Origin of the sequence: Halomarina salina (assembly GCF_023074835.1) — an archaeon.
Taxonomy (GTDB): domain Archaea; phylum Halobacteriota; class Halobacteria; order Halobacteriales; family Haloarculaceae; genus Halomarina; species Halomarina salina.
Genome location: NZ_JALLGW010000001.1, coordinates 111,421 through 165,158 on the forward strand (window position 1 = coordinate 111,421; position 53,738 = coordinate 165,158).

Here is a 53,738-nt window from a genome sequence, read left to right on the forward strand (position 1 = left end):
CCCGGTGTTAAGGGTCGGGTTCGCTGTCGTAGCCGTACTCTTCGAAGCGTGAGCCACCCGTTCCGTCATCCTCGGACGAGAAACCGGTATGAGCGTCGTCTTCGGTACCCAGTGGGATGCTCGTGGAATCCCCCGCACTGCCCTCGTCGGTCTGGTACCCCTCTCCGAGCATGACGATACGAGACGCATCGATGAATACCGTGCCCCCGAGCAGATACTGCTCGTCGGGGATGTCTCGTCGTCGTGGATTCGACTGTCTCTCTCGTTGCTCCTGGCGCAACATAGTATAGCGGAAGTAGTCCGAAGAGACGTTCTGTAGCAATGCTGCAATCGCTCTCCGTTGCGAGTCGTGAGAAGTATCGTGGAGATACGTCAGTCGGGAACGATTGTTGTCCAATTTCTTCGCGAGAAACGCTTTCTTTCCCCCATCCGGGGCGTCCTCGAACTCGAGTCGGACCTCGTAGAGAAACGATTTCAGATTGAAGTAGCTCTTCGTCGACGTATAGTACGAGACGAGATGTGCGATTTCCTCGGCAGATAAGCTCCCGATTGCCTCCAAATGTGAGTCGTAGACTGTCGTGACTCGGTTGAAACCAGTCGATAGTTCCCCCAAGAGTGCCGTACGGAGTTTCTCACGGTCCTCCTGCTGCGTCCTCGTCCGTCGTCGTTCGGTGAACCAGTTCGACCCAACGAGGGTCAGGATGCTAGCGGTCAGCGCAGCGAAGATGGTGGCAACCGGATCGAGGGGGAAGACGGCCTGTAACACGCCTGCAGAAAATGCCATGAATAGTAATCAGAGTCATTTGACAGCTTAACTCTGCCGCACGAAGACCGTCGCTCGTCGAACGAGAACGCTGAGACCGAGCGGAGGTAGCTACTTCACCAGCGATATGACAGCATCCCGGTAGGCCGCCGTGTCGAACTCCAGCGCCATCTCCTCGCTGACCTCGCGCGTCTCGCCGTCCGGCCCCTCGACGGTGCGGGTCGCCGTCTTCGACACCGACTCGTCCGGGTAGACGCTCCCGAGCACGTACACCGTCCCCACCGACGACTTCCAGAGCGCGAGGACGCCCGCGATGGAGAGGTCGAAGCCGGGGACGCGAACGGGACCCATGTCGGGCGTGTCCGGTTCGTCGTAGGTGAGGTCGTCGACGGGCATCGTCCCCGTCACGTCGTAGGTGCGCTGGATGCCGCGCAGGTCCTCGGCGAGGGCCGTCTCCTCGTAGTCGACCTGGGCGACGCCCTGGTCTGCCAGTTGCGACTCGACGGCCGGCAGCACCTGCTGGTCGAGTCGGTCGACGCTCAGCGCGACGTTGACGTAGCTGTGGAGGTCGACGCGGGTGAGCGAGGCGAGGACGACCGGTCGGTCGAACGCGCCGCGGGTCTGCTCGGCGACGCGTTCGCGGGCCCCCTCGTGGGAGAACAGCGTCGTGTACACGTCGGCCGTCACGTCGATGCCGAACTGGCCCCCGGACACCGTCTGTGCGTCCTCGCTGACGACCGTCCATCCCGCCGACTTCGACTCGCCGAGTCGCGGGTGGTCCGTCTCGCTCCGCGGGAAGCCCGGTGCACCGGCCGCCACGCCGTCGTCGAACAGGGTGAACGCGGTCACACCCCCGACCCCGGCGACGCCACAGAGGCCGAGGAACCGTCGTCTATTCATACGAGACACTCACGATTTCGTGCTTATATCGCTTGCCGCTAGCATCGGAGCCTCGCCGGCCGTATCGAGCGACGGCGGCCGGGGAGCGACCGAGGCCTTGCTTTAGCGACCCGTAGCTATAACGCGTCGCCGGGAGTCGAGCCGGACAGTGCGACTGATTCAGGTGGGCGTGCCGGAAGGGCGACGTGCAGTGGTGCTGGGGGCGCTCGACGACGAGGACATCGAGTACGTCGTGAGCGACGAGACGGGCAACCACGACTACGAGGCCATCGTCGAGTTCCCGCTCCCGACGAACGCCGTCGAGCAGGTGCTCTCTGCGCTGCGCGAGGTCGGCGTCGACGAGGGGGCGTACACCGTCGTCACGGACGCCGAGACGGTCGTCTCGGACAACTTCGCGGCGCTCGAAGCGGAGTACGCCGAGCACGGTAACGGCGACCTCATCGCCCGCGAGGAGCTGCGGTCGAAGGCGGAGGGCCTCTCGAACTCCCTGCCGACGTACATCATCATGACCGTCGTCAGCGCGCTCGTCGGCACCGCCGGACTCCTCCTCGACTCCCCGGCGACCGTCGTCGGGTCGATGGTCATCGCCCCGCTCATCGGCCCGGCGCTGTCGGCGTCCGTCGGGACGGTCATCGACGACGAGCGACTGTTCCGACGGGGCGTGAAGCTACAGGCGCTCGGCGTCGTCCTCACCGTCGTGGCGGCGACGGTGTTCTCCTTCGCCGTCAAGTGGATCGGGTTCGTCCCCCCGACGCTCGACCCGACCGAACTCAGCGAGATTAACGAGCGGCTCGAACCGAACCTGCTCTCGCTCGTCGTCGCGCTGGGCGCTGGCGTGGCCGGGAGCGTGAGCCTCACCGCGGGCGTCTCGACGGCGCTGGTCGGCGTGATGATCGCCGTCGCCCTCATCCCGCCCGCGGCGGCGGTCGGTATCGCCATCGCGTGGGGGCTGCCGGGGTCCGCGCTCGGGGCGGCGGTCTTGACGCTCGTGAACCTGCTCTCCATCAACGTCTCGGCGCTCGCCGTGATGTGGTACAGCGGCTACCGCCCGGACCGGTTCTTCCGGCAGGACGAGGCCCGGAGCGCGACCGTGAAGCGGGTCGCCGTCCTCGTCGTCGCCATCGCCGTGCTCTCGGTGTTCCTCGGGACGGTCACCTACAACAGCTACACGGCCGCGAGCGACGAGCGGTCCATCCACGACGCCATCGAGGGGGCCGTCAACGAGAGTTCGGGCGTGACGCACCTCGACACGGACATCACCACGGAGAGTCGGGACGTCCTGTTCACCGAACCGACGCGGGTCGTCGTCACCGTCGGTGCGCCGCCGGACAACCGACCACCGGACCTGGCGGCGCGGATAGACGCAGCGGTGGACGAGGCCGCCGGACGGGACGTGGAGGTACAGGTACGCTACGTCGAGATAGAGACCGTCGACCGTGTCGCGGGCGGTGAGCGCTGGCGAGCGGAACGGCCCGCGCCGAACCACGGCTCCGCACCCACTGCCCGCTCCGCCGCGAACCCCGTCGCTCAGCCGTCGTAGGGCAGCTCTATCTCGTAGTCGATGGCCTCGACGGCGGCGTCCACGACCTCGTCGACGCCCTCGCCCGTCTCCGCGCTGAGGTAGCAGTCGGCGTCGATGTCCCGCGAGCGGTCGGCCTTCGAACAGACGGTCAGCACGGGCACGTCCTCGAACTGCGATTCCAGTTCGTCGCGCAGGGCGAGCTGCGTCTCCAGCGGGTAGCCACACGCCTCGCTCGCGTCGACGAACACGAGGATGCAGTCGGCGACGTGCTCGACGGCGCTGACCGCCTGTCGCTCGATGCCGTTGCGCTCCTCGGCGGGCCGGTCGAGCAGCCCCGGCGTGTCCACGAGCTGGTAGCGGATGTGGTCGCGTTCGACGTGGCCGACGTGGATCTGCGTCGTCGTGAACGGGTAGGAGTCGATGTCGTTGCGGGCGTTCGTCGCCGCGTTGACGAACGTCGACTTCCCGACGTTGGGGTAGCCCGCGATGACGACGGTCGGTTCGTCGGGCCGGATGTCGGGGATGTCCCGCAGGACGTCACGTGCCTCGCCGAGTGCGAGCAGGTCGTCCTCGACGGACTCCGTGATGCTGGCGAGGCGAGCGAACGCCTGCTTGCGGTGTTTCTTCGCCGTGTCGGGGTCGGTGTTCCGGAGCTTCGACTGGTACTCGTCGCGAATCTTGTCGGCCTGTCGGCCGGCCCACATCACCTGCGAGAGGTGCTTGCGGAGGCCGTCGACGCCGCCGGGACAGTCGCCGTGCGGTTCGATCATCGCGTCGGCGACGTCGCGGTAGAACGGGTCGACCACGTCGAAGTCGGGCCACGACGTGGTGACGTTCTGCAGGTTGTCCGAGATGATGTTCGACGCCGTCTGGAGCATCGACTGCTGGGCCTCCAGCCCGGACTTCGCGTGGCCCGCACGCGCCGCCCGCGAGAACGCCTTGTCGATGAGTTCCTCCGCACGCGGCGTCGTGGGGAGGTCTTCGAAGGTCATACCACCCGTATCGGACGAGCAGTGAAAAGCACGTTCCTCCCGTTCTCGCCGTGACAACGCGACGCTAACCCTCTTCCGACGCTAACCCTCATCCGTCCCGACCACGTACCCGAGGTATGGTCAACTGGACAGCAGTCGTCGTCGGCTTCGTCGTCGAGGTGGTCGTCGGCACCATCGGCCTCGCCGTCCCCGTCGTCGGCCAACTCACGGCCGCCGTCGTCGGCGGGTTCGTCGCGGGCTACATGGTCGGCGGTGGCCTCGGCAACGGCGCGTGGCACGGCCTGCTCGCGGGCGCACTGGGCGGACTGGTCATCGCACTCGTCGTCGGTCTCTTCGGGAGCGCCGTCCTCACGGCGGTCGGTGGCCCCGGCGGGACCGCGTTCGGCCTCGGCCTGACGGCGCTCGCCGTCGTCATCTGGTTCGTCGTCTCCATCCCGAGCGCGCTCGGCGGCGCACTGGGCGCGGCGGTCGCCTGAACAGGCGGGCGACCGCCGGCGGAAACGGCGGGCTACAGGCGGCGACTCTCACTGGTAGCTGCCGGCCGAACTGACCGACCGACGGTGCGTACACTCCCACGTTAGAGGCCGTCCTTCGGGAGTTTCTGGCGTTTCGCTTACACTCTTTATCGTCCTCGCTCGCCAACTCAGCCTGTTATGGTAGAGACTAACTGGCGTGCGGTAGGCATCGGCTTCGTGGTCATCGCCGTCCTCGGCCTCGTCGGGGCCTTCGTCGACCCACTGGCGGCGTTCGGAACCGTCCTCGGGGCGATCATCGGCGGGTTCGCGGCGGGATACTACGCCCGCGGTGGCACGGCCAACGGCGCGTGGAACGGCCTGCTCGCGGGCGTCATCGGGGCGCTCGTGCTCATCGTGGTACTGGCCGCGATGGGACTGGCCATCTCGATGGTCGAACTCTCCCTCGGCGGGATGTTCGCCACCGTCGGTATCGCGCTCGCGGCCGTCGTGCTGGCGGTCATCGGCGCGATTCCCGCCGCCGTCGGCGGGGCCGTCGGAGGGATGGTGACCCGTGAAGAGCGCGCAGAGACCGGCCGCCCGGCGGCCTGAATCGGCCATTTTTCGACACCGCATCGACCCATCGGCATCACCGGTGAGACCGGAACGACCAGTACCACCAGTAGCGGTTTGCACGTCCCGCCCGTCTCTCGCCCATGGCACGAATCGAGGCCGACAGCTTGCTTCCGAACGACCACGTGAAGCAGTTGGCGCTGGACGGGGACATCACCCAGATTCACCGCGGTAACCCCTACGCCGACGCTGGCGACACGTTCGACGTGGACGGCACCACGTTCGAGGTCACGGACGTGACCCACCGCACGCTCGGCGACCTGACCGACGAGGACGCGCGGGCGGAGGGCTCGGAGGACCTGGAGGCGTACCGGAAGCGACTCGAACACGCCCACAGCGACGGGTTCGAGTGGGACGACGACGCCGACGTGGTGCGACACCGCTTCGAGCGGCAGGACTGAACGTCAGTTTGACTGGTGCTCGAATCGCTCGGCGAGTTCCGCCCGCAGGTCGTCGAGCGTCATCTCCTTCATCGACAGCAAGACGAGCAGGTGGTAGACGATGTCGGCGGCCTCGTGGGCGAGCTCCTCCCGGTCGTCGTCCTTCGCCGCGAGGACGAGCTCGGTCGTCTCCTCGCCCAACTTCTCCAGCACCGCGTTCTCCCCCTTCTCGTGGGTGAACAGCGAGGTGGTGTAGGAGTCCTCGGGGAGCGTCTCCTTTCGCTCCTCGACGACGGCGAACAGGTCGTCGAGGACGTCGGCGGTGTCGCCAGCCTCGCCGTCGGGGGCGGCCTCGGCGTTCGTCGAGTCCGGCCCGGGCGACCCCTCGGTCACAGGTAGCTCTCCTCCTCGGCGTCCATCTCGGCGCGGATGACGTCGCGGATGTCGTCGAGTTCGGCGTAGCGGTCGGGGTCGTCGCTCGCCTCCTCGAACACCTCGGGGGCGACCGAGACGGGGCAGTTCGTCCGGGAGGCCAGCGCGAGGGCGTCGCTCGGGCGGGCGTCGACGGTCACGTCCTGTCGCGGCGTGTTGAGGTGGAGGTCGGCGATGAACGTCCCCTCGTCGAGGCGGGCGACGTGGACGCGGTCGACCCGACCGCCGAGTTCCTCCACCACGTCGAGCAGGAGGTCGTGGGTCAGCGGGCGACCGAAGTCCGCGGCATCCATCCCGCGGGCGATGCTCGTCGCCTCCTCGAAGCCGACGAAGATGGGGAGCACGTCGTCTTCGCCGTCGACGTCGAGGAGGACGACCGGTGCGGGACCCTGGGAGGTCCCGGCGACCCGCACCGACTCGATGACTGCCTTCATACCTCGGACTGGGAGACGCCGACGGATAACACCTCTCACTCCCGTGGCGGCCCCGTCTGCGGCGGTCTCCCCCGGTTCCTCGACGCCTACGCGACCACGGACTCGAAGAACGCGAGGTCGTGAACCCGCGGGTCGTCGGTGAGTTCCGGGTGGAACGAGGTGGCGACCACCGACCCCTCCTGGACGGCGACCGGACGACCCTCCCACTCGGCGAGGACGGCCACGTCCTCGCCCACCTCGTCGATGACGGGCGCGCGGATGAAGACCGCCGGGAACGGGTCGTCGAGACCGTCGACGTCCAGCGGTGCCTCGAACGAGTCGACCTGCCGACCGAACGCGTTGCGGTCGACGGTCACGTCGAGGACGTCGAGCGTCGCCACGCGGTCGTCCTTCGCGTCCGTCGAGGCGACGATGAGGCCCGCGCACGTCGCCAGCAGCGGCTTGCCCGCGGCGACGTGGTCGCGAATCTCCGCGTCGATGCCCTCGCCAGCGAGGTGCCGCGAGATGGTCGTCGACTCGCCGCCGGGCAGCAACAGGACGTCACAGTCGGGGACGACGCCCGACGTGCGAATCTCGCGCACCTCGGCGTCCTCGCCGTGGGCGGCGGCCGCCCGGCGGATGGCGTCGGCGTGTTCCGAGACGTCACCCTGGACCGCGACGACGCCCGCTACGAGTGTCATGGCCGGAACTAGGCGAGTTCGGGGGAAAAGTCTCGCGGGAGGCCGTCGCCGACCGCTCGCCGAGGACGGACTGCGAGGGCCGGTGTGAGTCCGCTGCGGAGCTACTGCGAGGTGCCAGCGAGGAGTCGGGGTGTTCGGTGGCGAGTCGATACGCGTCGGTCGGTGGCGATGCGGCGTTACCCGACGACGGCCGTGAGGACCATCACGAGGAGGCCGAACATCGCGCCGAAGGCGACCACCGTCTTCGGGTCGATTCGGGGCGCGTTGCGGTCCTCGGAGTCGAAGTACCGGACGAGTCCGGCACTGGACATCAGGCCGCCGCTGTTGCTTCCACTCATGTTCCACGCTGAGCGACGCGACGGTGTAAACGTTTCGTCAACACTCTCCACCCCGATTCGTCGACACATCACACCGGTGGTCGTGGGCGAGCGGTTCGGCGCGCCCGACGGGAACAGTGGAAACCCTTATTCGGAGCGACGGGTAACTCCGGTGTACCGATGACGGTGACTCTCAAGGACTTCTACGCCGACTGGTGTGGCCCGTGCAAGACCCAGGACCCGATTCTGGAGGACATCCAGGAGGACTGGGGGGACCGCTTCGAGGTAGAGAAGGTGAACGTCGACGAGGAGCAGGACGTCGCCAACGAGTACCAGGTCCGCTCCCTTCCGACGCTCATCATCGAGAACGACGACGGCGTCGTCGAGCGGTTCGTCGGCGTCACCCAGCGCGACGACATCGAGGGCGCGCTGGAGTCGGCGGGCGCGTAGGCGGGCGGTCACCTCCTCGACGCAGCGTTCAGCGACCGCGGAGCCGCTGGCTCGTCACTCGAACGTGACGCCCAGGTCGTGCATCCCGTCGTTGTTCATCGCGACGTTGATGAGCAGCGGCGTCAGCGCCTCCACCTCGCTCGCGTTGGCGAGGCCGCCGACGTCCAGCGTCCGGATGCCGCGAATCTCCTCGGCGAGCATCGAGACGATGTCCTTCGCGTCCGGGTCGTCGCCGAACACGAGCACGTCCCAGTCGAGGTCCGCGTCGAGGTTCGCCAGTTTCCCGGCCGCGAGGTTGTGGAACGCACCGACGAGGGGGACGCCGTCGGGGGCCGCCTCCGCGGCGAGGGCGGCGACGCTCCCGGCACTCGGGGCGTTGTAGTGGAAGCCGTCGTCGTCGCGTTTCATCCCGACGGCGGGGGTGACCAGCACGTCGTCCTCGTCCACCTTGTCCGCGACGGCCTCGATGGTGTCGACGAGGTGGTAGGCGGGGACGGCGAGGACGACGACGTCCGCGCGGTCGGCCGCCATCGCGTTGTCGAACCCCTTGACGGTGCAGTCGACGGCGCGACTCGACAGTTCCGTCTCGTACTCCTTGGCCTTCTCGCGGGCGCGGTCGGGGTCACGTGAGCCGACGAGCACCTCGTGGTCGGTGTGGTACGCCCACCGGAGCGCGAGACCCTCGCCGATGTCACCCGTGCCGCCACAGAGCGCGATTCGCATGGTGGCACGTCGTCGGGTCGGCGATTAAGCGTTGTGTGCTCGGGCGCTCGACGACCCGCGGAGGGTAGACGCGCCACCGAAGGACGCCAGCCACGCGGCGACGACGGCCGCGACGAGAGAGGAGAGCACGTCCACGACTGATTGACCGACCGGCCGGCGAACCGTCACCGCCACGAACGAAGACCGACGGCGTCACTCCAGCAGGTCCGGCAACTCGTCGACCGACTCGACGACGGCGTCGGCGTCGACCCGCTCGAACGCCGATCTGCCCGACTCGCCGGTCAGGCCACCCGTGAGGACGCCGATACCGAAGTACGTCCGGTCGTCCACCTCGCGGGCGTTGTGGACCGTCCGCACGTCGTCGAGCGTGTCGCCGGCGAACGCGAGGCGCTCGGCGTCGAGGCGCTCGGCGAGGCCGACGATACCTTCGGGGTCGGGTTTGCCCGCGACGGGGGAGTCCATCGTCACGACGTGCTCGTCGGGCAGGTCGAGTCCCACGCGGTCCAGCGCGAGTGCAGCCTCCGCCTCGGGCCGACCGGTGACGACGCCGACGGCGTAGCGCTCGGTCAGCGCCTCGACGGTCTCGGGAGCAGCCAGCACCGTCTCGTCGTGGATGAACCCCGCCGTCTCGATGTCGGGGGCGCCGCCCTCCAGGTCGCGGTACAGCTCCGCCCCGAGGTACAGTTGCTGGAACGTGTCGGTGAGCGCGTCGGGGTCCCACTCGGCGTGGACGCGTTCGCGCGCGTCGGGGTCCAGCGCGTCCGCGAGGACGGCGTGGGTGCCCTCCAGCCCGCCGCCGCTGGCGGCCACCGCGTCGGTGAACCGGTCGACGGGGTTGCCGTACCCCTCGCGGCGCGCGAGGAGGTGGAGCGCGGCGGCGTGGGTGAGTTCCCAGTCGTCGTTGAACCCGCCGGCGTCCTTGAACGACTGGACGTCGTCGCGGCCGATGGTCTCGCCGTAGGTCCTGTCGAGCGTCTCGAGGATGGCACGCCGATACGAGTCGGCCACGTCGACCAGTACGCCGTCGATGTCGAGAACGATGGTGTCGACTTGCATTTGTGTCTGGAGTCAGGGGAGCGGGGCGTCGCGGGCGCGAAACAGCGTCTCGCCGGGGAGCGTCTCGCTGTCGACCGGAACCGAGGGGGCGTCGCCGCCGAGCGTGGTGAAGCAGAAGTCGGCACCGACCCGACGGGCGAGCGTCCACGTCGGGCGGTGGAGTTCCGGCGGCAGGTTCAGCGCGTACAGCGCATCGGCGTCGCGGTACACCGACTCGTCGGGGTCCGTCACGTCGTCGCGGACGAAGCGGACACCCGCAGGGACCGGCCGGTCGTGGACGTCGGTCGCGGTCACCGACGCGTGTTCTGCGAGCACGCCCGCGACGTCGGGCCGGTTGCCGACGCCCACCTCGACGAGGCGCTCGTAGCCAGCGAGGCGGTCGACGAGCGCGTCGCGTGTAGCCGGTCGCACAGTCGGAACCACTGCGGCGATGCTACTTCAGTCGTCCGATGGCCCCCAGCGCGCTCCTGCGGCAGCTGTCGTCAGAACCGAAACACGAGGGAAACTCGCGTCGGGAGGCTTATAGCCGGTCCCTCCATACCGTGGTTCATGCACGTTGACATCGTGCCGGTCGGTGACGTCCCCGCCGTCGTCAAGCGCGAGGCGTCGTCCGGGCTCCGGTCGGTCTACGAATGCGATGTCACCGTCCACGCCGCTCAGCCGATTCCGGACGGGTCGTACGACCCCAACCGCGGGCAGTACCGTGCCGAGGAGTTCATCGAACTGGCCGGACGAGTGGGTGACGGGGACAAGAACATCGCCATCACGCCGAACGACCTGTTCTACCGACGGCGCAACTACGTCTTCGGCCTGGCGTACCTCGACGGCGCGGGCAGCGTCATCTCCACGTACCGCCTCCAGACCTCCTCCGACGGCGGGTTCGCCCAGAAGTCCGCGGGCGAGGTGTTCTCCGACCGCGTTCGCAAGGAGGTCGTCCACGAGATCGGCCACACGCTCGGCCTGGAGCACTGCGACAACAAACGCTGCGTGATGAACTTCTCGCCGACCGTCCGCGAGGTCGACATGAAAGAGCAGAACCTCTGTGGCACCTGCTCGCGGCTCGTGCATTGAGCACCCACCTTTTATCCACGAGAGGGGGTTTCACTCGCTACGCTCGTTCAACCCCCACAGGGTAAAAGCTGGACCAAAAGGATTCCTCCCTCACTTCGCGCTCTTCGAGCGCTCCGGAAGACTCGCTTCGCTCGCCTTCCGTGCTCCCGCTCGTTTCACTCGCGGGAACTCCGTTCGGTCGTCACCCCGCTCGCTCGTTCGCTGACGCTCACTCACTCGCGGTACAGCATCGTCGTCAGACAGCATCGCCACGTGACCGCACAGCACTACAACCCTGCAACCGCTACTGCACCAGTCGGTCGGCGTAGGCGGTCTGTGGGTCCTCCGCCTCGGCGTCGAGGACGCGCTCGACGTACTTCGCCAGCACGTCGACTTCGAGGTGGACCGGGTCGCCGACGTCCTTCTCGGAGAGCGTCGTGATGTCGTAGGTGGCGGGGATGATGGCTATCTCGAAAGCGTCGTCGTCGTCGAGGGCGGCGACGGTCAGCGAGATGCCGTCGACGGTGATGGAGCCCTTCTCGACGACGTAGCCCGCGAGGTCGGCGGGGAGGGAGAACCTGAACCGCCAGTCGTCGCCCTCGCGTTCGACGTCCGCGACGGTGGCGGTGCCGTCGACGTGACCCTGCACGACGTGACCGTCGAAGCGGCCGTCGGCGCGCATCGCGCGTTCGAGGTTGACCGCGTCGCCCGAACGCAGGTCGCCGAGGTACGTCCGGTCGACCGTCTCGCGGGCGAGGAACACCGAGAACGTCTCGTCGTCGTTGTCCTCGACGGTCAGGCAGACGCCGCTGACGCTGACCGACTGGCCGTGTGAGAGGTCGGCGGCGAACGAACAGGCGATGCGGAGGCGTCGGCCCCCCTCGTCCGCTTCGCTGGCGACCACCTCGCCCGTCTCCTCGACGATGCCGGTGAACATAGCGACGGGTAGGACCCTGAGCGTGCAAAGCGTTCCGCTTCGTGCGCAGTCCCGACGGTCGGATCGGGGTCGGTGCCGGCGTCGCTCACCGGTGACGTGTAGAACCGTGTGGAATCGCTCGTGGGCCGGAGTGTCCTCCGTTTCGGAGGCTCCCGAAAATCGCCGATATCGGTTAAGCTGGTTGACAGCCTCGGTGCACACGGTGAACAACTCATGAGTGCAACTGTTCCAGAGAGTGAAGGCGGGACCATCGCTGGTACCCCCGTCCGGCCCGGCAGGACGATGCTGGCGGTCGGTGTCGTGTTGAGCCTCCTCGGACTCGTCGCCATCGTCTTCCCGTTCGTCACCGGTGTGTCCATCTCCATCGCGCTCGGCGCGCTCCTCGTCGTCGGTGCGCTGTTCCACGTCGCCCACGCGTTCGGCGCGGGAGGCTGGCGCGGGTTCGCGCTCCAGGCGCTCCTCGCGGGCATCTACGCCATCGCGGGCATCGGCCTGCTCGCCAACCCGGTGCTCGGGCTAGCGACGCTGACGCTGCTGCTGGTGGGCTACTTCCTCGCCGACGGCGTCGTCGAGGTGCTGCTCGGCGTCCGTATGCGTGGCGAGAGCGGGGCGATGTGGTTCGTGGCGAGCGGCGTCATCTCCATCGTCCTCGCCGGCCTGCTGTGGGCCGGGTGGCCGAGCACCGCCGCGTGGGCGGTCGGCCTGCTGTTCGGCATCAGCCTCCTGTCGTCGGGCCTCTCGATGGTGTTCGTCGGGATGCGCGCCGACCGGACCGAACGCCGAACCGGTGCCACGGCGTAGTCGAACCGCGTCGAATCGCACTCCCCGCTCTCTGGCGCTCCGCCGGCCCGTGCGTCCGAGTCGGGTCCCTCGAAACGTTCTCGCCTTCCGGTGGCTCTCGGCGGTGTGAATTCGGGTTATCGTCGCTCGTGTCGTAGTTCCGTCATGCGACTCGTCCAGGTACTCATTCCGAACGGCACCCGAGAGTCGGTGCTCTCGGTGCTCGACGACGAGGGAATCGACTATGCCGTCTGGGCGGAGACTGGACGCGGGAACTTCGAGGCGCTCGTCTCCTTCCCCATCCCAGAGAGCGGCGTCGAGTCGGTGCTCGACCGGCTCGGGGCAGCGGGCATCCAGGAGGACGCCTACACCATCGTCCTCGCGACGGAGACGGTGGTGTCGGAGCGCATCGACGCGCTCGAAGAGCGCTACACCGGGCTGCGCATCTCCCGCGACGAACTGGTCGCACGGGCGAAGGACCTCGCGCCGGCCCGCTCGACGTACGTCGCCTTCCTCGTGCTGAGCACCATCATCGCCACCGCAGGCCTCCTGCTGGACTCTGCGGCGACCATCATCGGAGCGATGGTCGTCGCCCCGCTGATGGGACCGGCCATCACCGCCAGCGTCGGGACCGTCCTCGGCGACGAGCGCCTCGCGTCTCGCGGCGTGACCTTCCAGGTGTTCGGACTGGTGCTCGCCGTCGCCGTCGGTGCGGTGGTCGGCTTCGTCCTCAAGGAGACGGTGTTCCTCCCGCCCGGCCTCGACATCCGCGACATCCCGCAGGTCACCGAACGCACGAGTCCGAACTTCCTCTCGCTGTTCCTCGCGCTCGGGTCGGGGCTCGCCGGGGCCATCAGCGTCATGCGCAACGCCGGCTCGGCGCTCGTCGGCGTCGCCATCGCCGTCGCACTCATCCCCCCGGCGGCCACCGCCGGACTCGGCATCGCGTGGGGGTTCTCGGGCGTGGCGCTCGCCGCCGGGACGCTCGTCCTCGTCAACCTGCTCGCCATCAACCTCTCGGCGCTGGTGCTGTTCTACGCGGCGGGCTACCGGCCGGTCGAGGACGAGACGCGTGACGCGGCGGGCGTCCGTCGGGCCGTCGCCACGCGACTGGTGGGCATCGTCGCTGGACTGCTCGTGCTGTCGGTAGTCCTCGGCGCGGTCACGTACTCCGAGTTCGTCACCAACGAGTTCGAGGTGCAGGCGACCGGCGCGGCCCACGCGATGCTGAACGAACCGCAGTACGAGGGGCTCACCATCGAGGGGACGACCGTCGACTACCACGGCATCGACATCCTCACCGGCGAGCCGCCACGGGTCGAGATCGTCGTCGGCGTCGAGGGCGACGCGGCGGTCCCGCAGACGCTGGCCGAACGGTTCGACGAGCGGCTGCAGTCGGCGACGGGGACGGACCCCACGGTACGCGTCGGCTTCCTCGACGAGCAGGTCTCGCCGTAGGCGTTCGTCGGGGCGTCGAACCAGGTACCGGCCGTCGACTCCGCGACGCTTTTCCCCCGCTCCCCCCACCTTCGACCATGGCTCGCGGTATCATCGGGACCGTCCAGCTCGTCGCGACGCTCGTCTTCGCCATCCCGGTCGGCTTGCTGGGCGTCATGCGACTCGTCGCGGGCGAGACGCTGTTCGGTGGCATCCTCCTCGTCGTGGCGGTCGGGATGGTGCTCGTCGAGGAGTACCTGACGACACCCCAGGACGTGCCCGCGATGGCCGCCGAGAAGGCTGTCGGGTCGGTCGTCGACGACCGCGACGCCGACGAGGAGTGAGCGGTCACCACGTCCGACAGTTCTCCCGTGACCTCACTCCGCGTCGATTCTGACCGTCATCACGGGAATCGTCGAGGTCCGCACCACCTTCTCCGTGACGCTGCCGAGCAGGTAGCGGTCGAGTCCGCGTCGGCCGTGGGTCGCCATCACCAGCAGGTCCACGTCGTTCCCCTCGGCGTAGTCGACGATGGTCCGCCACGGCGTCCCCTGCTCGACGGCCGTCTCCGTCGGGACGTCGTGTTCGCTCGCCCGGTCGACCACCGACGCGACCGACTCCTCGCCGACCGCGGTGAGCGCGTCCACCACGTCCGTCCCGACGAGCGTGACGCTGTCGCGGTTCGTGTCGGCGACGAACAGGACGTGGAGCGTCGCGTCGTGCGTCCGGGCGAGTTCCAGTGCGTACTCCAGCGCCTCGTCCGCGCCCTCGCTCCCGTCCGTCGGAAACAGGATTCGGTCGAACATACCGTCCGAACGTTTCACACGGCCGAGGATAAGTCGTCCGGCCGGTCCCGAGTCGGCTACTGGACCGCCATCGGTTCCTGGGCCTCGGTCATGAGGTCGTCCAGGTCCCGGCTGGTCAGTTCGTTGTGGAGCAGCACGTCGATGGGCAGGGTCGGCGCGCCGTCGACGAGGTTCTCCAGCAGGACGAGGCGCTCGCGAGCGCGGGACATCCCGACGTAGAAGACGCGACGCTCGTTGTCAGTGAGACACGGGACGGGGTTCGTGGACTCCTCGAAGGCGGCCGCGCCCTCGGGGTTCTCGTCCTCGATGGTCGCCGCCATCTGCTCGACCACCTTCTCCGTGAGGTCGGTGCAGACGAACACGTGGTCGGCCTCACGACCCTTCGCGGAGTGGATGGTGCCGACGCGGACGCGCGACCGGTCGACGTCCTGGTAATCGCCACCGACGTAGGCCTTCAGCGATCGCTTCTGGTAGTTCGTCACCTTCCGGACCATGTCGGCCGCGGAGGCGCGGTCGGGGAGGAACGGCGCGTGTTCCTTGACGAACGCCTCGTCGACGGTCATCTCGGTGAGGTCCTCGATGCCCGTCTCCTCCTGCCGGTCGTCGATGGCGTCGAACAGTTCGTCGCGCTCGCCGGTGCCGAACGCGGCGGAGTCGAGCATCTCGGCGAGACGGCGGGCCTGCAGGCCGTTGATGTCCTCGCCGTCCTCCAGTTGCTCGATGGCGGTGACGTAGTCGGTGAACCGGTCGGTCCACATCCGCTGGTCGGTGAGCGCCTGGAACGGGATGCCGTAGGAGATGAACTCGTCCATGAACTGGAACATCTGGTACCGCGCCCGGAACAGGAGCATCACGTCACCGTCGGGGTCCTGCTCGATGGTCGCGCGGATGTTCCGGACGAGGTCGTACATCGACGGACTCGGGACGGCCTCGACGCGCCCGCCCTCCTTGCGCGGCAGGAAGTCCTTCTCCTGGCGCTCGGTGACGTGATCGATCTCCCGGTTGACGACGTTGAGGATGCGCGAGGGGAGGCGGTAGGAGGTGTCGAGGATGACGTCCTCACCTACCTCGTTGAGCAGGAGGTGCGGGTCAGCGCCCTGCCACGCGTAGACGACCTGGTCGTCGTCGCCCGCGATGAGCACCTTCTCCATGTGCGGTTTCCACTCGTCGTACACCTCGTACTGGAGCGTCGTGATGTCCTGAAACTCGTCGATGACGAGGTAGTCGACGTTCGGGAGCAGCGAGCGCTGCTTGACGCGTTCGAGCATGTCCGCGAACCCGACCAGCCCGTTCTCGCCCTTGTACGAGCGCCACGCGCGGATGGCCTCGGGCACGTCGAGGCGCTCGTCCGAGGACGGCCACGTCGGGGTGTACTTGTTGCCCGTCTGGGCGTTCGGGTCGATGTCCGGCGGGAGCCGCACCTCGTCGACGTTCCACTGGAACGGCACGTCGTACCAGTCGGCGACGTCGCGGCGGGTCCGCTGGAGCCACTGGCTCGTGGCGATGAGCTTGTTCCCCATCGTCGTCGAGCGCGAGGAGCGTCGCCGGGAGGCCTCGTACTCGTCTTCGAACTCCAGGCCGTAGTCCTCGCAGAACTCCTTCTTGTCCTTCTCGCCGACGACGTCGCTCCGCGAGAGGTCGAGCAGTTCGTACGCCTTCGCGTGCATCGTGGCGACGTTGCCGCGAAGTGCACGGGGGCTACACTCCAGTCGCTCTGCGAGTCGTTCGCGGATCTCTGCCGCCGCTGCGCGCGTGTAGGAGACGACCAGGATGTCGTTCACGTCGACGCCCTCGTCGAGGAGTGCGTCGACACGGTCGAGGAGAGCAGTCGTCTTCCCGCAGCCCGGACCACCGAACAACCGGGTGACCTGCGTATCCGTCATTGGCCTTCGATAGGGGTCCTGCCGTATAAGTGACGTGGCTTGACCGACAGAAGCGCGTCCGTGCGAGGCGTCGCTGAGCGGTCAGTTCGGCGGAAAATCGTGGCGGTCGGGATGGCGTCGTCGACAGCGTCAGTTCGGGAGCCACCCACAGACGCTACACTCCGTCGCGGAGAGGTCGTGGAGACTGCAGCACTCGGGACACTGTTTCTTGTTATACTCTCGGTCCCAGCTCGGCGCTTCAGTCCGGTGTCCACGTTGCTCCAGGAAGTCGTCGAACACGTCGCCGTTCGTTGCCATACAGGTGTGCTATCGTCCACCACACTATTAAACCTGTTCACGGCTCTCACTCGCTGCGAACGGACAGTCTACGTGCCGTTCGCTGGACGTTCGTCGGTTTCTACGGCAGTCGGCTGTCCCAACGTCGGCCTCCCAACCCGGCCGGCCACCGAGCGTCGCCGGCCTCTCGGCGTCGCCGGCCAGCAGCGTCGGTCGTCGCCTCAGGTGAGGAAGAAGACGAGGGCGCTCACGGCGGTGACGCCGATGACGAACGCGACGGCGAGCGCACCGCCCATGGCGATCATCGCGTTTGCGTGCGAGGCGAGCGTCTCGGTGCGGTCGTTGCCGAAGACGGTGACTCGCGCTCGTTCGCTCGCCATCCCCGCGACGACCGGTTCGAGGTCGTCGACCGCCCGGTCGACCAGGTCCACGACGAGGGCCGCCAGTTCGTCGTGGTCGATGGCCGCTCCGACCTGGTTGTCCGCCTCGACGGTGTTGACGATGTGCGTGTCCGTCGTCATCACCTCGGCGGCGTCGACGTGGTCGGAGACGGCGTCGACCAGTCGCCCCCGGAGCCCCGGCACCATGTTGTTGCCGTCGACGAGGACGTAGGCGGTCCGCTGTTCGCCCGCCTCCACGACGGCGACGCGGACGCCGAGCGGCCCGATACCTTCCGTCGGCGTCCAGTCGGTCCGCTCCCAGGCGACGCCGAGTCGGAGGCGCTGGCGAGGCGCGTCGCCGAGGTCGATGCCGACGGTGCGAGCGGCCCCGAGCATGTCGAAGGAGCGCTCGCTCCCCGGCGTGACGTGGCCGAGGTCCTCGCCGGCGAGACCGTCGTTGCTGTTGTGCGCGTCGACGACCATCGCCTCGCGGAGGCCGCCGGCGCGTGCCTCGGCGGCCGCCGAGAGGCCGACCGAGTAGTCCACGTCGTCGGCGTAGTTCGGCGCGTAGCTGGCGACGAGGAGGGCGTCGTCGCCGAACGCCTGCGCGAGGATGCCGACATCGCCCTGTCTGACGTGGTAGCTCTCGGTGGCGCGTTCGGCGTACTCGACGCGGTCGGCGGCGCGGTTCGCGGCGTCGATGACGGTGTCCACCTCTCGCTCGGTGACGAGGTTGAAGTCGTGGCCGGCGGTGGCGTGGGGCGGGAAGCCCAGCCCTTCGGTCGAGGCGGCGACTCGCTGGGGGAGGTTTCCGCCCCCGATTTCGCCCATCGGGCCGGGGTGTATCATCGGGAGGACGAACCGGGCCTTCTCCTCCCCGGGCGTGCCGTCGTCGCCCTCGCGGCGGACGGAGAGCACCGTCACCGGGACGACGGCCTCCTCGCCCAACTGCTCGAAGAAGTCCTCCAGTTCCCGCGACCCCTCGGCGATGTGGCCGATGAAGCCGCGCCCGAAGTCGAGGACGCTGACGCCGAGGCTCCGCTTCCAGGGCTGGTCGATGACGACGAGGAACAACCAGGTCGAGGCGGCGTAGAGCGCACACATGAACGCGAGGAGGACGAAGTCGCTCGGTACGATGGCCGACAGCTGCGGCGGGGCCTGCTCCGGCCGCGAGAGGTACGACTGCGCGAGGGGTCCGCCGCCTATCTCGAGGTACGTCATCGTCCCGCTGTAGACGAACAGGAGGAGCGCGCCCGCGAGCGTCTGGATGCTCGCCGGGAGGATGGCCCACCGGAGGCGGTGTCCGGAGACCGCCATCGACACGAACAGGCGGATGGCGAACACGCTGGCGAGGGCGACGAGCAGCACGTCGAAGACGAACCCCTGTGCGAGCGTCGGGACGAACGGGAGCGGTCCCGACAGGACGACGACCACCGCCGCCAGCGTCAGCAGGCCGACGGTGACGAGTTCGCAGAACAGGGCGAGCAGCGACGCCCGGTTGGGCGTGAGCTGTCCGTCCAGTCGGCGGTCGACCCACGGGGTGAGGACGCTGGCGGCGAGCGTCGGGATACCGACGAAGAACAGCCCCTGCCACGCGTCTTCGAGGACGAACCGCGAGTCGAACGCCGCGATACCGGTGACGACGGCGATGAGCAGCGAGAACGCGACGCTGGCGTACCACTGCGGGGCGCGGAAGATGTACCGCGAGAGCGCGGCGAGGTCGCCCTGGGTCGTCGTCATCCGCGACCGCCCCGTGTCACACGCATCTACTCACAGAGCGAGACGAAGTTCTCGAAGACCTCCTGACCACGCTCCGTGTGGGCGACCTCGGGGTGCCACTGCACGCCGTAGAGGTCGCGGTCGGGGTCGCTCATCGCCTCGACGCCACAGACGTCGCTCTTCGCGGTCCGGGTGAACCCCTCGGGGACCTCGACCACCTCGTCGGCGTGACTCGCCCAGACGCGGGTCTCGGGGGCGAGCGACCCGACCAGCGGGTCGGCGTCGTCGAGAATCTCGACGGTGACGTCGGCGTAGCCGCCGTAGTCGCCCGACCCCACCCGACCGCCGAGTGCGTTCGCTATCAACTGCATCCCCAGGCAGATACCGAAGACGGGGACGTCCCGGTCGAGATAGTCGGCGCTGTGGCCGGTCCGGTCCATGTCGGGGCCGCCCGAGAGGACCACGCCGTCGGCCTCGACCTCCGCGGGAGGCGTCTCGTTGTCCACGATGGCCGTCTCGACGCCCACGTCGCGAAGCGCGCGGCCTTCGAGGTGGGTGAACTGCCCGTGGTTGTCCACCACGACGATGCGCGTCATTGGCGGAAGTACGACCGTGACGCGATAAAAACCCCACTGAACTGAGGCCAGCGTGACGGCCACCCCCCGTTCCGCCGGGACCCACCGCGACCCAGCGACCGCCGATACGGGAGGAGTTGACAAACGCGCGGATGCCGTGTGGAAAACGGAACGATGGCAGATTCGAGGCGCTCGTTCGGGCCTGTGGCGGCAGTCGTGACCTGCGAGAGCAGGACGTATGTTTATATGTCCACGTTCGATAACTAAGTTGTCTGTTGACCCCGCCGTACCGAACGGCACGGCAGCGCCCGTGAGAGGAGCCATATTACCACAATGCCCACGAACGAACACCGAACCCGAGCCGTCGACTCACTCGAGTCCCTCGGCCTCCGAGAGTACGAGGCGAAGTGCTTCGTCGCACTCGTCCAGCTCTCGGAAGGCACGGCGAAGGAGGTGAGTAAGGTCGCGAGTGTCCCACGCTCTCGCGTCTACGACTCGCTCGAGAAGTTACAGAACCGAGGTCTGGTCGACGTCCGGGAGTCGAATCCGCGGAAGTACCGCGGCGTCTCCGTCGAGACGGCCATCCAGACGCTCCGCAACGAGTTCACCACGCATCTCGAGACGGCCGGCGAGAACCTCAAGGAACTGCAGGTGTCTCCGCACAACGGTGACAACGAGTTCTGGACGGTCTCGGGCCGCGAGAACGTGACCGAACGCGGTAACGAACTCGTCGACGACGCGGACCACGAAGTCGTCGTCGTCCTCCCGGACGACGAGCACGTCGTCGACATCTCGCTGGACTGGGTCGAACGAGCGCTCGACGAGGGCGTCACGACGCTCGTCGACGCACCGAGCGTGACGGTCCAGCAACGCGTCGAGACCGAGGTACCCGGCGCGCAGGTGTTCACCTCGTCGCGAGAGGGCGACCGGACGCTCGGTCGCACGCTGCTCGTCGACGACAGTTCGGTCCTCCTCAGCGTCATCGAGGAACCGCTCCCGACCGTCCAGGAGGAGACGGCGGTCGTGAGCAACGGCGGCGTCGGCACCCGCATCGCCTCCATCGTCGAGGACATCTCCCGCATCCGACGCCGGATTCCGGCCGTGGAGACGCCCGCGACGGCCGAGGCGTCGGTCGACGCGACGAACGTCGACGACTGACGCCGAGACACTCGGAGTGAGCGACGGTCCCTCCCGTTCCACGACCGACGAGTGAAATCTGCAAGCTTCCCACCCCTATAGATAGCGTTCGTGACAGTACCGGTTCGAGTTACGAGTCCCGGTAGCGGTCCGCCGCGGAGTCGAACCCGAGTTCGTCCAGTTCCTGCGACCGTCGTTCCTCGCGGGCCGCCAGCGCCTCCGGGGGCGGATTCGCGTCGTCGTCGATGCGCGCGAACGAGTCGTGGACCTTCGCGTGACACCATCGACAGAGGTAGACCGTAATCTCGTGGGTGAGTTCCTCGGGGTGCCCGTTCGTCCCGCCGTTCGCCGAGGCGCGGTACGAGAGGTGGTGTTCTTCGAGCAGTGGGCGGGCATCGTCGTGGGCCATCCGGACCTCCTCCAGCCCACAGCGGATGCACTCGCGCGAGCGGTTCGTACACCGGAAGTGAGGGCAGTCGGCCCACTCCCAGTCCGGTCCCGCGTCGGTGACGACGGGGCAGCGGTAGTCGCGGTCCCGTAACGTCTGGAAGAACGTCGAATCGGGGTCGGCGTCTCGCGGGCTTCGCCCGCTCGACCGCACCGAGGAGCGTCGCTCCTCGCACTCGAACGCATACCGACACTTCCCGTCGTCGGTGACGTGGTCGCACCGCTCGACGTAGTCGAACGGGTCGTCCACGCCGACGGAGGTGCCGAGCGGCGTCTTCTCCATGGACGGTCCGTGGACGGGCGTCGGTTTGAACGTTACTCGGTGCGGGACACCCGCCGACCAGCGACGGCCCACTCGCCGAAAGCGGTCGGTTCTTGTGCCTCGTCACACACCGTCGGCTATGCGCGTCGTCCACGAGTCGGGTCGCGTCCTCGCCAGCGAGGTGGAGACGGCCGACTCCTTCCTCTCGCAGGCCCGCGGCCTGATGTTCCGGCGGTCGATTCCCGACGACTACGCCCTCGTGTTCCGGTTCGACGACCAGGGACCGCGGGACCTGCACATGGTGTTCGTCCCGTTCGCCATCGACGCCTGCTGGCTCTGTGACGGCGTCGTCCAGCAGGTGTCGAGACTCCGGGCGTGGCGTGGGTACGGGAAGCACGTCGCCGACACCGTCGTCGAGGCACCGGCTGGCACGTTCGACGACGTCGAGGCGGGCGACAGACTCCGGTTCGAGTGACGCCGACGCGGCCGACCGAGTATCGAGTCGGTACGGTCGCGTACGTCGGCGAGACGTAGCGGTTGCTCCTCGACGAAGCGGTGCGAAAGAGAGCGTGTAGCCGGTCGTCCCCCGAGACCTGCTGTCCGATACGTCAGGAACCGCGTCTTCAGTCGTCGCCGACCGCCTGCGCGTCGGGCGTCTCGCCCTGCGCGGAGACGATCTCGTAGAGGTTCTGTCGGGCGTCGGCGAAGTAGACGTCCTCGTCGACCGCGTCGATGCCTTCGAGTCGTTCGAGTGCGTAGCGGACGGTTCTCGCGGAGAGCATCGACTCCTCGACGATGCCCTTCTGTGTCAGTGGGCCGTTGTACTGCAGGACCTTATATACGAGCTTGGCGCTCGGTGGCAGGTCCGCAAGCCCCTCGGCGGAAGAGTCGCTCATAACGGTATAAACGGACACGTCGACAGTGTATAAAGATTGACCCGGAAGTCGGATATCGGATACATCGAGGGCGAGCGGACCGAACGGCTTTTGCGGCCGCACCGACCACTCTCGGACATGGCTACCGACACGGTCGAGCGCCCGAGCGCTCACATCCGGGGCATCACCGTGACGGCGCTGTCCGCGCTGCTGGGTATCGCCGCCGCCTTCGGGTCGTACCTCACGACGACCGACCCGAACGCGACGGCAGTCGTCTACGCCCTCTTCGTGGCAATCGCCGTCCAGTTCCCGGTGCTCCGGTTCACCGGCCTCAAGGAGGAGTTCTCCGCGAAGGACTACCTCTACGTCGCGTTCATGACGTTCGCCCTCTGGTTCGTCTGCCTGACCATCCTCTTCACCGCGGGCGTCTCGCTGTAATGGCCGACGACAGCATCGCGGTGGTCGACCTCGACAGGTGTCAGCCCGACCGCTGTAACTACGAGTGTGCGAACTACTGCCCCCCCAACCGGACGGGCAAGGAGTGCATCGTCACGCGCGAGGAGCGCCACGGCGACGACGCCTACGAGGGCGACCCCGACCAGGTGTCCATCTCCGAGGACATCTGTCTCGGCGAGTCGTGTGGCATCTGCGTCGTCAAGTGTCCGTTCGACGCGCTGGAGATCATCAACCTCCCGCAGGAGCTCGACGAGGAACCGGTCCACCGCTACGGCGAGAACGCGTTCGCGCTCTACGGCCTCCCCGCCCCACAGGACGGGAAGGTGACCGGCATCCTCGGGCCGAACGGCATCGGGAAGACCACCGCCGTCCGCATCCTCGCCGACGAGATAACGCCGAACCTCGGCGACCCGAACGCGGAACCTGACTGGGACGCCGTCATCGACGAGTACCGCGGGACGGAGCTCCAGAACTACCTCGAAGAGCTCCAGGCCGACGAGGTCGCGGTCGCCCGTAAACCGCAGTACGTCGACAAGATCCCGAACCAGTTCGACGGCAACACCCGCCAGCTCCTCGAATCGACCGACGAGCGGGGCGTCGTCGACGAACTCGTCGACCGCCTCTCGATTCGGCCGGTCGTCGACCAGTCCATCGACACGCTCTCCGGGGGCGAACTCCAGCGGGTCGCGCTCGCGGCCACGCTCGCTCGCGACGCCGACTTCTACTTCCTCGACGAGATTACGCCCTACCTCGACATCGGCCAGCGCGTCACCGCGGCGCGTCTCATCCGGGAACTCGCCGAGGAGGGCGACCGCTCGATGCTCGTCGTCGAACACGACCTGGCGGTGCTCGACCTGCTGGCGGACTCGCTGAACGTCGCCTACGGTGAACCCGGCGCGTTCGGCGTCATCACGCCGCCCAAATCGACGCGGCAGGGCGTCAACCAGTACCTCTCGGGCTACCTCGAGAACGAGAACATGCGCATCCGCCCGGAGGCCATCGAGTTCGAGCGTCACGCGCCCCGGTCGTCGTACCAGGGCGAGACGCTCGCCTCGTACCCCGACCTCACGATGTCCTACGGCGAGGACGAGTTCACGCTCGACGTCGAGGCCGGCGAGATACGCGAGAACGAGGTGCTCGGCGTCGTCGGTCCGAACGGTATCGGGAAGTCGACGTTCGCCAAACTGCTCGCCGGTCGCATCGAGGCGACCGAGGGCGAGATGGACACGCGTCTCGACATCTCCTACAAACCGCAGTACGTCGACATCGACCAGCCGATGCGCGTCGACGCCTTCCTGGCGTCTATCACCGACCAGTTCGGCTCCTCGTACTGGGAGACGGAGATCGCGAACCCGCTCCAGCTGGGGCGCATCATGGAGCAGAACCTCACCGACCTCTCCGGAGGGGAGCGTCAACGCGTCGCCATCGCGGCGTGCCTCTCGAAGGACGCCGACCTCTACCTGCTCGACGAGCCGTCGGCGCACCTCGACGTTGAACAGCGGGTGCTCGCCACCCGCGCCATCCGGCGGTACACCGAGAACCACGACGCGACGGCGATGGTCATCGACCACGACATCTACATGATCGACCTGCTGTCGGACCGCCTGATGGTGTTCGACGGCGAACCCGCCGTCCGCGGCGAGACCTCTCCCCCGGTCGGGATGCGCGAGGGGATGAACCAGTTCCTCTCGAACCTCGACATCACGTTCCGCCGCGACCAGCGCACCAGCCGTCCGCGCATCAACAAGCCGGGTAGCCAGCTCGACCGCGAGCAGAAGAACGCGGGCGAGTACTACTACGCGCCTGCCGGGGACGACGAAGACGAGTAGGTCCACCGAGTCCCGCTCTACCGCACGCTTTTGTCGGCCCCCCTCCTCCCCACGGCTGTGCACGACTACCACGTCCACTCGAACTACTCGGACGGGACCTTTCTCTACCATATGTGCCACGCCGCCGAGGAGGCGGGTCTGGACGGGCTGGGCTTCGCCGACCACTGTAACGTCTCTACTCGCGAGCCACAGCGCCGGGAGAAGCAGATGTTCGGGTTCAATCTGGACGCGACCTACGAGCGACGCCGGGCGGGTATCGAGGCCATCCGTGACAAGTTCGGCCTCCGCGTCTACGACGCCGTCGAGATGGACTACCTCCCCGACGAGCGAGACACCATCGCCCGCTTCCTCGACGAGGCGAACTTCGACTACGCCATCGGCAGCGTCCACACCGTCGACGACCGGAACGTCCAGACGACCGGCCCGTTCCGAGAGATGGACGAGCCAGAGCGTCGGGCGGTCGTCGACGCCTACTACGACGCCCTCGTCTCGCTCGTCGAGTCCGAACTGTTCGAGGTGGCCGCCCACCCCGACCTCCTCGAACGCACGACGCCGCTGCGCGGGTTCACCACCGAGGACCACTACCGCCGCGTCGCCGAGGCGTTCGCCGACTCGCGGACGGTCCCCGAGGTGAACGCCGGGCGGGTCCTGCGCGACTACGGCGAACTGCACCCGAAGACCGAGTTCTACGAGGTCCTCCGCGAGTACGACGTCGAGTTCACGCTCGGCACCGACTCCCACCGCCCAGACGAGATAGAACCGCGCGCCGACGAACTCGACCGGTTCTGTGCGGAGACGGAGTTAGAGCCGGTCGAACTGCGCGTCTGAGCGGCGAGTGCGACGCGGCCGGAAGGCGGGGTGAGAACCGTCCCCCGGAGCTGTTACCCGTCGAACTCGGTGCGTTCCACGCCGATGGAGCGGGAGCGCTCGGCGTCGCTCATCACGTCGCGGTAGGCGGCGGTGTACGCCTTGATCTTCCGGTAGAGCAGGTAGCCGAAGAACCCCTGGAACAGGACGACGAACGCGAAGAAGACGCTGATGGAGGGGAGCGTCGGTTCGAGGAGGGCGGTGAGGCCGGGCAGCGCGGCGGTCGCGAACGAGTTGTACGTCGCGTGGATGAGGGCGGCGATGACGACGCCCTTGGCGATGATGGGACCGGCGTCGTCTGGGTTGAACTTGGCGAGGCCGAGGTAGTAGCCCGCGAACGCGGAGTAGATGACGTGACCGGGGCCGGCGAGCGCCCGAATCGTCGCGGTCGCGCCGACCTCGGCGAGCACCTGTTCGGGGCCGCCCATCGAGAGCGACTCGCCCGCCGAGCGCTGGATGTAGATGGCGTTCTCGACGAAGGCGAAGCCGAGGCCCGCCACCGCGCCGTACACCACTCCGTCGACGACGGCGTCGAACTCGTCGCTCCGGAAGGCGTAGAACCGGACGGCGAGTATCTTCACCGTCTCCTCGACCGGCCCGACGACGAGGAAGAAGAAGAGGATGGAGCCGACGAGCGAGAGGACGGTCGTCTCGCCGCTGGCGATACCGACCCCGAGCAGGTTGCCGAAGATGGTGTTGGCGATGGCCGCGAAGCTGGCGAAGACGATGGCGAGCAGGAACGTGACCGCCAGCAGCGTCAACGGCTCGCCGCTCGTGACGTCGGTCCGGTAGACGTACGCGACGAGGGCGAGCGCCGGAACCGCCGAGAGGAGCGTCAGTCCGAGGATGACCGGGTTCGTCAGCGCGCCGGCCGCCCCGATGAGCAGTGTGAACAACACTGCGACGAGGACCAGGAGCCACTTGCCGACGAGGACGGCGAGGTGGTGGAGCCGGACCGCGAAGCGGTCGAGCATCGAGCGTGGTTCCCACGTCGCGATGCCGTAGAGGTCGCGAGAGCGCTTGGCCCGGGCTTCGACCGGGTCGCGTCGTGCCATAATCGGTACAGGTGACCCACCCTTCTAACTCTACGGCCCGTAGCGGTCCGCTGGCTTTTCGAGGACCGGCGTCGAACGCGGTCCATGCACTTCGACAGTCGAACCCAGCGCGCGCTCCGCGAGGTGGGCCTCTCGACGGACGACATCGCCGAGGCCGACGGCTACGTCAAACAGTACACCGACGAGGCCGCCGACGCGCTCGTCGCCTTCTTCGAGGCACACGACACCGTCTACTCGGACATGGACCTCGCGCACAGCGCGGACGGCGTGAACGAGCACACCGTCGACCACCTCGACTGCTACACCCACGCCGACAGCATCCGCGGCTACCTGAAGTTCGACACGTGGGGCGTCCCGGTCGAAGGAGGCAGACCGCTCGACGACGGCCTCGTCGAACTGACGCTCGGCCCGACGGTGAACGGTCGGACCCGCTTCGCCGCCGACCCCGACGCGCTATGAGCGTCCGCGTCCGGGGCATCTACGCGACGGCGCTCACCCGTCTGCTCTACGACGACACGGGCGTCGTGCAGGCCTCGGAACCCATCCGCGAGCGGTTCGACGCGACGTTCCCCGTCGCCCCGGCGCTGGCGACAGTCGCCACCACCGACGACCGACAGGGCGTCGGCGTCTCGGGCGAGGAACCGACGGTCGACGCGGCGACGGACCGCCTCGAATCGGTCGGCGTCGACACGCTGGCGTGGAACGACCCGGCTCCCGAAGGCGCGGTGTTCGACGCCCGTGTCGAGTCCACGAAGCGGAGCGGTGCGGTCCTCGACCTCGGCGAAGACGACAAGGGGGGTATCGAGGGCTGGCTCCACTTCTCGCAGGTCGACGACCGCATCGAGGCGGGCGACGCGCTCCGCGTCCAGATTCGGGAGGCGGTCGCACCCTGGAGCGACGACCGGCCGGTGTGTACGACCGACCTCACGGTCGAGACGGAACTGGCACGACTCGTCCGAAGCGACCAGAGCGACGCGACCACGGGCGGCGTCGAACTCGCCTCGCTGTTGCCGACGGATCCGCGTGACGGGTGGGCGGTCCGGTGGGACGAACGCGCGGACGACGCGGACCTCGACGCACTCGGCGCGACGCTCGACCGACTCAACGAGCGGGCCGCCGTCCTCGACGCGCTCCCCAACCCGGCGTCGGCCGGCGAGTCCGGCGACGAACCCGGGCGTCTCACTGACGGACTGGCGACGACGTGGTGCTGGTTCGGCCGCGAGTCGCGGTTCGCGCTCGACGACCTCAGACGCGAGGTGACGCCGACGATGGGCGGCCACCACCGCGCGAAGGCGGCGACGAACGCCGCGAGCGCGGCCGTCGACTTCGCCGAGGCGGTCTGCGACGACGCGGGCGACGGCGGCGAGTTCCCGTTCGCCGCGCTCACCCGGCAGTTCGGTCCCCGCGAGGGCGACACGCTGGCCCTCGGCCACGGGAAGCCAGCCGGCCACCTCGTCGTCCTCGGCCGCGGCGAGGTGACCGACTACGACCCCGTCGGGAAGGTGACGCTCGAACGCGAGATGACGCCCGGCGGCACCTACGACGCACTCGGCGTCGAACGACGGGCGGGCGACGTGGCCGTCACGAAACTGCAGGAGGGTCGCTGGTGGTACCCGACGGTGTACCGCGGCAGCGACGGCGAACGCCGCGGGACGTACGTCAACGTCTGCACGCCGGTCGAACTGTTCCCCGACGTGGCGCGGTACGTCGACCTCCACGTCGACGTGGTGAAACACGCCGACGGCCGGGTGGAGCGGGTCGACGACGACGAACTCGACGAGGCCGTCGCCGTCGGTGAGATTCCGGAGCCGCTCGCGGAGAAGGCGCGAGCGGTGGCGAGCGCCGTCGAGAACGCGCTGCGCTGAGTCGGCCAGTTACTCGTCGTCGTCCTGTCCGCGGAGCACTCGCCACGCCGCGAGACCGCTCCCGGCGACGCCGGCGGCGATGCCGAACCCGGGACCGCTCCCGGAGGAGTCCGTGGTCGTCTCCACGGTACCCGAGTCGGTAGCGGCCACCGTCGTGTCGCTGACGACAGTGCCGGTCCCGTTCGTGGTGGTACCGCCCGACGCGGTCCCGCCAGTGGTGTTACCGCCGTCCCCCGTCCCGTTCGCGGTGCCGGTCGTCGAGTCCGTCGTGCTCGTCGGCACCGGCGTCTGGGTCCGGGTCGACTGCTCCCCGCTCGGTGCGTCTGGGAACGCGACGAGGCCGGCGAACGCGCCCTGCTCACCCCGGTGGTTCTCGGCGCTGGCGACGAACGTCTCGCCCGGTTCGACGGCCACTGCAGCCCAGAAACTCAGCTCCTCGCGGTTCTCCCACTCGCGGAGGATACCCGGGGCGCTCGGGTCGCTCACGTCGAACACCTTCACGCCGCCGCTGTACCACGAGGTGTAGAGGCGGTCGCCCGCGAAGTCGAAGTTGTGCGAGGTGGTCCAGACGCCGCTGTAGGTCGGCTGGTCGGTGGGTGGCGGGGTGATGGTGGCCAGCGACTCGGCGGTCGTCGGGTCGGAGATGTCGAACAGTTCGATGCCGCTCGGACCGTCGTCGTCCTCGTCGGCCTCCGTGTCCCACGACTCCATCCCGACGCCGAGCACCGAGGCGTCGTCGTTCACGGCGACGTAGTGGTCGTTGCCCGGCGGCTGGAGGTTCTCGTTGGTCACCTGACTCCCCGACAGACTGGCGAGTTCCTCCGGTGGCCGACCGCGGACGTGGTTGATCACCGACGGCGAGGCGGGGTCGCTCACGTCGAGGAGCCACGTCCCGGCGTCCCAGTACGCGAGGTACGCGACGCCGTCCTGCACGTACATGTCGTGGAGCACGCGGAGACCGGTGTAGACGTCGCCCCAGGCCTCGTTCTCGTCGACGGGCGACCAGCGCCCGAGTTCCTCGCCCGCCTCGACGTCTATCATGACGACCGGGTTCTCGCTCTGCAGGCCGTCGGCGTAGTTGTCGCCGCGGTACGCGACGCCGTCGCTCAGGAAGACGTTGTGGTTGATCGACTCGGTCTCGTAGACGCCCACCTGTTCGGGAGCCGCGGGGTCCGAGACGTCGTAGAGCACGAGAGCACTCACGCTGTTCTGCGTCGACTGCGCTGGCCCGGCGACGAGCAGGCGGTCGCCCTCGACCTTCACGTCGAAGATCTGTTTCATCGGACCGTTCTCCCGGTCGGCCAGGAGGTCCGTCGGGTTGGCGAGTACAGACGGGTTCTCCGGGTCGGAGACGTCGACGCTGGCGAACCCGTCGCTCGTCGCGAGGTAGGCGACGTCGCCGGAGACGACGACCTCGGTGGTGCCGGGCACCTCGACCCGGCCGAGGGGGCCGTAGTCGTCCTGTGCCGTGGACTGTGCACTCGCGACTCCCGAGAGGGCGGGGAGCGTCGCCGCCGCGCCGAGCGTCCGGAGGACGTCGCGGCGACTGCGGGGAGTTGGGGACTCCATGGGAGAACTGAGCAATCGCCCGGTGTATGCGTTACGGTCCCTGGACTGTCACGTCCGGAGCCAGGTGAGGAGCGATATCGACGCCGGCGCTCGGCGCCAACGCCCGACTCGCGACCGCTCGGTCGCTATCGACCCGTCGGTCGCTCGCCCGTTCCGCCGGTGAGGGCGCTCGCGAGCGCCCCCTTCACGACTACCTCGTCGCCGAGCGTGGTCAGTTCCACGTCGGGGACGTTGACGAGCAGGTGGTCCGCGAGGCGTTCCCTGATGGGGTCGAGCACCGTCTCCGGGTTGTTGAGCGCGACCGAGCCGCCGACGTAGACGACGATGGGGGCGTAGGCGTGACAGACGTTCGCGACACCCTGCGTGTTCCAGTCGGCGACGCGTTCGAGCGTCCGGGCCGCCAGCGGGTCCTCGGGCGTCTCGAACACGTCCACCGCAGAGAACTCGTCGTCGTCCAGCGGGAGGTCCGTCGGGATGTCCTCCCGGTCGGCGAGATGGCGGGCGTACCGGGGGATGTTGTTCCCCGAGCAGTACGCCTCCCAGTGGCCCGGCGCGCCACAGCCACAGGTCATGTGACCGTGGGGGTCGAGCGTCATGTGTCCCACCTCGCCGGCGTTCCCGTCCCAGCCGTTCAGGACGTTGCCGTCGACGGCGACGCCCGCACCGATACCGGTCGACATCGTGACGTACACCACGTCGTCGGGCGTCCGCGGGCCGTAGAACCGCTCGCCGATGAGTCCCGCGATGGTGTCGTTGTGGAGGTACACCTCCTCGCTGTCGACGAGGTTCTCCAGCGGTCCGGTCAGCGGGATGCGGTCGATGTCGTCGGGCAGGTTCGCCGGCTGTTCGACCGTCCCGGCCGCGAGGTCCAGCGGTCCGAACGAGCCGATACCAGCGGCTGTGATTCGATACGGTTTGACATCGGCGTCCGCGCACGCACCCCGGACGGTGTCGAGGACCGCCTCGGTGACGGCGATGCCTGCCGGTCCGGTCGGGGTCGAACTGCGAGCGCGGCCGACCACCTCGCCTCGGGCGTCGGCGACGACAGCACGGATGTGCGTCGCCCCAAGGTCGACGCCCACGTAGTAGGCCATCGGTTCGTACACCAACGCCACGACAGATAAATCCTCCACACATTATCTCGTTCACGCGTAAAAACTTCGTGCAGACCTACGCACCACCACTCCGTCGTCTTCCGGTTCTCTCGACGGCCCTCGGTTCCACGGGGAGCGACCGACGCCGACCGCAACCACCGTCGCTTTGCCGCCACCGGCCGAACCGCCGGTATGATTCGACCGGACCTCGACGGCCGGGTGGCGCTCGTCACCGGCAGCGCGACGGGACTCGGCGCGGCGCTCACGGAGTCGCTGGCGGCCTGCGGCGCGGACGTTGCCGTCCACTACCACACGAGCGACGCTGCTGCCCGCGAGGTGGCCGACGTCGCCGGGGACCACGGCGTCGAGACGGCGCTCGTGCAGGGCGACGTCACCGACCCCGACGCTGTCGACGACCTGTTCGCCGACGTCGAGTCGGACCTCGGGAGCGTCGACATCCTCGTCAACAACGTCGGGGCGTTCGCCCCGGCCCACTGGGAGGACGTCGAGTGGGACCGGTGGCGGACCGTCGTCGAGACGAACTTCTACGGCACCGTCCTCTGCTCGAAGCGGGCGCTCGGCGGCATGCGCGAGCAGGAGTGGGGTCGCGTCGTCAACGTCGGCTACGCCTCCGCGGAGAAGGGGCTGGTGAACCCGAAGAACTTCCCGTACTTCGTCGCCAAGGCGGGCGTCCTGATGTTCACGCGGATGCTCGCTGCAGACACGCAGGACGACAGCATCACCGCCAACGCCGTCTCGCCGTACGTCATCGAGAACTCCGACGAGTTCCCCGAGAACGCCCCCCGCGGCCGCTGGGCGCAGTTCGCCGACGTCGCGCAGGTCGTCCGGTTCTTCTGCGACGAGGGGAGCGAGTACGTGTCCGGCGAGAACGTCGAGGTGGACGGCGGCTGGTTGCCCGAGGACGTGTGAAGGGCGGGATTCGACGCAGGGCGTGCGTGGCACGCTGCGTCGGCGTCGGAGTCGCGCGTCCTGCGTAACCGGCCAGACGGAGCCGATGCCACCCGCAGCTACTTACGTGTCTGTACAGTAGCGGAGCGGTATGCTGGAGGTGGCGGCGGTGACGGGTGCCAGCGCGGGTCGGGGAGTCCCGCTACAACTCCAGGGGGCGAAGTGGACGGTGTTCGAGGGACTCGCTCTGACGATGGTCGTCTGTGTCGTGCTGTACGGCGTCCTGATGCTGTACTACTGGTCTGCGTTCGACTACGAGGAGCGCTCGCTGGTCGTCGCCACGACGGCGATGCTCGGCCTCGTCACGGCCACCCTCGTCGGCCCGGAGCTGTTCCCGACCCTCCGCCTGCCGCTGTGGCTCGACGTCGCCATCACCCTGGTCTACCTGACCGTGACCGGGGCGCTCGTCGTCCTGCTCCGCCGCACGTTCAAGAAGCGTCGAGACACGAAGACGGGGTGACGCGAGAAGTGATACTCGAAGGAGGAACCACGGTCAGTCACCGCTTGTCTCCCCCGACGCGGACAGTATCTAGCGGACGCAAACGCTCGCTACGCCACACGTTCTCGCCGCTACGCTACGGTCTCGGGGACCGACCCGCGCGCGGCGCTGATGGCGTCGCGGCCGCCGAGGGCGAGCGCCGACAGGCCGCCGACGGGGAGCGGCGCCCAGAACGTCGCCGTCCGGTAGAGCAGGACGGCCGCGGAGGCGGGCGGGACGGCCACCCCGGCGAACGAGACGAGCAGCCCGACGAGCGCCGCCTCGACGCCCGCCGTCCCGCCCGGCGAGGGCACGAGCGACCCGATGCCCGACAGCGGGAGGACGCCGAGGACGAGCGGGAACGACACCGCCGAGCCGACGGCGTCGAGCGCGAGCCAGAGGCAGGCCGCGGCGGCCACCTGCCCGACGGCGACGAAGAGGACGACGCCCGCGAGTCGGCGCGGCGAGCGCGCGACGAGTTCGACAGACTCGACGACGCCCTCGACGCGTTCGGTGACCGACTCGGTCGAGGGCGGCGTCTTCGAGGGAACGACTCGACCGACGAGGCGGACGGGGACGGCGACGCAGCGACCGACCACCTCGACGAGGCGGTCGCGGACTCGCCACGCGGCGAGGACGAGCAGTGCGAGGAGGGGGAGGACGACGAGCGCTCGCGGATCGGGGCGGACGGTGCCGCCGAGTCCGGCGAGCGCCAGCGTGAGTCCGACGACGCTCACGGTGAGGTCGACGGTGACGACGGCCGCGAGGCTCTGTTCGTAGCGGGCTTCGGTGGCCGAGGAGACCAGCAGCCCGTTGACGGGTCCCGCCGCCGCCTTCCCGCACGGGGCGAGACAGCCGAGGAACGTCGTCGCGAGGAAGACGCCGATAGCGCGGAGCGGGCCCACGCGCGTCCCGAGGATGTCGAGAACGCCCCGGAGCGCGATACCGCGACACGACAGCGCGACGAACGCCAGGACGAGCATCAGCCCGACCGTCCGGGCGTCGACGCCCGACGGCAGCGAGAGGGGACCGACGGTGACGAGGGCGAGCGCAGCGGCAACGACCACACCGACCGCTACGGCTCGCTTCGCGCCGACCCCGGTCACCCCCGCTACCAGCGTTCGCATGACTGTCCGGTTGTCGGGACGCATCGAGCTAAGTGACGGTGGGAACGTGTGTAGCCACCCGGCTTGCGTGAGCCTACGTGCGTGCCCGGAGGCGGTCGACGACCCCCGGGACGCGTCGGCGGACGAGCGTGTAGACGGTCCCGACTGCGAGGAGCCCGACGACCAGCCACCGGGTCAGTCCGGAGACGACCAGCAGGGCGACCCCCGCGAGCACCGCCGAGCAGAGCAGGTCCTCGGGCGCGCCGTCGTAGCGCACCCACCGCTTCGCCGTCAGCCACTCGCCGGTGAGGTGGCAGTACACCGCGCGGTCGGTGTTTCGCTCCCAGCCGCGCCACTCGACACCGCCCTCGGCCCAGTCCGACAGCGCGTGGAAGGCGGCCGCGGTCGTGAAGCAGGCGAGCGCGACCGACCACGGGCCAGTGACGAGGACGGCCAGACCGACGGCAGGGACGGCGACGACCCAGCCGTACGCGGGGAAGTGCAGCGTCTTGCGGTGGGTGCCGACCACGGCGTCGAGGTCGGGGAACAGGCCACCCGCCGCGCCCGCGAGGAGCGCCGTCGTCGCGTGGTCGGGGACGAGGAGGGCCGCCACGCTCGCGACGACGATGCCAGCCAGTGCGTGCGTCGTCGCCATCATCGGGTGGAGAGAGGGCAGCCTGCGGGATAACTCCCGGCGTCGGGTCGCTCGGCGACGGCCACCGTCGAGCGCCCTCGGTCGGCGTCGTCCGTCGTCGGACGGTCATTCACTCCTCGTCGCCGAGGCCAGCGCTGAGCGCCGCGCCGAACGCGGTGCCGAGTGCCACGCCGAGCGCTATCCAGAGGCCGAGGTTGTCGGTGGCGATGCCGAGGGCCGTCCCGATGGCGACGCCGAGTGCGATACCCATCCCCATTCCTGCCGGGTTCATCGCGCCGTCGCCGTCCGCCTCGCTCTCGCCGATGCCGTCGTTCGCGTCGGTCGTCATACGGGGGGATTCGCGGTGGTAGAGATAACGGTTCGCTCGGGACTGCTCAGTTCCCTTCGAGGGCGTCGATGGCGCAGGCGGCGGCGACGATGGCCTCGCGCGGTGCCTCGCCCGTGTCGCCGACGGTCACGTCGTAGATGTCGCGGAGGGAGAAGCGCTCCTTGATGGTGCCCATCGACCGCCCGCCGGGACCAGTGATGGAGTAGGAGTGAGGGAGCAGGCCCGCGATGTCGGAGAGCGACTTCAGGGCCATCACGACGGCGCTCTCGGACTCGATGCGCCCCCAGTGTTCGCCGTTCGGCGAGCGGACGTCGTAGGTGTGTTTGAACAGGGTGAACTTCTTCTCGATGACGGCGATGGTGTCGCCCGAGCGCTCGTCGACGAGCGTGTAGTCGCCGGCGATGTCGAGGACGTTCTTCGCCTTGAGACGGTAGATGGTCTCCCCGTCGGGCGTCGTGAACGGGAAATCCTCCTTCATCTTGAACAGCTTCTGTTTCCCCTTGAGGACGGTCTGTCCAGAGGAGTCCAGGACGGCGTACTTGTTGCGGATCAAGCTCTGCTTGATGACGTAGTGGTCGTCGGTGAGGTCGATGCCACCGATGACGTCCTGTTGGCTCATGGACGGCGCTACTCTCGTCGGTCGTATCAAGTCATCGACTGGGACAATCGACCGACGAGGACCGACCGGACGAGGGGTTCGGCGTGACCGAGCCCCCTGGCCTGGCCGACCGGTCGAACGGCCAGCGAGTGCCGACGGTCGACCGCTCGAAACCGCCCGAGTGCTCGCCAGTGGTGACTGTCAGTCAGCGAGTACGATGACGTGACCGACAGGGTTTCAGGCGGTCCACTCGTGGCGCACGTAATGAAAGAGAACATCGAGGTCCGAGGGGCCGAGGAGCACAACCTCAAGGACGTCGACGTGACCATCCCGCGAGAGGAGTTCACCGTCGTCACCGGACTGTCCGGGTCGGGGAAGTCCTCGCTGGCCTTCGAGACCATCTACGCCGAGGGGCAGCGCCGCTACATCGAGTCGCTCTCCGCCTACGCCCGCAACTTCCTCGGGCAGATGGACAAGCCGCAGGTCGAGACGGTCGAAGGGCTCTCTCCCGCCATCTCCATCGACCAGAAGAACGCCGCGAACAACCCCCGCTCGACCGTCGGGACCGTCACCGAACTCCACGACTACCTCCGCCTGCTGTACGCCCGCGTCGGGACGCCCCACTGCCCGGAGTGCGGCCGCGAGGTGGGCGAGCAGAGCGCCCAGAACATGGTCCGGCGCATCCTCGAACTGCCCGAGGGGACGAAGGCGAAGGTCGCCGCGCCGGTCGTCCGCGACCAGAAGGGCGCGTTCGCCGACCTGTTCGACGACCTCGTGGCGGAGGGGTACGCCCGCGTCGAGGTCGACGGACAGGAGTACGACCTCACCACGGAGCGCCCGGACCTCGACGAGAACTACTTCCACACCGTCGACGTGGTCGTCGACCGCGTCAAGATCAGCCCCGAGGCGCGCTCGCGCATCACCGACAGCGTCGAGACGGCCCTCGAAGAGGCCGAGGGCTCGCTGAAGCTCATCATCCCGAACCCGCCCGAGGGCGTCGACATCGGCGGCGAGAAGACCCGCTCGACCGGCGACCTCGCGGGGACGGCAGACGACGATGACGACGACGCGGAGGAGGTCGCCACGGAGCGCCTCGTCGTCACGTTCTCCGAGGACCTCGCGTGTACTCACTGCGGCATCGACCTGCCCGAGATAGAGACGCGGTCGTTCTCGTTCAACTCGCCACACGGCGCGTGCCCGGCCTGTGAGGGCATCGGCGAGACGAAGGAGGTCGACGAGGACCTCGTCGTCCAGGACCCCTCGAAACCGCTGAAGGAGGTGTTCGAGCCGTGGAGCTACTCCCGGTCGTACTACCGGACCCGGCTGGACGCCGTCTCGAAGCACTTCGGCGTCTCGCTGTCGACGCCGTTCGAGCAGTTAGACGAGGACGTCCGGCAGGCGTTCCTCTACGGCACCGACGAGAAGGTCGTGTTCAAGCGCCGGACGAAGAACGGGACGAGACGCAAGGAGAAGCGCTTCGAGGGCGTCATCCCGAACCTCGACCGCCGGTACGTCGAGACGGAGTCGAAGGGCACCCGCGAGCACATCGAGGAGTACATGGCGACGACGCGCTGTCCGGCCTGCGACGGCACCCGCCTCAAGCCCGAGTCGCGGGCCGTCCTCGTCGACGGCACCGCCATCACGGCGGTCAACCGGATGTCCATCGGCGACGCCCTCGCGCACTTCGAGGGGATGGAGGAGGGGATGGACGACCGCGACCGCACCATCGCCGAGGAGATTCTCAAGGAGATTCGCGCCCGCCTCGGGTTCATGACCGAGGTCGGCCTGGAGTACCTGACGCTGGACCGCGAAGCCTCGACGCTCTCGGGCGGCGAGAGCCAGCGCATCCGCCTCGCGACGCAGGTCGGGTCGGGCCTCGTAGGCGTGCTGTACGTCCTCGACGAACCCTCCATCGGCCTCCACCAGCGGGACAACGACCGCCTGCTGAACACCCTCGAAGGCCTGCGGGACCTCGGGAACACGCTCATCGTCGTCGAACACGACGAGGAGACGATGTGGCGGGCGGACAACGTCATCGACATGGGTCCCGGCCCCGGCAAGCGCGGTGGCGAAATCGTCGCCAACGGTCCCGTCGAGGAGGTGATGGACACCGAGGCGTCCATCACGGGCGACTACCTCGCTGGCCGCAAGCAGATTCCCGTCCCGGAGGAGCGCCGCGAACCGACCGGCCACCTCACCGTGAGGGGCGCTCGCCAGCACAACCTGCGCGGCCTCGACATCGACGTCCCGCTCGGCAACTTCACCGCCGTCACGGGCGTCTCCGGCTCTGGAAAGTCGACGTTCCTCCACGAGATTCTGTACAAGGGGCTCGTCAAGCGGATGAACGGCACCGACGTCCGCCCCGGCGACCACGACGACATCGAGGGCATCGACGACATCGAGACGGTGCGCCTCATCGACCAGTCGCCCATCGGCCGCACCCCGCGGTCGAACCCGGCGACCTACACGGGCGTCTTCGACCACATCCGGGAGCTGTTCGCCTCGACGAAGCTCGCCAAACAGCGCGGCTACGAGCGCGGCCGGTTCTCGTTCAACGTCAAGGGCGGGCGCTGTGAGGCGTGTGGCGGGCAGGGGACCGTCAAGATAGAGATGAACTTCCTCTCGGACGTCTACGTCCCGTGCGAGGAGTGCGACGGGAAGCGCTACAACGACGAGACGCTCGACGTGACGTACAAGGGCGCGACCATCTCGGAGGTGCTCGACATGAGCGTCGAGGAGGCCTACGAGTTCTTCGAGGCGAACTCCCAGATAGAGCGCCGCCTCCAGTTGCTGAAGGACGTCGGCCTCGACTACATGCGTCTCGGCCAGCCCTCGACGACGCTCTCCGGTGGGGAGGCCCAGCGCATCAAGCTCGCCGAGGAACTCGGGAAGAAGGACACCGGCGAGACGCTCTACCTCCTCGACGAGCCGACGACGGGCCTGCACAGCCACGACGAGCGCAAACTCATCGAGGTGCTCCAGCGCCTCACCGACCGCGGGAACACCGTCGTCGTCGTCGAACACGAACTCGACCTCGTAAAGAACGCCGACCACATCCTCGACCTCGGACCGGAGGGTGGCGAGAACGGCGGCGCTATCGTCGCACAGGGTACCCCCGAGGAGGTGGCCCGGAACGACGACTCCTACACCGGCCAGTACCTCCGCGACCACCTGCCGAGGGTCGACCTGGAGGGGCCGCGCTCCGAGCGCGAACGCGGCCAGCGCGCCGACCCGCCCGCCGCCGACGACGACTGAGCGCCAGCACCGGTCGCTCTCGTGGTGGTAGCGCGAGAACTGCGAGAACGGCGCGGTTCTACTCTTCGCCCGCGTTCACTGGAACCGAGACCTGCTCGAAGTAGCCACGGCCGCTGAACCGCACCTCGTACTGCCCCGACAGCGACTCGCGGCGCTCCGTCGGTGGCGAGTCGGAGACGACGAGTCGGTACGCGTCCCCGGTCGCCCGGTAGAGGTACACCGTCTCGCCGGGTGCGAGCGAGTCGTCGAGCGCCGCACTCGCTCCCGAGTTCCCCTGCATGAGAGCGACCCGCGGACCGAGTTCGACGGACCCGGTGTTGGTGACGACGACGTAGTCGTCCTCGACGTGCGCATCGACGCGCGGCGTCTTCTCGACGGCCGTCTCCACCCACGACGGCCGCTCGACGGCCGCGGGGTCGGTCGAGAGGGCGAACCGGTAGCGCTGGTCGAACGTGATGTTCTCGATGACGAGCGTCGTGTCGACCGACAGCGAGCGGACGCGGCCGACCGCGTCGACGGTCGCCGTCGCCTCGAACGCCCGGACCTCGTACGTCCCGAGCGTGCCGTTGTGCGTCTCGCTCGCGACGAGCGTCCGCGTCCCGTCCCCGGCCGTCGACTCGACCGCGAACGACCCGGCGCGGAGGTACATCGGGACGAACCCGGAGAGCGAGAGGGGCGTCTCCACAGAGTCAATCGGTCCGGACAGGTACTGCACCGCGTCGTCCTGGAACGCCACCGACCGGACCTCGCGGGACGCGCCGAAGGTGCCGTTGCTCCACCGCGCGGTCTGGCGGTCGGTGCTGAGGCCTCCCGTCTGGTTGTACTCGGCGACGTACGACGTCCCGCCAGCGCCGACCCGCACCGTCCGGTTCATGTAGTTCACCGGGACCGCCGCGTCCTGCGCCCGCGTCACGGCGCTCGACTCGAAGGAGAACCCGGTGCCGTTCGTCGCCCGTCGGTGGCTGACCACCAGCGACGAGGTGTTCGCGAGGCGACCGTCCTCGAAAGCCGGTGCGGCCTCCTCCGAATCGGGGGTCGACGGTGCGGTGGTCGCCGACGAGTCGGTCGTCGGCCCGTCGAGGGTCGCGGTGGCCGTCACGTCGCTCTCGACGCCGACGTCCGGCGTCGACGTCTCCTCGGACGCAGGCAACACGCCGCTGCACCCCGAGAGGAGGAGGCAGGCGACGAGTGCGACTGCCGCGAGTGATTTTCCCATGTGAAAGAATAACAAGTATTCCGATATAAATTGCGGGGATGCGGCGGGGGCGGACGCGGGCAGCGGCAGTCGTTATCCCCCTCCGACACCTGCTAGGCGGTATGACGCTGTACGCTGCGCTCCGCGAGGTGCTCCTCGTCGTCCGTGACGAGCGCGAGACCCCCACCGTCGAGCGACGGCGGACCGACTACGATATCGCGTGCCTCGCCGCGCACCCCGACGTGCCCGACACCGTCCTGCTCGGCACCCTCGACGACGGGCTCTACCGCTCGACGGACGCCGGTGCGTCGTTCGAGCGGGTCGGCGCGGACGCGGAGATGAAACCGCGCGTGATGAGCCTCGCGGTGAACCCGAACGACCCCGACGAGTGGTGGGCCGGGACCGAACCGTCGCGCGTCTACCGCTCGACGGACGCGGGGCGGACGTGGACCGAGAAGCCCGGCCTGACCGACCTCCCGAGCGCCGAGGACTGGTACTTCCCGCCGCGCCCCGACACCCACCACGTCCGATGGCTGGAGGTGGACCCGGGCGACCCATCCCATCTCTACGTCGGCATCGAGGCCGGCGCGCTCGTCCAGACGTTCGACCGCGGCGAGACGTGGGAGGACAAGGTCGCCACCTCGCGGTTCGACAACCACTCGCTCGCGACCCATCGAGGAGCGCCCGAACGCGTCTACTCCGCCGCTGGCGACGGCTACGCCGAGAGCCACGACCGCGGCGCGACGTGGCAGTACCCGCAGGCCGGGCTGAACCACCGCTACACGTACTCGGTGGCGGTCGACGCCGCGGACCCCGACACCGTCCTGCTCTCGTCGGCGAGCGGTCCGGGGAAGGCGCACTCGCTGCCCGCCGAGTCGTACGTCTACCGGCGCGTCGGCGACGGCGCGTGGGAGCAGGCGATGGACGGCCTCCCCGGCCCGGACGGACTCATCCGAGCGACGCTGGCGTCGGGGGCGAGCGACGAGTTCTTCGCGCTGACGAACCGCGGCCTCTTCCGGACGACAGACGCCGCCGAGTCGTGGACCGCCCTCGACGTCCCGTGGGACGAGGGCTACGAGTCGCAGGCAGGGAGTGGCCTCGTCGTGGTCGAGGACTGAGGTACACCGGGGTGTGACCGCAACGGTTTTTCGTCGGCTATCCGAACGGTTCGGTCGATGCCCTCCAGTGAGACCGGCCTCTTCGACAGAATCGCCAACGGCTTCCTCGACCTCGAACTGTTCGTCGGGTTGCTCGTCTGTTCGGGCGCACTCGGCTACCTCGCGTACGAGTCGCTGCTGTCCGCGACGAGCGACGTACTCGCCGTCGCGGGTGGCGGTGCGGTCGGCGTGCTCTCGGCGGTCGTTCTCGTGACACTGGCGCGTCGTGTGGTCTGAGCACGGAGCAGTCCGAGCGACCGGGCGACGTGCACTGGACGCACCGACAGGCCACGACCGAACCGGGAAGATATTTCCGCTACCGTGTCGGAGTCCCGCCAATGCACGACTTCGTCGTCGTGGGTGCGGGGCCCGCCGGGGCGCGGTTCGCCCGGAGCGCGGCCGACCGCGGCCGCGACGTCCTCGTCCTCGAACAGGGCGAGATCGGTCTCCCCCTCGCCTGCTCGGGGCACGTCAGCCTCGACGTCTGGGAGTACGTCCCCGACGAGGCGCGCGACGAACTGTTCCAGAACGACATCTACGGCGCGCGGTTCCACGTCGGCGGCCCCGAGACGGCCGGTGAACCGTTCTACAAGCGCGAGGTCATCTCGAACGCCATCGACCGGGTCGGTCTCGACAAGGCGCTCGCCCGCGCGGCCGGCGACGCGGGGGCCGACGTCCGTGACGAACACACCGTCACCGACGTCGAGGAGCGACGCGACCGGGTCGTCGTCACCGCGAGCGGTCCCGACGGCGTCGACGTCCACGAGGCGCGGATGGTCGTCGGCGCGGACGGCCCCCGCTCGCGCGTTCGCGAAGCCTGTGACCTCCCCGAACCCCGCGAGTTCCTCCACGGCGTCCTCGGGTTCGACACCGAACCGGACGCACAGGACTACGTCGACGTCCACCTCACCGTCCCGCGCTTTTTCGCGTGGCGCATCCCGCGTGGCGACGACGGCGTGGAGTACGGCCTCGCCGCGAAACCGGGTGACGACGTCTCGGGTCGCTTCGACCGCCTCTGTGAGGAGTACGGCGTCACGCTCGACCGCCGGTGCTCGGGGCTTATCCCCATCGGCCCGCCGAAGCGGGTGACCGGCCACCGGAGCCTCCTCGTCGGCGACGCGGCCGGGCAGACGAAGCCGTTCACCGGCGGGGGCATCCTCTACGGGATGCGCGCCGCCGACCACGCCGCCCGCGAGGTGAACCCCGAGTGGCCCGCCACGCTCGACGACTACGAGGACGCGTGGCGCTCGGAACTGAAGAACGAGATTCGCCTCGGCCACGCGGTCCGACTCGCCTACTCGCTCCCGAGACCCGTCCAGCGAGCGGGACTGCGGGCGCTGTCGGGGGAGATCGCCGTCCACATGGACCGCCCCTCGACGCTGTTCACCCGCGAGGGGTTGCGGGCGCTGGTCGGGCGCTGACGTCCGTCGACACTCTGCGACGCAAGAATTATGCCCGCAACGGTCCCCTCACGGGGTATGGGTCTAATGGACAAGCTCATCGGTGGGCGCGGCACGCGCAGCACCGACGAGTACGTCGAACTCGACGTCGACGACTTCGAGGCCGAGTCGGGCGGTGCCGGGACGAGCATCCACATCGCCAAGATCGGTGACAAGCAGGACATCATCGCCATCAAGGACGCCGTCTACGACGGCGACATCGTCGTCGCGGACATCACGCGACACACGACGAGCGACCGGACGATGGAGCACATCTCGGACGAACTGAAGCAGGTCGCTCGCGAGGTCGGTGGCGACATCGTCCAGAAGGACGACGACCAGCTCATCATCACGCCGACGGGCGTGAAGATCAGCCGCGAGAAGCTGACGCGGTAGTCACGCCACTGCCCGATTCTGCGGTCGAGCCTCACGGCGACCGCTCGCTCTCTCCGCTCTCGGACCGCCAGCGACGCTACCGACGAGCCAGCGACGCCACTGTCGGCGGTGAACGCGTGGCGAGTGGACGGTCGCCTCAGAAGTCGGGAGAGTCGTCCTCGACCGCGCGCTTCAGCGACTCGCGGCGACTCTTCGCGTCGCGTCCGGTCGCTTCGAGCAGGAACTCGTTCTTCGCCGAGACGGCCTCGCCCGCGGACTCGAGGTCTTCGGGCGACAGTTCGGCGGGGTCGCGCTCGACGAAGTCGACGGCGAGTTTGTCCTTCTTCCCGGAGTACGAGACCGCACCGGCGACGATCCGTTCGAAGACCGGGTTCGAGGGCTCGCCGACCACGTAGAGGTCGCTGCCCTTGAACTCCTCCGTCTCCGTGATGGGGCCGAAGTAGTCCTCCACGCTCGCTTTGAGGTCGGGCATTCGGTCTTCGAGGTGTTCACCGCGGCGCATCTTGTACTCGCGCATAGTTGAGTGCGTAGACGAGGGAGGGTTTAGGGGTTCCGTTCACTGACGAGGTACCCGGAGTGACAGTCGGGACAGGCGTCACCCTTCCGGAGCGAGACGGCCTTCGCGGGGCTCTGGAACCCGCAGTTCCGACACCACAGCATCGTCTTCCCGTCTGCGACGGCCGCGGTCTCCTCGAACTCGGGACCGTCGTCGGCGTCGTCGCCGTCCGCGTCCGGCGCCTCGACCTCGGCGTCGCTCCGACCGTTGCCCATCACCTCGGCGACGGTCGGGCCGTCGTCCTCGTCCTCGTCGTCGGGACGGTCGAGGAGTCGGTCGGGGTCCCACGGCCGGTATCGCTGGTCGTCGTGCGCGGGCCACTCGCCGTACTCCCGCTCTTCGGGCGCGTCGGTGAGGATGACGGCGTCGTCGTCGGACGGCTCCCCATCCTGACCGTCTGCCGAGGTCGCCTCGGCCCCGTCGTCGGTGTCGCCCGGAGCGTCGGCCGCGTCGCTCGGCGCTCCCTGGTCGGTCGCCGCTGCGGCCGTCTCCTCTACGTCCGCGGTCTCGTCGAGGCCGCCGACCTCGGTGGACGCCTCGCTCTCGACGAGTTCGGCCCCCTCGTCGGGAATCTCGTCGTCGGCTTCGACCGTCTCGTCGGCCAGCGCCTCGTCGACGACGGACTCGTCGACCGCCGGGTCCTCCACTCCGGTGTCCCCCAGCGTACCCTCGTCGTCCGCGACCGACCCACCCTCCTCGAAGAAGACCGCCTCGTCGTCGTCGTCAGCCGACGGAGCGAAGCGGTCGTCGGCCGCGTCGACCTCGCCCGTGTCGGCCAGATCGGCGTCGACCGAGTCCGCGTCGACGATACTCGTCACCTCGGTGTTCTCCGAGAGCACCCGCTCGGCACCGCAGCGGTCGCAGACGGCGACCTCGCGGATGGAGGTGACCACCTCGCTGCCGCGCTCCTCGCGGTCGCGGACGACCTCGTAGTCGTCGAACGCGTGACCGAGGAGCGAACACGTAAGCGCCATTGGCTCTTTCTACCGCGTTCGATACATAAAGGCTACTCCTTGGCGGTCCCCGCACCGACCGCCACACGTTAAGAGAGCGGCCGTGGTACCCGGACGTATGCGCGCCAAGCGGGAGTACCGGAACCGCGACGACACCGAGGTCGGGGTGCTCGACACCCTCGTCGGTCACGGGGAGGGGATGACCGTGTTCGAACTGCGGACGCGCGTCGACGTCGAAATCGACGCGCTGGAGGAGGCGCTGGCCGGTCTGAAGGAGGACAGCCTCATCACGACCACCCGGGAGGACGGCCGGCTGGTCATCCGGCCCGCGGACCGGGTGGTCCCCGACGTGGACGACGAGGACGACGACGAGTCGCTCGTCGACCGACTGCGCGAGCGGTTCCCGTTCTGAGGGGTCGCCCCCGGTCCGAGTCGGGGTGATATCCACGCCGAGTAGCGGCCGGTCTCGCGGTCGGCGGGCGTCGGAGCCTGGGTCGACAGGAGTCGGAGCCGGGAGTCGTGAGACCGGTGGCGTCTTACTCCGAGCGGGACAACGTCGGGGTATGACTGTCATCGAGGAGGCGCACACCGATCACGGAGCGACGTTCCGGACGGTCGGTGGCCGTCGCGTCGTCGAGGACTACGGGCGACCAGAACGCACCCACCGCGCGGTCCGCAACGGCGTCGGCGTCTGCGAGATGGGCTACGGCGTCGTCGAGGTCACGGGCGAGGACCGCGTCGACTTCGTCGACAACGCCGTCTCCAACCGCGTCTCGGCGGCGGACGGCGAAGGTGTCTACGCTCTGCTGCTCGACCCACAGGGGCGCATCACCACCGACCTCTACGTCTACACGACCGAGGAGCGACTGCTCGTGTTCTGTCCGCCCGACCGGGCCGAACCGCTCGCGACCCAGTGGCGCGAGAACACGTTCATCCAGGACGTCTCCATCCGCGTGGCGAACGACGACTTCGGCGTCTTCGGCGTCCACGGCCCCCACGCGACCGAGAAGGTCGCGTCCGTCCTGAACCGGGCGGGCGCGCCCGAACCCGCGCTCACCTTCGTCCGCGGGTCGATGGGCGACGCCGGCGTCACCGTCGTCGCGAGCGACTGCCCGACCGGCGAGGACGGCTACGAGGTCATCTGCGCGGCCGACGCCGCGAGCGAGGTGTTCGAGACGCTCGTCGTCCGGGGGAACAACGCCGCGCCGTTCGGCTACCGGACGTGGGAGACGCTCACCCTGGAAGCCGGGACGCCGCTGTTCGACACCGAACTGTCGGGGAAGGTCCCGAACGTCGCGGGCGTCCGGAACGCGCTGGACTTCGAGAAGGGCTGTTACGTCGGGCAGGAGGTCGTCTCGAAGGTCGAGAACGTCGGCCAGCCCTCCCAGCGACTCGTCGGCCTCGCGCCCGAGGCCGTCCCGGAGGCCGGTGCGCCCGTGTTCGCGGGCGACGACGAGGTGGGCGAGGTGACCCGCGCCGTCGCGGGACCGAGCTACGAGGCCCCCGTCGCGTTCGCGTACGTCACGTTCGACGCCGCGAGCGACGTGACGAGCGTCGGCGCGCCGGAGGGAGCGGGAGCCGACACGGTTCCGACCGACGTCGTCTCGCTCCCGTTCGTCGAGGGCAGCGGCCGGTCGGCACGCCTCCCGACGTACCCCAGCGAGTGACGGGCCGACCCCAGTAGGCGGCGAGCCAGCGACGCGTGGTTCTGGCGAGAGGAGGACCGAAACGTATCGAATTTGGATTATGTCGCCCGTCGCAGTCGGTGCGAGCGCGTCGCAACCGGCGCGAACGGGGAGAAGGAATATACTCTCCGGCGTCGAGTTATGTCAGTAATGAGGACGAAGCTGGTAGCGGTTGCGCTCGCGGTACTCGTCGTGCTGTCGGGCTGTAGCGCCATCGACATCAATCGACCCGCGGACAACGCGTCGAACACGACCGAGGCACCCGGCGGGGCGGGTGCACCCGCAGAGGGAACGGACGACGCCGAGACGGGCGACGCGGACGAGACGGTGACCGAGCAGGCGGCCGACCCGGCGACCCGGACGGCGACGGCGGACGCCGGGACGACGGAGCCGACGGCCACACCCGCCTCGAACGTACTCCGACTCAGCAACGGCGACGACGAGGACTACGTCGTCGCGGTCACGGTGACGAAGGGGCCCATCGAGGCGGTCAAACTCCACAACGGGGACGACTCGACGGACATCGTCGTCCTCGACGGGCGCTCCGTCGACGACGTGCTCACCGCCGACACCGTCGACGTCGAACCCATCGAGGTCGTCCAGGCCAGCCAGGAGTTCGCGGTCGACTCCGGCGAGACCGTCACCGAGACGCTGCCCGGCGGCGAGCGCCGACACGTCCTCGTCGAGCTACTGACCGACGACGAGGCGGCGACCGTCGTCGGCGCGGGCGTCGTGACGTGCACCGCGGGCGACACGATTGGCGAAGTGTCGGTCATCGTCGACGGTGACGACGTGGAAGTGACGCGGCAGTGCGGCGACTGAGGAGGAGTAGACCGGCCGTACCCACTCGAAGAGTGCAGTGCGGACGGCTCAGAACGTCTGTTCGTAGAGGTCGTCGCCGACGTGGTGGAGCGACTCGACGACCTTCCCCGAGTCGCCGACGAGGTCCGACCCGGATTCGAGGGCGCGGCCGACCGCGAGCACCTTGCCGTGGGTCTCCTCGGCGATGGCGACGAGGTCGCCGCTCTCGATGCGGTCGTCGGCCTCGACGATGCCGGGACGCATCACGTCCGCGCCGCCCGAGACGAACGACACCGCGCCCGCGTCGACGGTGACGACGTTCTTCTCCGGGGGGAACGCGTTCGCGCCGCGGACGGTGAGGAACGGTTCGTCGTCGTCGCCGAAGTACGCGACCAGCGGGTCGCCGTCGACGAGGACGAGGTTCGTGTCGGCGTCCTCGAACTCGACGTGTTCGAACGAGTCGCCCGTCAGGTCGACGCCGAGGCCCTCGCTGAGCGCCTCCTCGATGCGCCGTATCTCGTCGCTCCGGAGGTGATGGCGGGACTTCACCTGCATACGTTCACCTCGCGCCCGGACCGGATAAACCGCCCGACACGCGGTGCGAACGAGGGTGGCGACGACGGCGCTCTCGCCTGCCTCGACGTCGGTGTCGTGAGTCCCGTCGTCTCGGTCGCGACGTATCCCTGCTAGTGACTGTCGTGCGTCGAGCGAAAAGCGATAAGGCGAGCGCGGCGTAGTGTCAGAACGATGTGGGGCTGGCGAAAGCGTGGTGCCGACCGCGTCGACTGTGTCGCCTGTGGGGCGTCAGTCGACCGCTCGTCCGCCCGCGAGTACGACAAAGAAGGCGACCGCTGGAACCGCGAGGCGAAGGAGTTCGAACACGTCTGCAAACCCTGCTATCGAGAGCTCTGTCACCAGCCACGGGCCGAACTGGAGACGCTGCTCCTCGACGTAGAGGGTGACGGGGGACTCAGCCGCGACGAGTTCCTCCGACGCTACGACGAACTGGTGACCGAACGCTACGGCTCGCTCGAATCGAAGTGAGGGACTCGTAGGCGTTCTTTTCGAGGCTGTGTACTCTGTCGCTGAGCGAGTGTCCTGGGTGATGGTCGTTCAGGAGCGTTCTCTGGAAGAGAGTGCATCGCGAAGACTTCGAAAGCCCTCGGGCGCTCCTGAAGACTCGCTCCGCTCGTCTTCCGTGCTCCCGTTCACTTCGTTCACGGGAACTCCGGTCGCGCGAGGCACGCTGCGCGCTTCGCTCGTTCCCGTGAGTCACTCGCACCAGTGCTTGCGACCTCGTGCTTCCCGTACCGCCCTCGCCCTTTCAGTCCTATGCTGAACTCGCTTTGCTCGTTCAGCGAGTTCCCGTTCGCTCCGCTCACGGGAACCCCAGGCCCGCGACCGCACCGCGCCTACCTTTCCCGTCGGCCGCGCACGAGCGCGCGGCCAGCCGTTGCGGTTAGCAGTGGCCGGGAGCGTGTGTCCGAACTCCGTGAGGACCGCGCGACCCGGGGAAGGGCAGGGCTGCCGGTGTTGCCCTGGCGGACTGAAAGGGCGAGTCGGGAGGGCGAAGCTCGGCGAAACAAGCACCGCAGCGAAGCGAGGAGCGCAGCGAGCCGCGCGAGTCCTCCCGGTGAGGGCTTTCGAAGCGTTCTCCACTCGACCATCACCAAGGCGCACGCATCACCCTAGCCCCGACACGCCTAACTGCGCGCTCTCGCTACACGAGTCCATGAGCGAACAGGAACAGGATTCTACCGACGAGAAGCGTGCGGCGCAGTCGGAGGCCGGCACGGCCGAAGGGCAGGGGCCGGTCGAGATCGACGAGGAGCTGGCGCGCCACCTCGCCAACAAGCGCGAGGACCTCTTCGAGAAGTTCGAGATACGCGACGGGTTCCCGCAGGCGGTCCTCGACGAGGCCGAGGAGCGGACCGAGGGCGTCGAGGAGGAGATTCAGACGGAACTCGACGACCGGAAGGACCTCCGGGACCTGACGACGTGGACGACCGACCCGCTCGACGCGCAGGACTTCGACGACGCCATCTCGGTCGAGCGCACCGAGGACGGCTACCGGCTGTGGGTCCACATCGCGGACGTCAGCCACTACGTCCACCCGGGCAGCGAGATGTGGGCCGAGGCCGTCGAGCGCGGGAACACCGTCTACCTCCCGGCGTACACCATCCACATGCTGCCGCCGGTGCTCGCCGAGACGGTCTGCTCGCTGGTGCCCAACGAGGACCGACTGGCCCACACCGTCGAGATGGAACTCGACGGCGAGACGCTCAGCTACGAGTCCATCGACATCTACAAGTCCGTCATCCACTCCGACGAGCGCCTGACGTACTCGCAGGCCGAGGCGCGACTCGACGACCCGGACCTCCCGCTCCACGAGGAGTGCTCGCTGGTGTTCGAACTCGCAGACCGGATGCACGAACAGCGCAAGGAGGACGGCTCGCTCGTCCTGAACCCCTCCAGGGACCGCGCGCACACCATCATCGAGGAGTGCATGCTGAAGGCGAACAAGGCGGTCACGCACGTCCTCATGTTCGAGCGCGGCGTCGAGGCGATGTACCGCGTCCACCCACAGCCCTCCCCCGACGAGTGGGACAAGGCGCTCCGGGAGATACAGGAACTCGACAGCGTCTCGATTCCGGGCGACTCGTGGGACGACCCGCGGAAGGCCGTCAACGCGACGCTCGAACAGGCACCGGGCCGTCAGTTGCGGAAGATACAGCGCGCCGTGATGCGCGTGATGCCCCGCGCGAAGTACATGAACGACCCGTTCGGCGGCCACCACGCGCTCAACTTCGAGATATACGGGCACTTCACGTCGCCCATCCGGCGGCTGTCGGACCTCGTCAACCACTGGATCGTCCACGAGAACGACGTCCCCGAGGACCTGCTCGAACTCTGTGACCGCGCCAGCGAGAAGCAGAAGCGCGCCGAGCGCTGCGAACGCGAGTACAAGCAGTTCCTCTCGGAGGTCGGCCTCGACGCCTACGCGGTGAACAACCGCGGACTGGTCGTCGTGGAGGACGACGAGGACGGCGAGGCCGACCAGCAGGAGGCCTCGGAAGACGGAGCGGAGAGCGAAGCGAACCGCGAGGACGACGACGCCGACACCGAGGACGGAGACGGCGAAGAACTCGAAGTCGGGGAGTAGGCCACGCACGCCTCACCTCCGAGTTCGAGAGTGTGTTCGCGTCGGAGGGACCGGGTTTGCCCGCGAGCGCCGGTCAGAAGCCGGAACCGTCGCCACGTTTTTGCGCGACCGGCGGCTATGCGGTACAATCGATGCCACGCCGTTCGGTCCCCGCCGCGCTCGCCCTCTCGGTCGCGCTGGTCGTCTCGCTCGGAGCCGGTGTCGTCGGAGTGAGTCCCACCGCCCTCGCCCAGGAGGTGCCCGACGCGCGCCTCACCGTCACCGACGCGACGGTGACACCCGCGGAACCGGTGACCGGCGCACCCACCACGATTGATGCGACGGTCTCGCTGTCGGGCGGGAGCACGTCGCCGGTCTCGCTCCAGCGGGTCGACCTCGTCGAGGGGGGCGAGACCATCGCCAGCGCGGACGACCTCGGCGCGCTCTCCGCGGGCGGGACGCTCACCGTCCCCCTGACGGCCACGTTCGACCAGCCGGGGCAGCGCGACCTCGAACTCGTCGTCGTCGGTGAGAACGCGAGCGGAGGCGAGGTCAGCGCGACCCGACCGCTGACCGTCGTCGTCGAGTCCGCACCGCCGCTCCTCACCGTCCAGTCGAGCGAGGCCGTCGCGGGGACCCAGTCACAGGTCGCCGTCGAGGTGGCGAACCCGACGACGGCGGCGATGCGGAACGTCGTCGTCGACGTGCAGGCCGGCGACGCGACGGGACGGGCGACGCTCGCCACGCTCGCCGGCGGCGCGACAGAGACGGTCAACGTCACGGTCGCCCCCGAGTCGACGGGCGACGTACCCGTGGACGCGACCGTGACCTACACGACCGCGGCGGGATCCGTCGCGGAGACGACGACCAGCACGACGCTCGCGGTGTCGGAGTTGCGGGAGGACGTCGGCGTCCGCGTCGAGCGGGCGAGCCAGAACCAGCAGAGCAGCGGTGGCGGCAGCCTGCAGGACCAGCTCGGCAGTCTCGTCGGTGGCGGGGCGACCGGCGGCGCGGCAGCCCAGCAGGGTAGCGAGAACGACGACGAGTCGAGCGGGTCGCAGGTCGCGGTCACCGTGACGAACTTCGGGAACGCACCGATTCGGGAGGTGGTGGTCCAGCAGCGCTCGAACGGGAGCGACGGTCCGCGATACGCCGTCGGGACGCTCGCGCCCGGTGCCAGCGAGTCGGTGCCCGTCGACCTCTCGCGCGTTCCGGGTGGGCAGGTACAGTTCGAGACGACGTACTCGCTCGCTGGCGAGTCTGGCAGCGAGACGGCGGCGTACGACTACCGCCCGCAGACCGGCGCGATTCGCGTGACGGGCGTGAACCTCACCGTGACCGACGGCACCCTCAGAATCGAGGGGAACGCGGGCAACACGGGCGAGGCGACCGTCTCGGGCGTCGTCGTCGCCGTTGCTGAGTCGGAGTCCGTCGGCCCGGCGTACCCGCAACGCGACTACTTCGTCGGGAGCGTCGAGGGCAGCGAGTTCGCCCCGTTCGAACTCACCGCGGACATCGACCTCGCCAACGCGAGCAGCGTCCCCGTCGACGTGACGTACGTCGTGAACGGCGTCGAGCGGGCCGACCGCGTCGAGTTGCCCCTCGACGGCGTCGAGGAACGCGAGCGCGGCGGGTCGGACTTCCCGCTGAGTCTCTCGAGCGCGTTCGTCGTCGTCCTGCTCGCCGCGGCGGCCGTCGCCGTCGCGGTCCGGTTCAGATGAGCGACGACGGGGCGAGCCCGGACGACGGCTCGTCGTCGACCGACGGCGCGACCCCACCCGACGCCGCTGCCGAGTTCGTCGTCGAACTCCGCGGCGTCACGAAGGAGTACCGCTCGGCCAGCGAGACGGTCGTCGCCCTCGACGACGTGGACTTCACGGTCCGACCGGGCGAGTTCGTCGCCGTCGTCGGCCCCTCGGGGTCGGGGAAGTCGACGATGCTGAACGTCCTCGGCCTGCTCGACGTGCCGACACGCGGCGAGCAGTACCTCCGGGGACGCGACGTGACGGCACTCACCGACGAGGAGGGGACCGACGCGCGCAAGCGCGCCATCGGGTTCGTCTTCCAGGACTTCCACCTCATCCCGACGCTCACCGCGACGGAGAACGTCGAACTCCCGACGCTGTTCGACGGGCACGTCGCGGGGACCGACGAGGACCCCACAGCGCGCGCCCGCGACCTGCTCTCCCGCGTGGGGCTCGGCGACCGACTCGACCACGACCCGACACAGCTCTCGGGCGGACAGAAACAGCGCGTCGCCATCGCGAGAGCGCTCGTCAACCGGCCGGCGCTCGTGCTGGCCGACGAACCGACGGGTAACCTCGACCGCGAGACGGGAGCGACCATCCTCGAGGAGTTCCGGCGCATCTGCGACGACGGCGTCAGCGTGGTCGCCGTCACGCACGACGAACTCGTCACGCGGTTCGCCGACCGGACGGTCGAACTGGTCGACGGCGTGTTGCGCGAACGCGAGGCGGGCGAACCGACCGACGACGTCGGGTTCTCCGCGAGCACCGACGGCGGGAACGAGGCGGCGGACGGCGAGAGCGACGACGCGGACGTGATGGGCGGCGAGAGCGACGACGCGAATGGGCCGGCCGAGTCGGAGCCGGTCGCCGAGGACGAGCGATGAGGCGCTTTCCCGCCGTGCTCATGGCGCGCCGGAACCTCTCGCGAAACCGCCTGCGGTCGGGGCTGGCGGCGCTGGGCATCGTCATCGGCGTGTTCGCCATCGCGACGCTGGGCATCTTCGGGACGGTCCTCCAGCTGTCGGCGACGAACGAACTCGGCGACATCGGGAACCAGGTCATCGTCTCGCCGAACGCCGACGCGGGCAGCGACAGCCTCAGCTCCCGCGACGTCCGGGAGATTCGCCGGGCGGCGAGCGGCCGCGGGACCGTCGTCCCGCTGGTCTCCGACGGCGGCGTGGTGTCGGCGGGCGGCGACCAGACGTTCTCGCAACTGTACGGCACCGACGACCCGGCGACGCTGTTCGAGGCACAGGACGGGACGCTCCCGGCGGTCCACCGACAGGGAGCCATCGTCGGTTCTGACGTGGCCGAGACGCTGTCGCTGTCGGTGGGGAGCGTCGTCGAGATAGAGGGCAACCGCTACCGCGTCGTCGCGGTGCTGGCCGAGAGCGACACCATCACGCCCATCCGCCCGGACGACGCCGTGGTGCTGCCCCCCGGCGAGTTCGTCCAGACCGAGCCGACGCAGGTGGTCGTGCAGGCCGACTCCGGGAGTGCGGCGACGGCCGTCGCGAGCGAGGTCCGGTCGACGCTCAACGCCCGAACCGAGCGCGTCTCAGTCTTCGAACTCTCCTCCATCCTCTCGACCATCGCGGAGTTCTTCGCGCTGCTCAACGCCTTCCTGCTCGGACTGGCCTCCATCTCGCTGGTCGTCGCCGGGGTCAGCATCTTCAACGTGATGCTGATGAGCACGACCGAGCGCCGCCAGGAGATCGGCGTCCTCAGGGCGGTCGGCGTCCAGAAGGGCGAGGTGCTGCGAACGCTGCTGGTCGAGGCCGCGTTGCTCGGCGCTCTCGGCGGCGTCGTCGGGGCACTGGCGAGCGGCGCCGTCGCGGTCGGGCTCGCCGCGTTCGTCGAGCAGATATCGTACGACGTGGTGTTCGTCGCACGCAACGGCGCGTACCTCGTCGGCGGGTTCGCGTTCGGCGTCCTGGTGAGCCTGGTCAGCGGGCTCTACCCGGCGTGGACGGCGGCGAGCGAGCGACCGGTGGAGGCATTGCGAGATTGAGTGTCGTTCAGGTGGAACAGCAGGCGCTCTCGGTCGCTCGTACTTCTTACCCCCTCCGAGCAGTGATCGCATCGCCTCGAAGAGCGCCGCCACTGCCGGACGAAACACGAGACCGAACAGGCGGCTACGAGAGACGAAAGGCCTCCTGTTCAGTCCAGCGTCCAGAACGACTTCGACGGGTCGCTGAAGTCGAGGAAGTTGAACACCCAGAACTGCGACTCGGTGTCCGTCTC

60 protein-coding genes and 1 pseudogene (1 of these 61 running past the window's edge) are annotated in these 53,738 nt (G+C 68.6%); 31 read left to right on the forward strand and 30 right to left on the reverse strand.

Annotation, left to right across the window (positions count from 1 at the left end; translation table 11 throughout):
- Positions 1-7: 7 nt before the first annotated feature.
- Complete coding sequence (locus MX571_RS00580) at positions 8-784, reverse strand: hypothetical protein (protein WP_247413653.1); 777 nt, start codon at positions 782-784, stop codon at positions 8-10.
- Positions 785-874: 90 nt separating this feature from the next.
- Positions 875-1,663, reverse strand: coding sequence for a twin-arginine translocation signal domain-containing protein (locus MX571_RS00585; protein ID WP_247413654.1), 789 nt, complete (start codon positions 1,661-1,663; stop codon positions 875-877).
- Between the two features lie 148 nt (positions 1,664-1,811).
- Here MX571_RS00585 and MX571_RS00590 point away from each other — a divergent pair, with 148 nt between their 5' ends.
- Positions 1,812-3,203, forward strand: a complete 1,392-nt coding sequence (locus MX571_RS00590; protein ID WP_247413655.1) for a TIGR00341 family protein — start codon at positions 1,812-1,814, stop codon at positions 3,201-3,203.
- Here the strand turns inward: MX571_RS00590 and MX571_RS00595 are convergent.
- A complete protein-coding gene (locus MX571_RS00595) occupies positions 3,191-4,177 on the reverse strand; it encodes an NOG1 family protein (protein WP_247413656.1) in 987 nt (328 codons plus the stop codon). The two genes, MX571_RS00590 and MX571_RS00595, sit on opposite strands and share 13 nt — an antisense overlap.
- Positions 4,178-4,293: 116 nt before the next feature.
- Between MX571_RS00595 and MX571_RS00600 the strand changes: the two genes are divergently transcribed.
- From MX571_RS00600 to MX571_RS00610, 3 genes are all read left to right on the forward strand, one after another.
- Complete coding sequence (locus tag MX571_RS00600) at positions 4,294-4,653, forward strand: DUF5518 domain-containing protein (protein ID WP_247413657.1); 360 nt, start codon at positions 4,294-4,296, stop codon at positions 4,651-4,653.
- 177 nt (positions 4,654-4,830) lie between these two features.
- Positions 4,831-5,241 (forward strand): DUF5518 domain-containing protein, encoded by a 411-nt coding sequence (locus tag MX571_RS00605; protein ID WP_247413658.1) that lies wholly within the window; start codon positions 4,831-4,833, stop codon positions 5,239-5,241.
- 104 nt (positions 5,242-5,345) lie between these two features.
- A complete protein-coding gene (locus MX571_RS00610; protein WP_247413659.1) occupies positions 5,346-5,663 on the forward strand; it encodes an ASCH domain-containing protein in 318 nt (105 codons plus the stop codon).
- Between the two features lie 3 nt (positions 5,664-5,666).
- Here MX571_RS00610 and hisE read toward each other — a convergent pair whose 3' ends face one another.
- From hisE to MX571_RS00630, 4 genes are all read right to left on the reverse strand, one after another.
- The gene (gene hisE, locus MX571_RS00615) at positions 5,667-5,945 is read right to left on the reverse strand and encodes a phosphoribosyl-ATP diphosphatase (RefSeq protein ID WP_247418401.1); all 279 of its coding nucleotides are present in this window, start codon (positions 5,943-5,945) and stop codon (positions 5,667-5,669) included.
- 86 nt (positions 5,946-6,031) lie between these two features.
- The gene (locus MX571_RS00620; RefSeq protein WP_247413660.1) at positions 6,032-6,508 is read right to left on the reverse strand and encodes a bifunctional nuclease family protein; all 477 of its coding nucleotides are present in this window, start codon (positions 6,506-6,508) and stop codon (positions 6,032-6,034) included.
- Between the two features lie 86 nt (positions 6,509-6,594).
- Positions 6,595-7,188, reverse strand: coding sequence for a pyridoxal 5'-phosphate synthase glutaminase subunit PdxT (gene pdxT, locus MX571_RS00625; protein WP_247413661.1), 594 nt, complete (start codon positions 7,186-7,188; stop codon positions 6,595-6,597).
- Positions 7,189-7,364: 176 nt separating this feature from the next.
- Positions 7,365-7,526 carry a preprotein translocase subunit Sec61beta gene (locus MX571_RS00630; protein WP_247413662.1) on the reverse strand — a complete coding sequence of 54 codons (162 nt, stop codon included), beginning with the start codon at positions 7,524-7,526 and terminating at the stop codon, positions 7,365-7,367.
- A 159-nt stretch (positions 7,527-7,685) separates the two neighbouring features.
- On the opposite strand from MX571_RS00630, the gene MX571_RS00635 reads away from it, so the two are divergent.
- Complete coding sequence (locus tag MX571_RS00635) at positions 7,686-7,955, forward strand: thioredoxin family protein (protein WP_247413663.1); 270 nt, start codon at positions 7,686-7,688, stop codon at positions 7,953-7,955.
- 54 nt (positions 7,956-8,009) lie between these two features.
- Here MX571_RS00635 and npdG read toward each other — a convergent pair whose 3' ends face one another.
- The 3 genes from npdG to MX571_RS00650 all read right to left on the reverse strand — a co-directional run bounded on the left by npdG (position 8,010) and on the right by MX571_RS00650 (position 10,145).
- Positions 8,010-8,678: an NADPH-dependent F420 reductase gene (gene npdG / locus MX571_RS00640; RefSeq protein ID WP_247413664.1), complete on the reverse strand. Its 669-nt coding sequence runs from the start codon at positions 8,676-8,678 to the stop codon at positions 8,010-8,012.
- Positions 8,679-8,870: 192 nt separating this feature from the next.
- Complete coding sequence (locus MX571_RS00645; protein ID WP_247413665.1) at positions 8,871-9,734, reverse strand: TIGR01548 family HAD-type hydrolase; 864 nt, start codon at positions 9,732-9,734, stop codon at positions 8,871-8,873.
- Between the two features lie 12 nt (positions 9,735-9,746).
- Positions 9,747-10,145, reverse strand: a complete 399-nt coding sequence (locus MX571_RS00650) for a UPF0146 family protein (protein ID WP_247413666.1) — start codon at positions 10,143-10,145, stop codon at positions 9,747-9,749.
- 138 nt (positions 10,146-10,283) lie between these two features.
- On the opposite strand from MX571_RS00650, the gene MX571_RS00655 reads away from it, so the two are divergent.
- The gene (locus MX571_RS00655) at positions 10,284-10,805 is read left to right on the forward strand and encodes an archaemetzincin family Zn-dependent metalloprotease (RefSeq protein ID WP_247413667.1); all 522 of its coding nucleotides are present in this window, start codon (positions 10,284-10,286) and stop codon (positions 10,803-10,805) included.
- Positions 10,806-11,088: 283 nt separating this feature from the next.
- On the opposite strand, the gene MX571_RS00660 is transcribed toward MX571_RS00655, so the two are convergent.
- Positions 11,089-11,721, reverse strand: coding sequence for a riboflavin synthase (locus tag MX571_RS00660; RefSeq protein WP_247413668.1), 633 nt, complete (start codon positions 11,719-11,721; stop codon positions 11,089-11,091).
- A gap of 213 nt (positions 11,722-11,934) precedes the next feature.
- On the opposite strand from MX571_RS00660, the gene MX571_RS00665 reads away from it, so the two are divergent.
- From MX571_RS00665 to MX571_RS00675, 3 genes are all read left to right on the forward strand, one after another.
- Positions 11,935-12,522 carry an HdeD family acid-resistance protein gene (locus tag MX571_RS00665; protein ID WP_247413669.1) on the forward strand — a complete coding sequence of 196 codons (588 nt, stop codon included), beginning with the start codon at positions 11,935-11,937 and terminating at the stop codon, positions 12,520-12,522.
- 144 nt (positions 12,523-12,666) lie between these two features.
- Positions 12,667-13,959 carry a TIGR00341 family protein gene (locus MX571_RS00670; RefSeq protein ID WP_247413670.1) on the forward strand — a complete coding sequence of 431 codons (1,293 nt, stop codon included), beginning with the start codon at positions 12,667-12,669 and terminating at the stop codon, positions 13,957-13,959.
- 77 nt (positions 13,960-14,036) lie between these two features.
- Complete coding sequence (locus tag MX571_RS00675; RefSeq protein ID WP_247413671.1) at positions 14,037-14,282, forward strand: DUF7533 family protein; 246 nt, start codon at positions 14,037-14,039, stop codon at positions 14,280-14,282.
- 33 nt (positions 14,283-14,315) lie between these two features.
- Here MX571_RS00675 and MX571_RS00680 read toward each other — a convergent pair whose 3' ends face one another.
- The 5 genes from MX571_RS00680 to MX571_RS00700 all read right to left on the reverse strand — a co-directional run bounded on the left by MX571_RS00680 (position 14,316) and on the right by MX571_RS00700 (position 19,598).
- Positions 14,316-14,744, reverse strand: a complete 429-nt coding sequence (locus MX571_RS00680; RefSeq protein ID WP_247413672.1) for a universal stress protein — start codon at positions 14,742-14,744, stop codon at positions 14,316-14,318.
- 56 nt (positions 14,745-14,800) lie between these two features.
- Positions 14,801-16,627, reverse strand: coding sequence for a UvrD-helicase domain-containing protein (locus MX571_RS00685; RefSeq protein WP_247413673.1), 1,827 nt, complete (start codon positions 16,625-16,627; stop codon positions 14,801-14,803).
- A gap of 129 nt (positions 16,628-16,756) precedes the next feature.
- Positions 16,757-16,924: an HVO_0416 family zinc finger protein gene (locus tag MX571_RS00690; protein ID WP_247413674.1), complete on the reverse strand. Its 168-nt coding sequence runs from the start codon at positions 16,922-16,924 to the stop codon at positions 16,757-16,759.
- A 200-nt stretch (positions 16,925-17,124) separates the two neighbouring features.
- Positions 17,125-19,023 (reverse strand): DUF2070 family protein, encoded by a 1,899-nt coding sequence (locus MX571_RS00695; RefSeq protein WP_247413675.1) that lies wholly within the window; start codon positions 19,021-19,023, stop codon positions 17,125-17,127.
- 26 nt (positions 19,024-19,049) lie between these two features.
- The gene (locus MX571_RS00700) at positions 19,050-19,598 is read right to left on the reverse strand and encodes a GMP synthase subunit A (protein WP_247413676.1); all 549 of its coding nucleotides are present in this window, start codon (positions 19,596-19,598) and stop codon (positions 19,050-19,052) included.
- A 312-nt stretch (positions 19,599-19,910) separates the two neighbouring features.
- Between MX571_RS00700 and MX571_RS00705 the strand changes: the two genes are divergently transcribed.
- Positions 19,911-20,735: a TrmB family transcriptional regulator gene (locus tag MX571_RS00705; protein WP_247413677.1), complete on the forward strand. Its 825-nt coding sequence runs from the start codon at positions 19,911-19,913 to the stop codon at positions 20,733-20,735.
- A 109-nt stretch (positions 20,736-20,844) separates the two neighbouring features.
- On the opposite strand, the gene MX571_RS00710 is transcribed toward MX571_RS00705, so the two are convergent.
- Positions 20,845-21,444 (reverse strand): DUF7097 family protein, encoded by a 600-nt coding sequence (locus tag MX571_RS00710; RefSeq protein ID WP_247413678.1) that lies wholly within the window; start codon positions 21,442-21,444, stop codon positions 20,845-20,847.
- Positions 21,445-21,562: 118 nt separating this feature from the next.
- Between MX571_RS00710 and MX571_RS00715 the strand changes: the two genes are divergently transcribed.
- On the forward strand, positions 21,563-21,898 hold the full coding sequence (locus tag MX571_RS00715) for a DUF192 domain-containing protein (protein WP_247413679.1): 336 nt from the start codon (positions 21,563-21,565) through the stop codon (positions 21,896-21,898).
- 148 nt (positions 21,899-22,046) lie between these two features.
- Here MX571_RS00715 and MX571_RS00720 read toward each other — a convergent pair whose 3' ends face one another.
- Complete coding sequence (locus MX571_RS00720; protein WP_247413680.1) at positions 22,047-22,319, reverse strand: winged helix-turn-helix domain-containing protein; 273 nt, start codon at positions 22,317-22,319, stop codon at positions 22,047-22,049.
- A gap of 117 nt (positions 22,320-22,436) precedes the next feature.
- Here MX571_RS00720 and MX571_RS00725 point away from each other — a divergent pair, with 117 nt between their 5' ends.
- The 3 genes from MX571_RS00725 to MX571_RS00735 are packed head-to-tail and all read left to right on the forward strand — an operon-like array spanning position 22,437 to position 25,411.
- Positions 22,437-22,736, forward strand: coding sequence for an EMC6-like membrane protein (locus MX571_RS00725; RefSeq protein ID WP_247413681.1), 300 nt, complete (start codon positions 22,437-22,439; stop codon positions 22,734-22,736).
- A complete protein-coding gene (locus MX571_RS00730) occupies positions 22,736-24,583 on the forward strand; it encodes a ribosome biogenesis/translation initiation ATPase RLI (protein WP_247413682.1) in 1,848 nt (615 codons plus the stop codon). The genes MX571_RS00725 and MX571_RS00730 overlap by 1 nt, the downstream gene beginning before the upstream one ends.
- Positions 24,584-24,640: 57 nt before the next feature.
- Positions 24,641-25,411, forward strand: a complete 771-nt coding sequence (locus tag MX571_RS00735) for a PHP domain-containing protein (RefSeq protein WP_247413683.1) — start codon at positions 24,641-24,643, stop codon at positions 25,409-25,411.
- A gap of 53 nt (positions 25,412-25,464) precedes the next feature.
- On the opposite strand, the gene MX571_RS00740 is transcribed toward MX571_RS00735, so the two are convergent.
- A complete protein-coding gene (locus MX571_RS00740; protein ID WP_247413684.1) occupies positions 25,465-26,505 on the reverse strand; it encodes a PrsW family intramembrane metalloprotease in 1,041 nt (346 codons plus the stop codon).
- Between the two features lie 84 nt (positions 26,506-26,589).
- Between MX571_RS00740 and MX571_RS00745 the strand changes: the two genes are divergently transcribed.
- Both MX571_RS00745 and MX571_RS00750 read left to right on the forward strand, forming a co-directional pair.
- Entirely contained in the window at positions 26,590-26,964 is a 375-nt protein-coding gene (locus MX571_RS00745) for a DUF7532 family protein (RefSeq protein ID WP_247413685.1), read from the forward strand.
- Complete coding sequence (locus MX571_RS00750; RefSeq protein WP_247413686.1) at positions 26,961-28,370, forward strand: ribonuclease FAU-1 family protein; 1,410 nt, start codon at positions 26,961-26,963, stop codon at positions 28,368-28,370. Before MX571_RS00745 ends, MX571_RS00750 begins: the two co-directional genes overlap by 4 nt.
- A 9-nt stretch (positions 28,371-28,379) precedes the next feature.
- On the opposite strand, the gene MX571_RS00755 is transcribed toward MX571_RS00750, so the two are convergent.
- The gene (locus MX571_RS00755; protein ID WP_247413687.1) at positions 28,380-29,939 is read right to left on the reverse strand and encodes an LVIVD repeat-containing protein; all 1,560 of its coding nucleotides are present in this window, start codon (positions 29,937-29,939) and stop codon (positions 28,380-28,382) included.
- Positions 29,940-30,064: 125 nt separating this feature from the next.
- Positions 30,065-31,033, reverse strand: a complete 969-nt coding sequence (locus MX571_RS00760; protein ID WP_247413688.1) for an ROK family protein — start codon at positions 31,031-31,033, stop codon at positions 30,065-30,067.
- Positions 31,034-31,225: 192 nt separating this feature from the next.
- On the opposite strand from MX571_RS00760, the gene MX571_RS00765 reads away from it, so the two are divergent.
- Both MX571_RS00765 and MX571_RS00770 read left to right on the forward strand, forming a co-directional pair.
- Positions 31,226-31,963 (forward strand): SDR family NAD(P)-dependent oxidoreductase, encoded by a 738-nt coding sequence (locus MX571_RS00765; RefSeq protein ID WP_247413689.1) that lies wholly within the window; start codon positions 31,226-31,228, stop codon positions 31,961-31,963.
- A 130-nt stretch (positions 31,964-32,093) separates the two neighbouring features.
- On the forward strand, positions 32,094-32,462 hold the full coding sequence (locus tag MX571_RS00770) for a hypothetical protein (protein WP_247413690.1): 369 nt from the start codon (positions 32,094-32,096) through the stop codon (positions 32,460-32,462).
- Between the two features lie 110 nt (positions 32,463-32,572).
- Here the strand turns inward: MX571_RS00770 and MX571_RS00775 are convergent, their stop codons facing one another.
- The 4 genes from MX571_RS00775 to MX571_RS00790 all read right to left on the reverse strand — a co-directional run bounded on the left by MX571_RS00775 (position 32,573) and on the right by MX571_RS00790 (position 35,188).
- Entirely contained in the window at positions 32,573-33,607 is a 1,035-nt protein-coding gene (locus MX571_RS00775) for a lysylphosphatidylglycerol synthase transmembrane domain-containing protein (protein WP_247413691.1), read from the reverse strand.
- Between the two features lie 73 nt (positions 33,608-33,680).
- Positions 33,681-34,241 (reverse strand): metal-dependent hydrolase, encoded by a 561-nt coding sequence (locus tag MX571_RS00780; protein WP_247413692.1) that lies wholly within the window; start codon positions 34,239-34,241, stop codon positions 33,681-33,683.
- Between the two features lie 109 nt (positions 34,242-34,350).
- Positions 34,351-34,569 (reverse strand): glycine zipper domain-containing protein, encoded by a 219-nt coding sequence (locus tag MX571_RS00785; protein WP_247413693.1) that lies wholly within the window; start codon positions 34,567-34,569, stop codon positions 34,351-34,353.
- A gap of 46 nt (positions 34,570-34,615) precedes the next feature.
- Positions 34,616-35,188 carry an LURP-one-related/scramblase family protein gene (locus MX571_RS00790; protein WP_247413694.1) on the reverse strand — a complete coding sequence of 191 codons (573 nt, stop codon included), beginning with the start codon at positions 35,186-35,188 and terminating at the stop codon, positions 34,616-34,618.
- Positions 35,189-35,431: 243 nt separating this feature from the next.
- Here MX571_RS00790 and uvrA point away from each other — a divergent pair, with 243 nt between their 5' ends.
- Positions 35,432-38,422, forward strand: coding sequence for an excinuclease ABC subunit UvrA (gene uvrA, locus MX571_RS00795; RefSeq protein WP_247413695.1), 2,991 nt, complete (start codon positions 35,432-35,434; stop codon positions 38,420-38,422).
- A gap of 58 nt (positions 38,423-38,480) precedes the next feature.
- Here uvrA and MX571_RS00800 read toward each other — a convergent pair whose 3' ends face one another.
- The gene (locus tag MX571_RS00800) at positions 38,481-39,638 is read right to left on the reverse strand and encodes a hypothetical protein (RefSeq protein ID WP_247413696.1); all 1,158 of its coding nucleotides are present in this window, start codon (positions 39,636-39,638) and stop codon (positions 38,481-38,483) included.
- 101 nt (positions 39,639-39,739) lie between these two features.
- Between MX571_RS00800 and MX571_RS00805 the strand changes: the two genes are divergently transcribed.
- From MX571_RS00805 to MX571_RS00820, 4 genes are all read left to right on the forward strand, one after another.
- Positions 39,740-40,735, forward strand: coding sequence for a WD40/YVTN/BNR-like repeat-containing protein (locus MX571_RS00805; protein WP_247413697.1), 996 nt, complete (start codon positions 39,740-39,742; stop codon positions 40,733-40,735).
- Between the two features lie 57 nt (positions 40,736-40,792).
- Positions 40,793-41,011, forward strand: coding sequence for a hypothetical protein (locus MX571_RS00810; protein ID WP_247413698.1), 219 nt, complete (start codon positions 40,793-40,795; stop codon positions 41,009-41,011).
- Between the two features lie 101 nt (positions 41,012-41,112).
- Positions 41,113-42,195 carry a geranylgeranyl reductase family protein gene (locus MX571_RS00815; RefSeq protein WP_247413699.1) on the forward strand — a complete coding sequence of 361 codons (1,083 nt, stop codon included), beginning with the start codon at positions 41,113-41,115 and terminating at the stop codon, positions 42,193-42,195.
- A gap of 57 nt (positions 42,196-42,252) precedes the next feature.
- Positions 42,253-42,609, forward strand: a complete 357-nt coding sequence (locus MX571_RS00820; RefSeq protein ID WP_247413700.1) for a cell division protein SepF — start codon at positions 42,253-42,255, stop codon at positions 42,607-42,609.
- A gap of 136 nt (positions 42,610-42,745) precedes the next feature.
- Here MX571_RS00820 and MX571_RS00825 read toward each other — a convergent pair whose 3' ends face one another.
- Both MX571_RS00825 and MX571_RS00830 read right to left on the reverse strand, forming a co-directional pair.
- Complete coding sequence (locus MX571_RS00825; RefSeq protein WP_247413701.1) at positions 42,746-43,126, reverse strand: DUF5611 family protein; 381 nt, start codon at positions 43,124-43,126, stop codon at positions 42,746-42,748.
- Positions 43,127-43,152: 26 nt separating this feature from the next.
- Positions 43,153-44,139 carry a DUF7093 family protein gene (locus tag MX571_RS00830; RefSeq protein WP_247413702.1) on the reverse strand — a complete coding sequence of 329 codons (987 nt, stop codon included), beginning with the start codon at positions 44,137-44,139 and terminating at the stop codon, positions 43,153-43,155.
- A 97-nt stretch (positions 44,140-44,236) separates the two neighbouring features.
- Between MX571_RS00830 and MX571_RS00835 the strand changes: the two genes are divergently transcribed.
- From MX571_RS00835 to MX571_RS00845, 3 genes are all read left to right on the forward strand, one after another.
- Complete coding sequence (locus MX571_RS00835) at positions 44,237-44,530, forward strand: DUF6432 family protein (protein ID WP_247413703.1); 294 nt, start codon at positions 44,237-44,239, stop codon at positions 44,528-44,530.
- 151 nt (positions 44,531-44,681) lie between these two features.
- Complete coding sequence (gene ygfZ, locus MX571_RS00840) at positions 44,682-45,785, forward strand: CAF17-like 4Fe-4S cluster assembly/insertion protein YgfZ (RefSeq protein ID WP_247413704.1); 1,104 nt, start codon at positions 44,682-44,684, stop codon at positions 45,783-45,785.
- A gap of 168 nt (positions 45,786-45,953) precedes the next feature.
- Positions 45,954-46,625, forward strand: a complete 672-nt coding sequence (locus MX571_RS00845; RefSeq protein ID WP_247413705.1) for a hypothetical protein — start codon at positions 45,954-45,956, stop codon at positions 46,623-46,625.
- A gap of 48 nt (positions 46,626-46,673) precedes the next feature.
- On the opposite strand, the gene MX571_RS00850 is transcribed toward MX571_RS00845, so the two are convergent.
- Positions 46,674-47,159 (reverse strand): RNA-binding protein, encoded by a 486-nt coding sequence (locus MX571_RS00850; protein WP_247413706.1) that lies wholly within the window; start codon positions 47,157-47,159, stop codon positions 46,674-46,676.
- A 192-nt stretch (positions 47,160-47,351) separates the two neighbouring features.
- Here MX571_RS00850 and MX571_RS00855 point away from each other — a divergent pair, with 192 nt between their 5' ends.
- From MX571_RS00855 to MX571_RS00875, 5 genes and pseudogenes are all read left to right on the forward strand, one after another.
- Complete coding sequence (locus MX571_RS00855; RefSeq protein WP_247413707.1) at positions 47,352-47,648, forward strand: DUF7562 family protein; 297 nt, start codon at positions 47,352-47,354, stop codon at positions 47,646-47,648.
- Between the two features lie 688 nt (positions 47,649-48,336).
- Positions 48,337-49,647 (forward strand): annotated as a pseudogene (locus tag MX571_RS00860) (RNB domain-containing ribonuclease); the annotation flags it as partial.
- A gap of 251 nt (positions 49,648-49,898) precedes the next feature.
- A complete protein-coding gene (locus tag MX571_RS00865; protein ID WP_247413709.1) occupies positions 49,899-51,467 on the forward strand; it encodes a CARDB domain-containing protein in 1,569 nt (522 codons plus the stop codon).
- The gene (locus MX571_RS00870; protein WP_368408963.1) at positions 51,464-52,378 is read left to right on the forward strand and encodes an ABC transporter ATP-binding protein; all 915 of its coding nucleotides are present in this window, start codon (positions 51,464-51,466) and stop codon (positions 52,376-52,378) included. The genes MX571_RS00865 and MX571_RS00870 overlap by 4 nt, the downstream gene beginning before the upstream one ends.
- Positions 52,375-53,505 carry an ABC transporter permease gene (locus tag MX571_RS00875; RefSeq protein WP_247413710.1) on the forward strand — a complete coding sequence of 377 codons (1,131 nt, stop codon included), beginning with the start codon at positions 52,375-52,377 and terminating at the stop codon, positions 53,503-53,505. Before MX571_RS00870 ends, MX571_RS00875 begins: the two co-directional genes overlap by 4 nt.
- Before the next feature lie 149 nt (positions 53,506-53,654).
- Here MX571_RS00875 and MX571_RS00880 read toward each other — a convergent pair whose 3' ends face one another.
- Positions 53,655-53,738, reverse strand: the end of a protein-coding gene (locus MX571_RS00880) for a DUF4352 domain-containing protein (protein WP_247413711.1). Its footprint extends 981 nt past the window's final position; only the last 84 of its 1,065 coding nucleotides appear in the window; the start codon falls outside the window, past its right edge; its stop codon occupies positions 53,655-53,657.

Excerpts from the sequence above, each read along its gene's own strand:
- MX571_RS00580 (WP_247413653.1), bottom strand. The coding sequence starts at position 784 with ATGGCATTTTCTGCAGGCGTGTTACAGGCCGTCTTCCCCCTCGATCCG.
- MX571_RS00585 (WP_247413654.1), bottom strand. The coding sequence starts at position 1,663 with ATGAATAGACGACGGTTCCTCGGCCTCTGTGGCGTCGCCGGGGTCGGG.
- MX571_RS00595 (WP_247413656.1), bottom strand. The coding sequence starts at position 4,177 with ATGACCTTCGAAGACCTCCCCACGACGCCGCGTGCGGAGGAACTCATC.
- MX571_RS00600 (WP_247413657.1), top strand. The coding sequence starts at position 4,294 with ATGGTCAACTGGACAGCAGTCGTCGTCGGCTTCGTCGTCGAGGTGGTC.
- MX571_RS00605 (WP_247413658.1), top strand. The coding sequence starts at position 4,831 with ATGGTAGAGACTAACTGGCGTGCGGTAGGCATCGGCTTCGTGGTCATC.
- MX571_RS00610 (WP_247413659.1), top strand. The coding sequence starts at position 5,346 with ATGGCACGAATCGAGGCCGACAGCTTGCTTCCGAACGACCACGTGAAG.
- MX571_RS00620 (WP_247413660.1), bottom strand. The coding sequence starts at position 6,508 with ATGAAGGCAGTCATCGAGTCGGTGCGGGTCGCCGGGACCTCCCAGGGT.
- pdxT (WP_247413661.1), bottom strand. The coding sequence starts at position 7,188 with ATGACACTCGTAGCGGGCGTCGTCGCGGTCCAGGGTGACGTCTCGGAA.
- MX571_RS00630 (WP_247413662.1), bottom strand. The coding sequence starts at position 7,526 with ATGAGTGGAAGCAACAGCGGCGGCCTGATGTCCAGTGCCGGACTCGTC.
- MX571_RS00635 (WP_247413663.1), top strand. The coding sequence starts at position 7,686 with ATGACGGTGACTCTCAAGGACTTCTACGCCGACTGGTGTGGCCCGTGC.
- npdG (WP_247413664.1), bottom strand. The coding sequence starts at position 8,678 with ATGCGAATCGCGCTCTGTGGCGGCACGGGTGACATCGGCGAGGGTCTC.
- MX571_RS00645 (WP_247413665.1), bottom strand. The coding sequence starts at position 9,734 with ATGCAAGTCGACACCATCGTTCTCGACATCGACGGCGTACTGGTCGAC.
- MX571_RS00655 (WP_247413667.1), top strand. The coding sequence starts at position 10,284 with ATGCACGTTGACATCGTGCCGGTCGGTGACGTCCCCGCCGTCGTCAAG.
- MX571_RS00660 (WP_247413668.1), bottom strand. The coding sequence starts at position 11,721 with ATGTTCACCGGCATCGTCGAGGAGACGGGCGAGGTGGTCGCCAGCGAA.
- MX571_RS00665 (WP_247413669.1), top strand. The coding sequence starts at position 11,935 with ATGAGTGCAACTGTTCCAGAGAGTGAAGGCGGGACCATCGCTGGTACC.
- MX571_RS00670 (WP_247413670.1), top strand. The coding sequence starts at position 12,667 with ATGCGACTCGTCCAGGTACTCATTCCGAACGGCACCCGAGAGTCGGTG.
- MX571_RS00675 (WP_247413671.1), top strand. The coding sequence starts at position 14,037 with ATGGCTCGCGGTATCATCGGGACCGTCCAGCTCGTCGCGACGCTCGTC.
- MX571_RS00680 (WP_247413672.1), bottom strand. The coding sequence starts at position 14,744 with ATGTTCGACCGAATCCTGTTTCCGACGGACGGGAGCGAGGGCGCGGAC.
- MX571_RS00685 (WP_247413673.1), bottom strand. The coding sequence starts at position 16,627 with ATGACGGATACGCAGGTCACCCGGTTGTTCGGTGGTCCGGGCTGCGGG.
- MX571_RS00690 (WP_247413674.1), bottom strand. The coding sequence starts at position 16,924 with ATGGCAACGAACGGCGACGTGTTCGACGACTTCCTGGAGCAACGTGGA.
- MX571_RS00695 (WP_247413675.1), bottom strand. The coding sequence starts at position 19,023 with ATGACGACGACCCAGGGCGACCTCGCCGCGCTCTCGCGGTACATCTTC.
- MX571_RS00700 (WP_247413676.1), bottom strand. The coding sequence starts at position 19,598 with ATGACGCGCATCGTCGTGGTGGACAACCACGGGCAGTTCACCCACCTC.
- MX571_RS00705 (WP_247413677.1), top strand. The coding sequence starts at position 19,911 with ATGCCCACGAACGAACACCGAACCCGAGCCGTCGACTCACTCGAGTCC.
- MX571_RS00710 (WP_247413678.1), bottom strand. The coding sequence starts at position 21,444 with ATGGAGAAGACGCCGCTCGGCACCTCCGTCGGCGTGGACGACCCGTTC.
- MX571_RS00715 (WP_247413679.1), top strand. The coding sequence starts at position 21,563 with ATGCGCGTCGTCCACGAGTCGGGTCGCGTCCTCGCCAGCGAGGTGGAG.
- MX571_RS00720 (WP_247413680.1), bottom strand. The coding sequence starts at position 22,319 with ATGAGCGACTCTTCCGCCGAGGGGCTTGCGGACCTGCCACCGAGCGCC.
- MX571_RS00725 (WP_247413681.1), top strand. The coding sequence starts at position 22,437 with ATGGCTACCGACACGGTCGAGCGCCCGAGCGCTCACATCCGGGGCATC.
- MX571_RS00730 (WP_247413682.1), top strand. The coding sequence starts at position 22,736 with ATGGCCGACGACAGCATCGCGGTGGTCGACCTCGACAGGTGTCAGCCC.
- MX571_RS00740 (WP_247413684.1), bottom strand. The coding sequence starts at position 26,505 with ATGGCACGACGCGACCCGGTCGAAGCCCGGGCCAAGCGCTCTCGCGAC.
- MX571_RS00745 (WP_247413685.1), top strand. The coding sequence starts at position 26,590 with ATGCACTTCGACAGTCGAACCCAGCGCGCGCTCCGCGAGGTGGGCCTC.
- MX571_RS00750 (WP_247413686.1), top strand. The coding sequence starts at position 26,961 with ATGAGCGTCCGCGTCCGGGGCATCTACGCGACGGCGCTCACCCGTCTG.
- MX571_RS00755 (WP_247413687.1), bottom strand. The coding sequence starts at position 29,939 with ATGGAGTCCCCAACTCCCCGCAGTCGCCGCGACGTCCTCCGGACGCTC.
- MX571_RS00760 (WP_247413688.1), bottom strand. The coding sequence starts at position 31,033 with ATGGCCTACTACGTGGGCGTCGACCTTGGGGCGACGCACATCCGTGCT.
- MX571_RS00765 (WP_247413689.1), top strand. The coding sequence starts at position 31,226 with ATGATTCGACCGGACCTCGACGGCCGGGTGGCGCTCGTCACCGGCAGC.
- MX571_RS00770 (WP_247413690.1), top strand. The coding sequence starts at position 32,094 with ATGCTGGAGGTGGCGGCGGTGACGGGTGCCAGCGCGGGTCGGGGAGTC.
- MX571_RS00775 (WP_247413691.1), bottom strand. The coding sequence starts at position 33,607 with ATGCGAACGCTGGTAGCGGGGGTGACCGGGGTCGGCGCGAAGCGAGCC.
- MX571_RS00780 (WP_247413692.1), bottom strand. The coding sequence starts at position 34,241 with ATGGCGACGACGCACGCACTGGCTGGCATCGTCGTCGCGAGCGTGGCG.
- MX571_RS00785 (WP_247413693.1), bottom strand. The coding sequence starts at position 34,569 with ATGACGACCGACGCGAACGACGGCATCGGCGAGAGCGAGGCGGACGGC.
- MX571_RS00790 (WP_247413694.1), bottom strand. The coding sequence starts at position 35,188 with ATGAGCCAACAGGACGTCATCGGTGGCATCGACCTCACCGACGACCAC.
- uvrA (WP_247413695.1), top strand. The coding sequence starts at position 35,432 with ATGAAAGAGAACATCGAGGTCCGAGGGGCCGAGGAGCACAACCTCAAG.
- MX571_RS00800 (WP_247413696.1), bottom strand. The coding sequence starts at position 39,638 with ATGGGAAAATCACTCGCGGCAGTCGCACTCGTCGCCTGCCTCCTCCTC.
- MX571_RS00805 (WP_247413697.1), top strand. The coding sequence starts at position 39,740 with ATGACGCTGTACGCTGCGCTCCGCGAGGTGCTCCTCGTCGTCCGTGAC.
- MX571_RS00810 (WP_247413698.1), top strand. The coding sequence starts at position 40,793 with ATGCCCTCCAGTGAGACCGGCCTCTTCGACAGAATCGCCAACGGCTTC.
- MX571_RS00815 (WP_247413699.1), top strand. The coding sequence starts at position 41,113 with ATGCACGACTTCGTCGTCGTGGGTGCGGGGCCCGCCGGGGCGCGGTTC.
- MX571_RS00820 (WP_247413700.1), top strand. The coding sequence starts at position 42,253 with ATGGGTCTAATGGACAAGCTCATCGGTGGGCGCGGCACGCGCAGCACC.
- MX571_RS00825 (WP_247413701.1), bottom strand. The coding sequence starts at position 43,126 with ATGCGCGAGTACAAGATGCGCCGCGGTGAACACCTCGAAGACCGAATG.
- MX571_RS00830 (WP_247413702.1), bottom strand. The coding sequence starts at position 44,139 with ATGGCGCTTACGTGTTCGCTCCTCGGTCACGCGTTCGACGACTACGAG.
- MX571_RS00835 (WP_247413703.1), top strand. The coding sequence starts at position 44,237 with ATGCGCGCCAAGCGGGAGTACCGGAACCGCGACGACACCGAGGTCGGG.
- ygfZ (WP_247413704.1), top strand. The coding sequence starts at position 44,682 with ATGACTGTCATCGAGGAGGCGCACACCGATCACGGAGCGACGTTCCGG.
- MX571_RS00845 (WP_247413705.1), top strand. The coding sequence starts at position 45,954 with ATGAGGACGAAGCTGGTAGCGGTTGCGCTCGCGGTACTCGTCGTGCTG.
- MX571_RS00850 (WP_247413706.1), bottom strand. The coding sequence starts at position 47,159 with ATGCAGGTGAAGTCCCGCCATCACCTCCGGAGCGACGAGATACGGCGC.
- MX571_RS00855 (WP_247413707.1), top strand. The coding sequence starts at position 47,352 with ATGTGGGGCTGGCGAAAGCGTGGTGCCGACCGCGTCGACTGTGTCGCC.
- MX571_RS00865 (WP_247413709.1), top strand. The coding sequence starts at position 49,899 with ATGCCACGCCGTTCGGTCCCCGCCGCGCTCGCCCTCTCGGTCGCGCTG.
- MX571_RS00870 (WP_368408963.1), top strand. The coding sequence starts at position 51,464 with ATGAGCGACGACGGGGCGAGCCCGGACGACGGCTCGTCGTCGACCGAC.
- MX571_RS00875 (WP_247413710.1), top strand. The coding sequence starts at position 52,375 with ATGAGGCGCTTTCCCGCCGTGCTCATGGCGCGCCGGAACCTCTCGCGA.